Origin of the sequence: Pseudovibrio sp. Alg231-02 (assembly GCF_900143565.1) — a bacterium.
Taxonomy (GTDB): Bacteria; Pseudomonadota; Alphaproteobacteria; order Rhizobiales; family Stappiaceae; genus Pseudovibrio.
Genome location: NZ_FREX01000004.1, coordinates 228185 through 285855, shown reverse-complemented (window position 1 = coordinate 285855; position 57671 = coordinate 228185). Strand labels below are relative to the sequence as shown.

Here is a 57671-nt window from a genome sequence, read left to right as displayed (position 1 = left end):
TATAGGCGGCGTACATGCCTGCAAGCATCAGGCCTGGGAAGAACGCTGCCGTGAACAGATCGCCGATAGAGACACTCGCTGTCAGACCATAGATGATCAGCACGATGGATGGCGGGATCATTGTACCCAGTGCACCACCTGCACAGCAAACGCCAATGGCAAGTTTGCGGTCGTAGCCAAGACGCAGCATCTGCGGCAGGGCGATGACGCCGAGTAGAACAACTTCACCACCGATGATGCCGGACATGGCCGCCAGAACAACAGCCACGAGAAGCGTCTGGATGGCGATACCACCGCGCAGACGCCCGCCAACGAGGCGCATGGCATCAAACAGATCCTTGGCTATGCCCGATCGATCCAGGATCGCAGCCATGAGCACGAACATGGGAACGGAGACGAAAACGAAGGAGTTCACGAAGCTGAAGATGCGGCTGACGATCAGCGGCACGGCGCCCGGGCCGAACCAGCCGAGTGCGAAAATGAGAGCAACAAGCAGTGTGACGAAAGCAAGAGGCATGCCCGTCAGCAGCAGCAGAAGCAATGAGCCGAACATCAGAACCGTAGCCAGCTCGATGCCCAGAGCTTTGAAATCCGGGATCAGGACGAGTAAATCGGTCATTTTTTCTTAGCGTAGTTGACGGCCAGAATTGCAAATTGCAGGCACATGAGAATAAGGATACCAAGCAGGAACAGCTTTAGCAGACCTGGTGTTGGCGGGTTCCATGCAGAGCCGGAGGTCTCCAGACGGAAATCACCGGCGGGTGTCCAGATTGCGCGTTTTACAACGAGCCAGCCTGCCCAGGAAAACAAGGCGCTGGCGAGCGCACAGGCAATGGAGATAGCAACGTTAAAGACACGCCGAAGCTCGGGAGAGAGTGCATCGTAAATCAGAACCACACGGATGTGTTTGTTCGTCGATGCGCAGTAAAGACCACCAAAAAGGAATGTTGTCGCCGTCAGGAAGATGACGGTTTCGTGGGCCCAAATGGTTGGTGAATTAAACAGATACCGCATTGCGACTTCAAAAATCAGAATTGCCGCAGACGATACGATTGCAAGTGAAAAGAGTGCGCTGAGTTTTGCTATTATGCGCCCGAACAGCCCCGCTTCAGGTATGGCTCTTTGGCCAGCGTCTTTTTCTTCGTGATCTGACATTCACCCTGCCTCCCCGCTAGGTACCGAACCGTCGGGGAACTTGACGGTCCGGTATGTTTCACGCGATTTAAATCAGCTTACTGAGCAAGCAGACCTTGCTCTTTCAGGTAAGCGGACAGTACCGCGTAAACGCGTTTTGCGTTATCAGACTTCTCAGCAACTTTCTCCCACTGAGAACGTGCAATTGCACGGAACTTAGCGCGTTCTTCTGCAGACCAGTTGTGAACGGTGATGTTTGGATCTGCAATAGCTTCTGCTACTGCAACAGCATCACGCATGGACAGCTGAGCAGTCATGTCACGTGCGAAGTCACGAACAGACATTTCCATGATAGCCTGAATGTCGGCTGGCATGCTGTCCCATGTTTCTTTGTTCATGGAAACTTCAACCAATGGCATGGAGTGGAAGCCCGGGTACACCGGATGACCTGCTACAGCATGCATACCCTGCTGGTGGTTGGTTGAGAACACTGTGTAGTCTGCTGCGTCGATCACGCCTTTATCCAGCGCGGTGAACACTTCAGAACCTGGCAGGTTCACAGGTGCTGCGCCTGCAGCAGCGAATACGTTCTGTACCAGCCCTTCTGGTGCGCGCATTTTCAGACCCTTCAGGTCATCAACGCCGTCCAGAGGAACCTTGGAGATGAATGCTTCAAGACCAGGAGTGGTCGCACCGATGAACTGAAGACCATATGGGTTCAGCAGTTCGTTCATCAGCTGCTTGCCGCCGCCGTACTCCATGAAGTTGAGCATTTCGGATGGAGAACCGTATGCACCAACCGGGTTTGCGATCAGACCGAAAGCTGCATCTTTACCGGTGAAGTAAGAGGTGTCGGTGATGTGACCGTCAATGATGCCTGCTGCAACAGCGTCCTGAGTTTCTGTGTGCTGAACGATTGTGCCAACTGGCAGCATTTCAACATTAACGCGGTCGTTGGTAAGAACGCCAACACGTGCTGCCCAAGCCTGCTGAAGCTCAAAGTTTGGGTTACCAGCTGGGTCAGAAGACTGGAAACGCAGAGAATAATCTGCTGCAAGTGCCGTTGTGGCAGTGGATGCTGCAATGACTGCTGCAGCTGCAAATTTCAAAAACTTCATACTCACAGTACCTCCCTGAAGAGTATTCGATATTGGCGGCCTTAGGCCACAGTTTCCGGCATGATCTGACGCAAAATTTGATTGATGATGTCAGTTTTAGCGCCACTCACGTCGACGTTGATGTGCAGCTCGTCCAAAGACGGAGGCTGCAAAATTTCTAACTGGCTGTCCAGCAGCTCAAGTGGCATGAAATGATCCTGCCGATTGAGCATTCTTTCGCGAATGATATCTTTTGATCCTGAAAGGAAGATAAAACAGGCATGAGGCAAATAAGTGCGGATGATGTCACGGTAAGACCGCTTAAGGGCGGAACACGCAACAACAACTGCAGGTGTTGCTTCTTGTTTGTTTAAGTCAACGATCGCTTGCGAAAGATCATTCAGCCAAGGTCGGCGCATGTCATCCGTTAACGGATGTCCCCGACCCATTGCTTCAATATTGCCTTCAGGATGAAAATCATCGGCCTCGACATAGGTCGCCGGTAAACACGTAGCCAAAGCGCGTGCCACTGAAGTTTTGCCGACGCCACAAACACCCATGACGACAAATACTGATTTTTTATAGTCTTCCACGGCCCTAATTTTCCTCCTAAGAGAATTTGATCATAAATGATTGCGCAATCATTTTGCAAGAGGTATCTGAAATATCTACAAAGGCGCTCAGGAATAGGGAGAATTTTTTGATGCCAAAACCAACGCTTGTAGATGTTGGACGAGAAGCTGGCGTTAGCGCAATCACAGTTTCCCGCGCACTTCGCTCACCGGAAAAGGTGTCTGAGGCATTGCGTGCGAAAGTTGAAATTGCTGTGAAAAAACTTGGCTATGTGCCAAACCAGTCTGCTTCTACTCTTGCGTCAAATAAGTCCAGCTCCATCGTGGTTATGGTCCCTTCCATCTCCAACAACGTGTTCACTGATGTGCTTGGCGGAATCAGCGATGCGTTGCACGGATCGCGCTTCAATATGCAGATCGGTTACACCAATTACGACTCGCAGGAAGAAGAACGCATCCTGCGGTCATTCCTGAACCCTACTCCCTCCGGCGTGATCATTTCTGGTCTTGAGCAAACTGACGAAACCAGGCAAATGCTTGAGAATGCAGGCGTTCCTGTTGTGCAGATTATGGACATCAGCCCGAAGCCCATCGATATGATTGTTGGTTTCTCACATGATCAGGCCGCAGAAACGGCGACGCAACATCTGATCGATTCGGGTTACAAAAACATCGGCTTCATTGGTGCGCAAATGGACCCGCGTTCTCTGAAACGTCTGGCTGGCTTCAAAAAAGCAATCAAAGACAATGGCGAGTTACGTGAGCAGTGCATTGCGGTGACGAACGAGCCTTCCAACGTGCGGTTGGGTGCAACCCTGCTAGATAAGCTCACCTCGCAGTTTCCCGAGTGCGATGCAGTTTTTTGCAACAACGATGACTTGTCTGTGGGTGTGCTGTTTGAATGTCAGCGACGTGGCATCAAGGTTCCTGAAGAGCTTGGCATTTGCGGTTTTAATGATCTGGGCATCTCATCAGAGACCGTCCCAAGCATCACCTCAGTTACCACTCCGCTGCGAGAGATCGGTCGTCTTGCTGGCGTGATGGTGATTGGCGAGGAAGGTGCGCCTTCGACTCCGATTGTTGATTTGAGCTACACAATCTCCGCACGCGAGAGCACGAAAAGAACGTAAGCCAGAGTGGTTACTCTGGCTTTTAAATCAGTGGTAGTGTTTGCAGCGGGATGTTTTACCAAGACCCGGATTGAAGCTGTTTGTCGGGTCTATGGACTTATAGAACTCGACCAGATCCGGTTTCGCTTTATAGATGTGTCCGACATTGTGTTCCGCCGGATATTCCGCGCCGCGTGTATCTAAAATCTCAAGCATCTCTTGCTTGAGGGCAGCTACATCCACGCCCTTTTTGACAATGTAATCCTGATGCAGCACATGGCACATGAAGTGGCCGTAATAGAGCCGGTGGATCAGCTTGTCTTCGATATGTGCGGGCAATTGCTCAAACCAGCTTCGATCATCCCGGCGCAATGCGATGTCCAGCGCGAGGATGTCTTCCGCAGCATCTTCGTGCACTGCTTTGTAACGGATTGCAGCACCTGCCGCAGCAAAGCGGTGAAGTGCAGCCATCTTGCCCTCCTTCGCATCACAGGCGAAAAAGTCACCTGAGCGTGAAGCAAAGAAGTCCTTCAGGAAAGTTCCCGCTTCATCGATGCCTTCATCGCTCATCTTTAGGATGAGATGATGCTCATAATCTCTGCGATACTGAGACATGCGTTTTGGCAGAACATCCGGCCAGACCTTCGCAAGCACTTGCATAAAGCGATCTGTCAGGTTTTTTGGCAGGAAGCTGATTTTGTTTAGATAAGCATCAACGGCACCCTTTAGGGCAAAGAATGTCGGTAGGCGATCTGTGCCAAGGTGGTTGATCATCACCACGGTGTCTTTACCGTACTTCTCTGAGATGTCATAGGCCTCGCGGTGCATGTATTCTGCTGAAACCGGAAGGCTCTCAAAGTGTGACAGGATATGGCGGCGCAGTTCAGTCAGTTCTGCCGGATCATTGGTGCCGATGTAGAAAGTCTTTTCAGCACCTGCTTTGGGGAACGTATCCAGACGAACAGCAAACACGCCAAGTTTACCTGCGCAGCCGCTGGCCTCATAAAGACGGCGTTTATCCGCATTAAAACGCGCTGGTGTGGCAGCATCCACATCGCGAACACGGCTGTGGTATTCGCTGTCTGATGCTTTCTGGTTGGTGCCCTTCACATCCGCTGGAACGTAATTGCCACTTTCCAGATTGCTTAGGATTTCCTCAGCTGAGTTGCCAAGTTCAATACCGAGATGGTTGACGAGAACCAGTTCGCCATCCGCGTTGAGTTGAGCGAATAAAGAAAGCTCGGTGTAGGACGGCCCGCGCTCAATGAGCGATCCGCCAGAGTTGTTGCAGACACCGCCAATGATAGAAGCGCCAATGCAGGACGAGCCGATGACCGAGTGTGGCTGGCGACCCAGTGGAGCCAGCATTTTCTCCAGGTCAAACAAAGTAGAGCCTGGAAAGCTGATGATTTGCTTGCCGTCATCCAGGGCCTGGATCTGTGTCATTCGGTTGGTGTTGATGAGCACCACATCGCGCTCATACGTCCCCTTGGGCGTAGAGCCTTCCGTCAGTCCTGTGTTCGCGGCTTGCATGATGACGATCTTGTCTGCGGCAACACAGGCTTCCAGTATCTTCCATTGCTCCAACAGTGTGCCGGGACGTACGACTGCAATCGCCTCTCCTTCTCCAGAGCGGAACCCTTTACGGAACCGCTCTGTCTTTTTTGGGTCGCTGAGAACGTAGCGAGTGCCCACGATACTCTCAAACTGCTTGATCAGGTCTGCGTTGTTCATCTCGGCATCCTAATAGGCGACGGATGGCAGCCATGTGGCCAATGGAGGCAGGAAGTACACCAGCATTAGGCCCAGCAACTGCAGCAGCACGAACGGAATGATACCGCGGTAGATGTCTGTCAACTTGATCTCTGGCGGACACACACCTTTCAGATAGAACAAGGCGAAACCAACGGGCGGTGTCAGGAACGAGGTTTGCAGGGTCACTGCCACAAGGATCACGAACCAGATCAGCGCAGGCTCATCAATCACACCGTAGCCACCAATGTCGAGACCAAGGCCATTGATGATCGGACGCATCAGAGGCAAAACAATCAGGGTAATCTCAATCCAGTCCAGTACGAAGCCAAGCAGGAACACGATGAATAGGATGAACAGGACTGTTCCGTTTGCACCAAAGCCGGTGGAAGCCACCATTTCTTCGATCAGCGCATCACCGCCCATCTCACGCAGGACGTAGGAGAAGATGGTTGCGCCGAGGAAGATGGCAAAGATGTAAGCGGTGGTGTTGAAGGTGGACTTCAGCACGTTGACCAGCTTGCGGAATGTAAGCTTGCGATAGCCGAGTGCCAGTAGAGTTGCGCCGAGTGCACCGATGCCGGAAGCTTCCGTTGGCGTGGTCAGACCTGCGAAGATAGAGCCTAGTACGGCGAGGATCAGTAACAGGGTTGGCAGTGCCGCGATCAAAACATCCTTGATCGCGTGCCAGTCTGGTGCCTTCGCGCCTTCCGGCACTGGTGCTGCATCGCGTTTAACCAGAGCAACGACGAAGATATATACCAGATACAACATCCCAATGATGATGCCCGGGAAGACGGCTGCCATGAACAGGTCACCAACAGACAGAGCCATCTGGTCTGCCATGATCACCAGCATGATGGAAGGTGGAATGAGGATGCCCAATGTACCAGAGGCAGACACCACGCCAGCCGCAAGGGACTTGGAGTATTTCTGCTGCATCATGGATGGCAGAGACAGCACACCGAGCAGCACAACAGAGGCACCAATGATGCCGGTGGAAGCTGCAAGGATGATACCGATGAGCGTTACTGTGATGGCAAGACCACCGCGCACTGTGCCGAACAGCTTCTGCATTGAGGTCATCAACCGCTCAGCCACACCACTTTCGTCCAGCATCAAGCCCATGAAGATGAACATAGGCAGAGCGACAAGAACAGCGTTGGACATGGTCGCGTAAACACGGTTCACGGTAGCGCCCAGTGTCAGATAGTCGAGACCGGTGAAAGTGCTCTCAAGGCCAGTCCAGGCCATATGGTCGTTGTCGAACAGATAAGCCAAACCGCAATAGGCGATGCCGACACCTGCCAGAACCCAGGCAACTGGGTAACCGGAGAAGAGCAGCGCAATAAAGCTCAGGAACATCGCGATGACGAGTTTCTCTTCGGTGGTCTCAACGAGGAAAGACAAGCCATACGCAACAATAGCAAAGCCAAGGAATGCGAGGAGGATCAGGCGGATGCCCTTCCCTTTCCGCTCGCTCTCACTGTCGACCCAGATTGCGTGAACGTCGTGGATGAGGCGGGCGAGTGCTGCAACTCCCAGCAGAACAAAGCTTAGCGGGATCACCGCTTTGAGTGCCCAACGTGCAGGCAGGCCAGTTGGGCTGGAGGAGCGTTCGCTCACGCGGAAACTGTCGTAGAAATAGTCGTAGCCCTGATCCACCATGAGGTAGATGAAAGGAACCAAAAGCGCAGAAATGCCGATGATTTCGATGAAACGTTGTGTCCGAGGGCTCAGCTGCATGTGCAGCAGATCCACCCTTACGTGGCTATCTGTGACCAGCGCGTAGGAAATGCCCACCATGGTCACCAGACCGTAGATGTGCCACTGAAGTTCATCAAGCTTAGGGAAGTTGTAGTTAAACAGATAACGCATTGTTACCTGAGTGACGATTGCAAGGATCAGCAGCAGGTTGGCCCACATTACAATGTGGCCAACGCCTTTTACAAAGTGATCCAGTGCAACGGCTATGGGTTGTTTGTCAGTGTCTTCGTGCTCGAGAATTTCTTCAAAGAGCTCAATTGGATCTGAAGTGTCCTGAGGATTTTTTATCATAGCATTCACTCTTGCAGGTCAACGCCGCAACTATCTGGTCTGGAAGGCTGAGGCCAATAGTAGAAATGGGAGCGGCAAGGAAAAGCCGCTCCCAAGTTTTTATTACTTACGCGGCAGGAACGCGTTTTCTTTCCAGATTTTGTAGTTATCGCGGAACTGGTTGAGGTCAGTCAGAACCTTTGCGAAGAATGCATCGTTTGCGGCTTCTTCCTGAGCAACGTCGTTCCATGTTGAACGGAACACGTCGAGCATTTCAGGAGACCACTGCTTGATCTGAACGCCGTTGTTGTTGACGTTGTCGAGCAGAGCTTCGTGCTGGATTGCTTCACCTTCAGCAAAACTGTCGGTGACAGATGCCTTACATGCGTTCTCGATGATCGCTTTGTGAGTGTCGCTTGCTTTGTTCCAAACGTCTTTGTTGATCAGCAGTTCGAAGACGGTCGCCTGCTGATGCCAACCTGGGAAGTAATTATACTTTACCAGTTTGTGGAAGCCGAGGCGTGCATCAATGGCAGGCATGGAGAATTCGGTCGCATCAATCGCACCCTTCTCAAGCGCCGGGAAGATTTCACCGCCTGGCAGCAGAGAAGTTGCAACGCCGAGCTTCTGCATGACTTTACCGCCAAGGCCGAAGAAACGCATTTTCAGGCCCTTCAGGTCTTCAGGAGAATTGATCTCCTTAGCGAACCAGCCGGATGTCTCTGGAGCGATGATCGCACATGGCATAACTTTTACGTTGTAGCCAGCCTGATCGTACATTTCCTGGTACAGGGACAGGCCGTTGCCGTAGTAAAGCCAAGCCGCATATTCACCAGCTTCCGGGCCAAAAGGAACAGCAGAGAACAGTGGAGCTGCAGGAATTTTACCAGCCCAATAGCCAGCTGTTGTGTAGCCGGAATTGATTTTGCCTGAAGAAACAGCGTCGAGAATTTCAAATGGTGGAACCAGCTTGCCCGGCTCATACACCTTCATTTTGATGGTGCCGCCAGACATCAGCTTCAGCTGGTCAGCGACACGAGGAATTGGGCTTCCCAAACCTGGCAGAGAGGTAGAGAAGGCAATTGGTGTCTTCAGCAGCAGCTTGTCGGCTGCGTTTGCGATAGGAGCTGCAAGCACAGATGCAGCTACAGAGGCGGCGAGAGCAAGGCTTAAGACAGATTTTTTCATGTTTCCTCCAAATGGCATTCGGCTGCTAAACGCGCTTTTGCGCTGTCCTCCCAAGCAGCTGACTAATGGTAAATAATATTGACCTCTGAAATAAATCAAGAAATATATTTTGCAGTTTTAGCCGTTTTTCGGGCTTGACACGCGGGCAAATACTAATGGTGTGGATGCGTAGGATTGTTGGGTTTGTATACCTAAGGGATAGAAAATTCGCTGTAAAACAACGTATTAGTGCGTAATACATGCTTTGATATATCAATATTGTGGCTCTCGGCGCTCTTCCCCTTGAATTGGAAAATAAAATCGACCAATATTGGAATTGTGACCGGCAGGAAGTGTAAAATGGTGTCTGTAGATTATCTTTTTGAGCCTATCGACCACGATACAGTGGTGGATTCTGTAACTGAGCAGATTGAGGGACTCATTTTGGCCGGCGTGCTGAAAGAGGGGACTAAGCTGCCCTCTGAAAGAGATATTTCTGAGCGTATGGGTGTCTCTCGTCCGAAGGTTCGTGAAGCACTGAAGCGGCTGGAGGATTCCAACCTCATTGCTATCCGTCACGGTGAAGGATCGTTCATAGCACCTCTTATCAGTGCAGCTATGAGCCCTGCCTTGATCAATCTGATCAGCCGCAATCAGACGGCTTTTTATGACTACCTTGAATATCGACGCGTTCAGGAGGGGTTTGCAGCTCGTCTGGCCGCTGAGCGTGCAACCAAACTGGATCTTGAGCGACTTGAGGCTATTCTCGTAAACCTGCGGGAAGCACAGGCCAATGGTGACGATATTGCTTCAAAGAAGAATGATATCGCGTTCCATTTGGCGATTGTGGATGCAGGTCACAATGCCATGCTTATTCATATGATGTCTTCCATCTATGAGCTGACGCAGAAGGGTGTCTTCTATAATCGCGAGTTCTTGCGCTCGATTGATGGGACTGGGGAACAGTTGTTAGAGCAGCACGAGGAGATCGGCAGGGCTATCTTTACGCGAAATGGCGCAAAGGCTGAAGAGGCCGCGCACCGGCACATTGATTTCGTGGAGACGTCTTTCCGCCTCGGACAAGATCAACAGCGCCGTGAGCTTATCTCCTCAAAACTCTTTGCGCTGCAAAGAGGTGAAGAATAATTACCACTCTTACGTATTGGGAATAGAGAGGATCATTCGCAAACACCGTAGCGAATGATCCATGTTATTAGTTCCTAGCGATTTTCAACCCAAGCGGTGAGATCAGCAATGTTTGGCTCAACGAACTCTGCCATTCCGCCGGAGAATTCTTTAAAAGCATCGATGTTGATGTGGTTGGTACCAACAAGGACAGATGCTCCGCTTTCCAGGGCTTTCACAATCAAATCACGAAAACCGCTGCCATTGGCTTCCTGCTCACCAAACTTGTTCAGGATGAACACGTCAAACGGCTCGTCGATCCGCTGAGTAACTTCGCCTGCAGCTTGCGCTAGGGCCGATGTGTCTAACCGGCAACCTGAAGACTCCTTGCCAAGGGATTGCGTGATGGAGATCTGCGGTCCGTCTGGCAGGACCAGAACGTCCATGTCGCAGCGATGGCGATCTTCGTTGACTGTATCTGCCTGCACGATACCGCAAGTCCGTATGCCGTTTTCCCGAAGCTTCTCGGAAAGCTCTGTCAGCACCAGTTTCCCTTTTGGTAGGGTGTAAGCAATTCTCATCTGGGGTCTTCCTTGCGCTTCTGTTTTTTCAGCTATGTGAAAACTCTCATATCAAACTGTAATAATACTGGTTTGATCTACGCAAGGTTAGCCCTGCGGCGAATGCGCACAATTATTATGGGGAATGTGTTTTTGCGCATTTACCGCAAGAGAGGTTAACTTGATTTCGTGCAGTTTGGGTATCTTTGAGCCTACCCTACATGAGCAAGCTCATCCCCTTGATAGCTTTGTGCTTTTGAGATCGTCTCTTCGTCTAGAGGCGAAATTGTTTGTTTGTTTGTCAGCAAAGCCATAATGCCTGGTGACGATGTTGGGTCATATCGTGCTGTGGCATCTAACCCTCCAGTGAGCGTGATGGATTGAACCCGAATTGGCTCTACCTGTTGGTTCTGGTGGAGAAGCTGGAGTTCTTTCCCTTCAAGTAATTCATATGGCCGCTCCGAAGTCAGGTGAATTCTATCCTCCTCTATGCGGCGGAGGATGATAGGTGTCTTATTGCCAGTGCTAGATTGGATGACACCTGTTGCGTTCGTATCAATGAGAGCTGCCGCGTTTGAAAGGCTATGACGAGCGAAAATTTCGTCGTAATCATGGGAAGGATAGTGACGGCGTAGTAGCTCAAGATCTTCTCGTATGAGCGAGTTGGCGCCTTGAATTGGTCCGTGCAAAAAGTGGTCAAGGTGTTCTGGGCGCCAACGATTGCCGTTGTAAGCGGAGGTGACTTTGCTAAGGCTTTGGAAGCTGCTGAACTCGTACTCCATGTAATATTTGAACACGTTTTGCTCGTCCGGAGCGTCTTTGTACATCGCTGCATAGTCTTGGTGCATTTCTGTGAAATTTAGATAGGCCCCCGTCGCGGTTGTGCCGTTTACATAATCAAACGCATCGATCACCTCCTCACTCAATCTGCGAAAGAGCAGGAGGGCCTCATAGAAAACCATGTGTTTTGGAGTGGAGGCCATCACAAGATCGTGGATGCCCAGATCTTCACGGGCAACTTGAAACATGTACTTCAATAGAGCGTGGATGAGTGCGCCATCCTGTGAGCGATAATCAGGATGAATAGTTAGTGAGGACGCTTCGGCGATCCGACGGTTCCAGCGTTGAATGTGTTTGAGTGAAAAAATCTGCTCCACGGGCAGCTCTTCAAGAGACTTTATGATGATGGTGGTGGTGCCAATGACGGTATCACCCTGCTTTGCAATGAGTGTGTAACAGGATGGAAGGACATAAAACGGGGTGAACCGATAGCCGCTTCCGTCTTCCTTCATATAGCCGACTTGAGTGTAGGATTCGTAGAGTAATCTGCAAACCTGAGAGAGTTCATCAGGTGTGTCCGCGAGCTTGAAAATAACATTCTCGGGCGGTGTGTTTTGCAGCTTTACCCTTCTTCTGTGAATGGAAAAACGACGTGCTTTTTGGGCTTCGTGGGTTGTTTCTGATTTAATTGTATTGCTCATGCTCAATAACCTTTACTTGAACAATGTTGTGCAAGTGAGAATAAAAATCGACATTACCTAAAGTGATAAATTTGAGATAACTTTATTGATTTGAATAGAGCAAAAATATTATTAACGTTAATATTATAAATTATATTGACATATACTTAGTTCGTAAAAGATAAGCTTGTTCAGGTTGTGTAATAAGTTTGTGTGCAATCGATAAATATTTGTGTGCGCGCGGTTTTATTACTCGCGCTGATTGGAAATTTTATTAGTGGAGGAAGATGTTGACTGTTTTAGCTGCATCTCAAGCACAAGGGTCTAAATCAGGCACATGTGCAGGCTTTTCATATGACGCTGCTTTTTCCCGCAATATTGGTTGGGTGACACCGGAAGAGCAACAAACTCTGCGTGGTAAGCGTGTTGCGATCGCTGGTATGGGCGGTGTCGGCGGCATTCATGCTGTCACATTGGCTCGATTGGGAATCGGTGCGTTCAGCGTGGCTGATTTCGATCACTTCGACATCGTCAATTTTAATCGCCAGATTGGAGCCACTGTCAGCACGCTGCAAGAGCCTAAGGTTTCAGTGATGGCTGAGCAGGTGCGTAATATTAATCCGGAGGTGGATCTGCGGGCTTTTCCGGATGGTGTAACCGATGAGAACATAGATGCCTTTTTGGAAGGCGTTGATATGTTTGTCGATGGCTTCGACTTCTTTGTGCTGGGTATGCGCAGAAAGGTTTTTGCAAAGTGCCGCGAACTCGGGATTCCAGCGGTTACGGCTGCTCCGCTTGGTATGGGCACTGCTTATCTGTGTTTTACTCCGGATGGCATGAGCTTTGAGGACTATTTCCAGTTTGAAGGGGAAGATGAGTTACATCAGTATTTCAAGTTTTTGTTGGGTTTGGCACCAAGCGCGTTGCATCGCCATTCACTGGTGGACACCTCTCAGCTGAACCTGAAGGAGGAGCGTGGCCCATCCACTGCTGCGGGCTGCCAGTTGGCTGCGGGGGTGGTTGGAGCGCAAGCCATTAAGCTGCTGCTAGGTCGCGGGCCATTGAAGCCAGCGCCGTGGTATCATCACTTTGACGCCTATGAGGGTAAGTTCGTGACCAAGCGCCTCCCCTCCGGGAATGGCAACTTCTTCCAAAAGCTGAGACTCAAAAAGACCATGCAACAGTTTACCTAGTTTCTGCATAATTGCAGGAACATAGGTGCGTGGGAGGCTTTCCCCTACCAAAGAGAGATTGTGCGATTTCGGGCAAGTCGCACAAAGCTCCCGCGCATCTTGGAGCCTTTAGATAAGGCTTCACACCCTAAATTGCTTTAATATGAGTTTAATCTTCAGGTTATTGACTTTTGTCAAATAAGCGAAGGAGTGATCGTGATCTACAGTAATTGCAATTCATTCGCATTTGCGAGCTGTTCGCTTTCTATCCCGTTTCGATGGAAACTCAAAAATGATCACACGTCGTTCTTTTCTTTCGCACACTGCAGGGTTTACTGCTGCAGCATCTCTGGGTAGTACGCTGCCATTTGTGGCTCAAGCGGCCAATCCGGCGCTGGCTCTGCATGGCCCGCCAGTGGGGCCATCGGTGGTGTTGTCTTACATTGCTAACAAAGGTTTGCTTTCTGACTTTACAGAGAAAGTAGATTTCTCCGTTTACAAGTCACCAGATGTCCTGCGCGCTGGTTTCGTTTCCGGTGATTGGAAATTGGCGGGCACCCCGTCTTATGTTGCCGCGAACCTTGCCAACAAAGGCCTTCCCGTGAAGATGCTGAACATCATGACCTGGGGCATGCTTTATGTGCTCAGCTATGATGGTTCTGTGAAGTCCCCTGCGGATCTGGCCGGTGAGAAGATCGGCATGTTCTTCCGGAATGATATGCCGGACCTGGTGTTTGGTCGCGTCATGCAACAAAACGGGCTGACTGAGGGCAAAGACTACTCCTTGCACTATGTCAGCACCCCGTTTGAAGCATTACAGCTTCTGCTCTCAGGTCGCATCAAGCATTGCGTTCTGCCAGAGCCAGCGGCGACAGCGGGTATGGTCAAAGGCAAAAAGATGGGCAAGTTGATCCATCGTTCTATCGATTTGGCCAATGAATGGGCGTCTGTGACGGGTGGTGAAGGTCGCTTCCCGATGGCTGGCATGATGGTGCATGAAGACCTTCTCAATGCCCAGCCTGAGCTGATCGAAAGCTTCCATAAAGCTTGCGTCACCGGCACTGAGTGGGTGAAGGCAAATCCAAAGGAAGCAGCTGCCGTTGCATCTGAAAGCATCACGCTTCCTGCTCCTGTGATCGCCAAGTCCATTCCGCATACGCACCTGACAGCAGAACGCGCCAAAGACATTCAGTCTGAGTTGGAGCAGTTCTACTCCATTCTGGCGGAAAAGAACCCATCCATCATTGGCGGAAAACTACCGAACGCAGACTTCTATCTGTAGCGAAGCAGGTTTGGCAGGTCGCGTAAAGGTTGCGGTCACCTGGTCTGCTGAGCCCAACAAACAACGAGAACATACCTGATGATCCATCACATGCTATCGACGTTAATGAGTAAAATTTGGAGTGGTTGGGGCACTCTGGCGGGAGTATTTCTCATTTTCGCGCTATGGCAAGTCGGTTTTGAGACATTCGGGTCTCTGGTGTTGCCTGCGCCATTGGAAGCATTGAGCCGGTTGGTGGATCTTGTCGCTTTGCCATCCGGGCTCGAATACATTCTGATCACTGCCAAGCGGGCCTTTGCTGGCTTTCTGCTTGCTAGCGCTTTTGGTATTTTCTTTGGCCTGATAGCCGGTTGGTCCAACACACTGTCGCTACTCTGTAAGCCGTTTATTACCGTGGCTCTTGGGGTGCCGCCGATTGCATGGATCGTGCTTGCGCTGCTGTGGTTTGGCGGCGATGACGGCACGCCGATCTTTACAGTGTTTATCTCAACGATCCCGCTCATTTTCGCAGGTGCTCTGCAAGGCGTGCGGATGCGAGAGAAGGAGCTGGATGAGATGGCGCAGAGTTTTCATGTACCGCTAGTTCAGCGGTTCTGGCAGGTGCAGGCACCGCAGATCGTCTCTTACCTCTTTCCGGCATGGGCAACAGCGTTGGGGTTGAGCTGGAAAGTGGTGGTGATGGCAGAATTACTCTCCAGCACGCGTGGCATTGGCGCAGGCCTTGCCGAAGCACGCGTCAACATTGATACCGCGTCCACCATGGCGTGGATCGTTGTGGTTGTTGGTCTGCTGCTGGTCATCGAAGGTATGTTGCTCAACCCTGTCAAAGACTATGTGGAGGGTTGGAAGCATGCTGAATGATGCAGCTCCCCTGCTCTCCGTTGTGCCAAGAGGCTCAGCAGAGACAAAGCCATCCGTTTTATCTGTCTCAGTGGAAGACCACCGCTACCATCCTTTGCAGCAAACACTGGCACCGAGTGCGCTGGAGCTGAAAAAAGGGGAAGTTGTTAGCATCATCGGCCCATCCGGTTGCGGGAAGTCGACCTTTCTGCGCATCGCAGCGGGATTGATTGAGGCAAGCACCGGGAAAATCTCAAGTACCGCGGATCGCACGGCGATCCTGTTTCAGGAACACCGGTTGCTGCCATGGAAGAGCCTTCTGAACAACATCAGCTTTGGTCTTCAGGGGCAAAAACTCTCCAAGTTCCAGCGTATGAAAAAAGCGCGGACCGTTGCTTATGCCATGGGTTTCACTGAAGATGATCTGATCAAGTATCCCTCAGAGCTCTCCGGTGGCATGCGCCAGCGCGGCGCGTTGGCCCGTGCACTGGCGGTAGAGCCTGACCTGTTGTTTTTAGACGAACCTTTCAGCGCTCTTGATATTGGCCGTCGCCGCGATCTTTACCGGCTTGTGTTGCATGAAGTTGACGAAAAACAGTGCTCTGTCCTGATGGTCACTCATGATGTGACCGAAGCATTGGCATTGAGTGACCGTGTTTTGATTATGGCGCCAGATCCGGGGCATTTTGCCAAGGAGTACGAGGTGCCATTGACCCGCTCCGAGCGTACGCGTCGAAACCTTTTGGAACTTGAGGCAAGCTTACTGGCGGATGATCGGATTGCGCAGCTGTTTAACATGAGCAACTGGGAGCAGCTGGTATGACGGATCTTGCACATACATCTCGGCAACAGGCCTCGTTCTTTGATGCTCCGGTGTTCTCTGAAGGGTTCCGGGTCTTCTTTCCGCTGTCAGCACTCTATGCGGTGTTCTCCATCGTTGTGTGGGGGCTTGTGCTTGCCGATGTGCTGCCGGTGCCGCTGGATGCAGACCCTCTTCTCTTTCATCAATATGAGATGTTCTTTGGCTTCTTCACGGGCGCAATGGCGGGCTTTTTGACGACTGCTGTGCCCTCCTGGTCAAACACACCAAAGATTGCGGGTGCGCAATTGGCGGGTTTGGGGGCACTTTGGCTGGCAGGACGTATCGCGTTCTGGATGCTTGGTGTGCTTTCGCCGACTGTTGTGTTTGTGGTTCAGGCTTTCTTTCCCGCGGCGCTACTGATTGTTATCTTGCCCCGACTATGGCGTGCCAAGATGCGGCATCTCATGTGGCCGGTGCTTATGCTTTGCACAGCCCAGCTTGTGTGCTTTTGGGAATACTTGGAGATTGGCGTTCTCAATCAGGGACTTGCGATTGCGGAAGGTGCGTTCGTCCTGATGGTCCTCACGGCTCTTGCTCCGGTTTCCATGGTGATTGTGAATGATGCTTTGGCCACGCGAGAGGATGGCGCTGTGTTTGTTCCGCGTCCACCAATGAGGCGTGCAGCGTTGTTCTGCATCTCCGCGTTTACTCTTGCCAAGGTGTTCGGTGTTTCTGATGCTCTGCAAGGATGGCTGGCGTTGGCCTCTGCTTGCGCGGTGCTCAATATCTTGCAGGACTGGCATGTGGCGGGCTCTTTGCGAACCACCTTCGCGAAAGCGCTCTACCTGGTCTACTGGTTCTTTGGAGTTGGCTTTGCATTGGAGGCCGGCGGGTTGCTTGGGCTGCTTTCTGCAGGCTCATATGTTTCCGGTCAGCACATGATCTTCATCGGCGGCTTGTCTCTGGCAACCTTCATGGTTTTGACCATCGCGGGTCTACGGCATGCTGGCTATTCTCTGAAACTTCCAAAGTTACTAGGCGCCGCGATCCTTTCTCTCATAAGCGCTTGTCTGGCCCGTTCTCTCGGTCCACTGCTCCTCCCAGATTTGGATGTAATGCCACTGGCCTGGCTCCTGTTTGCACTCGCTTTCACCCTATATCTGATCCACTTCGTGCCCGTGGTTCTCCGCGAAAACTTCGTAGAATAAAGGCAACTGACTATGCTTTCTTTATCGAGATTGTTTGAACCGAAGAAAACCGACCTTTCTGAAGGTCTTGTTTCAAATGCCTTTGCGCCTGAATGCGGCGACGCAGTATCAGCTGGCAAGGGCTGCAGTATGAAAGACAGAGAATTCTGCCACGATGCGCGGTGCTATGCTCTCTCGCAAGCTTGTCATGCGGGCTGTGATCAACACCAGTTTATTGATACGCTCTGGGCGGAAGACAGACACTGAAGCAGTGTCTTAGCCGGCAGCCTCAAACTGCTGTATCTGGCTGAGCAAAGCTTCAGCCAGTTGTTCCTTGCTGTAAGGTTTGGCCAGTCGTGTGATCCGCTCTAGGTTTTGTGTTTGTGGTTCCAGTGCTTTGGGGAAGCGCCCTGAGGTGACAACCACTTTTTGGTCTGCGCAGGCTTTGATGCTGGCTTCGGCCAGATCCCAGCCGATTTTGCCATCTTCTAGCTGAACATCTGTGAAGAGAATGTCGAACTTGGTTCCGTTCTCAATGAGCACTTTAGCGGAGCCGTAGCTGTTGGCTTCGATACAAATAAGCCCCATCTCTTTCAGCATGGTCTTGGCGCGCAACAGGGTTTGTAGATCATCCTCAACCACCAGAATGCGGCGAGGCTGATCAAACGTAATCGCGGTGTTAGGCGCCAAATCTTCCAGTGGTGCCTGCGGAATGACGAGGGTCACTGTTGTCCCCTCCTCCTTCTCGCTGGTGATGCCCATTTCCCCGCCGGATTGCTTGATAAAACCGAACACCATGCTCAGCCCAAGTCCAGACCCTGCAGATGTGCGGCGGGTGGTGAAGAAAGGTTCGTAAACGCGTTCCAGCGTTTCCTGATCCATGCCGCATCCGTCATCAGTCACACTTATGGAAACACTCTCGGACCCATTGACCACAACCCGAACAGAAATCGTACCCGCATCTGAAATGGCGTGGGAGCTATTGATGCAAAGGTTCAGCAGTGCGCTTTCCAGCTGGCCAGGGTCGATGCGCACATAGGTTGCTTCCTCCGGCAAATCTGTCGTCAGGATGATCCGCTCATCGATGCTCAATGAAATGATCTCGGCCACACTTTCAATGAGATAGTTGATTTCAACGACTTCTGGCTCAAGGTGCTGTTTGCGGGCAAAGGCAAGCAGGCGCTGGGTCAGATTTGTGGCCATTTCTACCGCGCTATGAATGCGTTGGATGTTGCCTTTCAGATCAATGAGTTTGGAGCTTTTGCGCTCAATAATTCCGACGCTGCCAGAGATACTGGTCAAGATGTTGTTGAAGTCATGGGCCACTTCACCGGTTAGTTGGCCAAGGCTTTCGAGCTTTTGTTTTTGTTGTGCCTGTTCCTGAACAAAGCGACGGTCCGTTGCGTCAGAGAATGACCAGACTGCACCGCCTTCTGGTAAGGGACTTTTGCGCACTTCGATCAGGATGCCGTCATCATCAATCAGTTCTGCAAAGCGGAAGCGTGTGCCATGTGGACGGACGTTCTCATCCTTCCATCTGAACCCGGAGTTCTGGATCAACACGCGGATGTCTCTGGCCTTTTCAATCTCTGCTTCATTGATGCGAAGCGTTTCTGCCAACCGTGGGTTCCTGGCCGTCATATCATGGGCATCGTTGGTCAGAACCAGCCCTTCAGCGATGCAGTTAAAGGTGGTCTCGAACAGCTCTGTCTTGCGTTGCAACTGGCCATAAATACGGCGCAACCGAATGGAATTGGCGCGAAAAATGCGGAAGGAATGCAACAGTCGCGTGATCTCGTCATCCTGCCGCGCAGGTCGTGGGAGCACGGTGGTGTGATCTCCTTTGGCCAGACTGGACATGGCGTGAGAGATGCGATTGATGTTCTTGGTCACGTAACCAGCAATGTAATGCGCTGACATCAAAGCCAGGAGAATACTCGCGATGCCAGTGAGTAGCACAACGAGCTGTGCGCTGGAGATGTAGGAGGATGTTTCCTGCCGTTGCTTGGAGATTTCTTCACCTGACAGACGAACAAACTTAGCAACCAGCTGGTTGATCATCTGTGCGCTGGATTTGATTTTGAAGAGTGCGTTGCGGGCTTCCAGTTGTCCTGCCATTGCCAGATGACGAATGGCGTAAAGGCCTGCGTTGTCCTCTGCGATTGTCTTCAGCGCTGCAACGGCTTCCTGAACCTCAAGGGCAGATATGCCCTCCAGATCAGCCATTTGCAGATGATAGCGGCGACGCAGCTCGCCCAGACTGAGGAAATCAGTTACATGTGCGGCGGAAATCAATAGGTTGGCAGCCTGACCAATCCCTTGCCAGGCTTCACGTTCCTCTGCATTCTGGTAAAACGTGGAGGAGTTCTTGACTGCAAGGCGCTCCATCTTGGAGAGGTCAACAAGCAGGGTACGAACCTGATCCTCAGACTCGCTGATTTGCTGGGCTGCGTTGACCAGAACGGCTACCTGCGAGCGCATGAGCGAAAGGTTTTGCTGCACTTGCGGTAAAAAACGACCAAGACTTCCTTGTTGCCGTGCAAGCGGAAAGTTGTCTCGATATTGCTGTTCTGCCTTGCTCAGCTCAACCAGTAAACGAGAGCCCTCATTTTCGATCTGATAGACCGAAGAAAGGTTGAGGATGAAGGGAGCAGAACTCACCAGACCGGCGGATTTATTAGCCAGTTGGAGTGAGCTTGCGATTGCTTCGATAGTCTTTTGATAATGCCCAACGAGCTTCACGTTGGCTTGGTCCAGCCAGTACCACGCGATCGACCCTGCAAACAAAGTTGCAAAAGTCAGCAGTGTGATGGCTGCCAGCAAACGTGTTTTGATGGAAAGCAGAGCTTTCACGCGTTGGGGCAAAAAAGTCATGGCAGGTCTACAGCGGCTTCATCCATTGCGAAGACATAGCCTTTGCCGCGACGGGTCTGCAAAAAGACCGGCTTGGATGGATTGGCCTCAATTTTCCGGCGCAAGCGCAGGATCAACACATCAACGGTGCGGTCCATATAGCGGGAAAGATCCCCGCCCAGATACTCCAGCAGTTCCACGCGATCAATCGGACGGTTCGGGTTCTCGATGAGAAACTCCAGCAGACGCAGCTCGGAATTTGTCAGGTTGATTTCCCGAAGGTTCCTGTCTAGCAAGCGCCGCTCGTCGCAAACGAAGGAGAGTTCGCCAAGTGGAATAATCCCAGCGCTCGGTGTTTGCGGTGCAAGAGTGGTACCAGTAGGCTCTCGTTCTGCCGGAACATTGCGCTTGTAACGACGCAGAACCGCACGAATGCGGGCGATCAGTTCTCGCGGATTGAACGGCTTCATCAAAAAGTCATCAGCACCGGTTTCCAGTCCAACGATCTTGTCTACCTCATCTCCCGTGCCCGTAAGCAGAATGATTGGAAAGTCATAGGATGTGCGCAGGCGCTGTGCAAGCATCATGCCGCTTTCACCATCCAGCTTCAGATCGATGATTGCCAGATCAAGGCTTTCCAGCTCATTGAGCGCGATGAGTTCTTTGCTTCCGTGGCACGGCAGTGCCTGGAACCCATATTCATGCAGCAGTTCCTGCAGTACCTCGCGAATAGCCGGGTCGTCATCAACGACAGCTACCTTTGAGGGTGACCTATCCCAACTCTCGGTCATTTATGTAACCTTCCTCGCAACCCGTACCATGCTCCCAGATGCATACTTGGAGGTCGTTTTTGATTTTCTTCAGATTGCGGCGACAATGCACGGGAAAGTGCCTTCCCATCAATAATTCTAATATTTCATATGTAACTCAATTCTGTAATAAATGTAACATTTAAAATATATATCTGCTAAATAAGAACATACTTAACGGTAAAGCATAAGCACTCCTGTGATGTTTCATGTAATTTTCAAATCAAGTTACGGGAATATGTGGGTGTACTTGTAAGTTGTTACACCTACATGCGTTTAGACTTGGGAGAAGATAATGAAAAACGCTCTTTTAGGTGGTCTTGCTGCTGTTTGCCTCCTTGCTACACTTCCAGCAACGGCTTCTGCTGAAGAACTCAACATGGTCTGCGGTGCTGAGCAGGACTGGTGTGAGCTGATGGCACGCGGTTTTGAGGATGAAACTGGCAATGAAGTTCTGATGGTTCGCAAAAGCACTGGCGAAACACTCGCTCAGGTGCGTGCAGAAGCAAGCAACCCTAAGATTGACGTATGGTGGGGCGGTACTGGCGATCCACACCTGATCGCAGCATTTGAAGGCCTGACACAGGATCCGGGTGTTGACACCAGCGACCTGTTGGGTTGGGCATCCAACATGCACAAGATCTCAAATGGCGGCACTGTTGGCATCTACGCTGGCGCACTCGGCATTGCGTATAACGCTGAAGTTCTGGAAGAGCGCGGCCTGCCAGCACCAGCTTGCTGGAAAGATCTCACAAACCCTGCGTACACCGGTGAAATTCAGGTTGCTAACCCAAACAGCTCCGGCACTGCTTACACTGAGCTGGCAACCTTCGTTCAGCTGTTTGGTGAAGATGAAGCCTACCGTCTACTGACCGAAATCGGCAAGAACGTGAACCAGTACACAAAATCCGGTTCCGCACCAAGTAAAGCTGCTGCTCGCGGTGAAACAACCATCTCCATCGGCTTTATGCATGACATGGTGAAACTGGCTGGCTCCGGCTTCCCGCTGAAGATCGTTGCGCCTTGTGAAGGTACTGGTTATGAAGTTGGCGCTGTGAGCGTGATCAAAGGTGCAAAGCACCCTGAGCTGGCGAAGCAGTTTGTGGAATACGCTCTGCGTCCAGACGTTCAATCCCGCTCTATTGAAGTGAAGTCCTTCCAGGTTCCTTCCAACTCCAAAGCATCCGTTGCTCCTGAGTCTCCAGATCTGGCAAGCATCAAGCTGATCGACTACGACTTTGCAACATATGGTGAGCGTTCCACTCGTGAGCGCCTGCTGAAGCGCTGGAACGAAGAAGTTAAAAACGCTTCTCACTAAGTAAATCGAGCGTTGAAGGGCGGACTTATTCTCTGTCCGCCCTTCACCCTATATGCGTTGCATCGTATTCGCGCTTGCGCCAATACAAAACTCTCGGATCAACATCATGCGAAAGACAATTGCGCTCTGGCTCGCCGCCGGAATAGTGGGATTTTGCATATTTCCCTGGTACTCAGTAGAAAGCGGCTTCTGGTCTTTTAGCTGGTTGTTCAGCGAATTCCTTAGCGAAGACGCCGCACCTGCCCTCTTCCAAGCTCTGCTTTATGGCCGCTGGTGGTTTGTTCCATTAGCATTGGCATTCGTTGGCATCGGCCTGTCGTTTGCTTTGCTGAAAGACGAACGCACCCGGGCAAAGGCCCTTGTTATTCTGTCTATGACAGGCCTTGCTCTGTTGTTTGCGCAGGGCTTTGCAATTGGCAGAGTCGGACCAGAGCTGTTCATTGATACTCTCAACTTCGGCTCAGCTGCAGCAGGTCAGGTTGGCTTTGGCTCTGGGGCGATGATAACCGCCGGGGCTCTTCTCTTTATCCTCACCACCAGCATTTCAGGTCTTGGTCAGGGCCGTGGTGATGCGTTCATCGTTGGCAGCATCGGCCTCATTATTGCTCTGGTGATCACGTTCGTTTTCTATCCGGTTTCCCAGATCCTGATCCGTGCGTTTGAAGCAAGTGATGGAGGCATCGACATTGCCTTGTTCTTCACACGCTTCTTCTCCAGTGATATCTGGAGCCTTGCCTGCCTTGCTGGTGGCAAAACCTGTGGTCCGGCCTGGAACTCTGTTTTCCTCGCAGTGCTCACCGGTGCTGGTACAACCCTCCTCGGCCTTGCCTTTGCACTGGTCGCGACCAAAACCGCGTTTCCTGCGAAAAAGCTGCTGCGCATTCTCACCATTATTCCAATCATCACTCCTCCCTTTGTGATTGGTCTTGCGCTGATCCTCATGTTCGGCCGTGCTGGTGTAGTGACAGATGTGCTGCATGATGTTTTTGACATCTCGAAAAGCCGTTGGCTCTACGGTTTCTCCGGCATTTATCTCGCGCAGCTGCTTTCCTTTACTCCGATTGCCTTCCTCGTGCTCATCGGTGTGGTTGAGGGCGTCAGCCCTTCCATGGAAGAAGCCTCTCAAACCCTCAACGCTACTCAGTGGCAGACCTTCAAGAACGTCACATGGCCTCTGATGCGTCCGGGTCTGGCAAATGCCTTCTTGCTTGGCTTCATTGAAAGTATCGCCGACTTTGGCAACCCGTTGGTGCTGGGTGGCAACTTCAACGTCCTGTCGACCGAGATCTACTTTGCCATTGTCGGTGCTGTGGCTGATCCATCCAGAGCGGCTGTTCTGGCTGTCGTCTTGCTCATGCTCACCCTGTCTGCCTTTGTGGCGCAGCGCTTGTGGCTTGGCAAAAAATCCTATGCGACTGTGACAGGCAAGGCTGACTCCGGCCAGCATTCGCCGCTGAACTCCGCGCTTAAATGGACATGCTACGGCTTTGCATTGCCATGGGCAGCGTTCACAGCTGTCGTCTATTCCATGATCGTGTTCGGGAGCTTCGTAAAGCTTTGGGGCTACGACAACACCTTCACGCTTGATCACTACATCCGTGCGTTCTCCGTCAGCTTCAACAACGGTATCCGCTGGACGGGTGTGGCGTGGGACAGTTACTTCACCACGCTGACCATCTCCACCATCGCGGCTCCACTCACCGCTGTCGTTGGTTTGCTCACTGCTTACCTGCTGGTGCGTCAGAAGTTTGCTGGCAAGAACCTGTTTGAGTTCAGCACAATGCTCAGCTTTGCAATTCCGGGCACTGTGATTGGTGTGGCTTACATCATGGCCTTCAACACACCACCAATTGAACTGACCGGCACCAGCATCATCCTGATCATCGTATTCGTGTTCCGCAACATGCCAGTGGGTGTGCGCGGTGGTATCGCGGCGATGTCCCAGCTGGATAAGAGCCTTGATGAAGCTTCCATCACCCTTGGTGCCAACAGCTTCACCACTGTTCGCAAGGTGATCCTGCCTTTGATGGGGCCAGCGATCCTTGCAGCTCTGGCGTATAGCTTCGTTCGTGCCATCACGTCTGTGAGTGCGGTGATCTTCCTGGTGAGTGCGCGTCACAACATGGCAACCTCGTTCATCGTGGGCCGTGTTGAACATGGCGAGTACGGCATCGCGATTGCGTACTCTTCCGTGCTGATCATCACCATGCTCGTGGCAATCCTGCTGCTGCAGGTCGTCATTGGACAGCGCAAGCTGCGTCGTCAGAACCGTCTGCAAACCTCAAACAAAAACAAAGAGCTGGCTTCAGCTTAATCCTAGAGTTTCTGGAGTAAATCATGTCTATTATGCAAAAAGCAGGCTCTGTACAGTTCCGGGATGTCGTCAAAAAATACGGTTCTGTCACCGCACTGAAGCCTCTCAACCTGGAAATCCAGCAGGGTGAGCTTGTCACTCTGCTCGGCCCAAGTGGTTGCGGAAAAACCACCACTCTGCGTCTCATCGCCGGGTTGGAAGCCGCAACTGAAGGCACCATCTACATCGGTGGCAAGGACGTCACGCACCTGACCGCAACGTACCGCAATGTGTCCATGGTGTTCCAATCCTACGCACTCTTCCCGCATATGAGCGTGGTCGACAACGTGTCCTACGGCCTGCGCGTCAATAAGGTGCCTGCCAAGGAAGCCAAAGCCAAAGCAGAAGAAGGCTTGGCGATGGTTGGTCTGGTTGGTTACGGCGAGCGCCTGCCAAGTGAGCTTTCCGGTGGTCAGCAGCAGCGCGTGGCAGTTGCTCGCGCTGTTGTGCTGGAACCGGAAGTGCTGTTGCTCGATGAACCGCTTTCCAACCTTGATGCGAAACTGCGTCGTCACGTGCGTGAAGAGATCCGAGAAATTCAGCAGAAGCTTGGCCTGACCGCTGTCTATGTGACGCACGATCAGGAAGAAGCGATGGCTGTTTCTGACCGCATCATCGTGATGAACAAAGCGGAGATTGCACAGTCTGGTACTCCGCGAGAGCTCTACAACCAGCCGAATTCCGCGTTTATTGCCGACTTTATTGGTGATGCAAACGTGGTGGATTGTGAGATTGCAGGTTTCAGTGAAGGCACAGTTTCACTGAAAGTTGGTGGGGCCTCTGTTGTTCTGCCTTACTCTGGTCCGGCGTGCCAGCACGGTAAGCTGGCGATCCGTCCAGAAGGCATCACCGTTACACAAGATGGGACCAATGGCATCGCTGCGGGCATTGCTTACGCAGCTTATCTCGGCAACCAGATCCAGTACTCCCTCAACACTGGATTTGGCAAGTTGTTCGCCATTGATCACAACCTGAGTGCAACGGTTATTCCAACAGGCGCAGAAGCCTTCATCCATCTCAAAGAAGAGGGGCTGGCCTTTTTGCCAGAAGCATAAGGGCTAGGACGGCCACCTCCATCCGAACCCTCTCTTCTAAAACAGAAGCCCGGAGATCCCCCTCTCCGGGTTTCTTTTGTTTGACTCATGAGAATGTGTGGGGTGCATGAGGTGTAGATACTCGCATAAGCTGTACTTACCTGCGTTTGCTGATTAAGTTTAAGTGACACTGCAGTTTTGGGAGGTAAGCCATGGCAAAGAACATAGTGGTGTTTTCAGACGGAACCGGTCAGGAGGGCGGCGAAGGCCCGGACACGAACGTCTATAAGCTCTTCAGGATTTGCGAAAACAGAACCAAACGGCAAGTGCTGTTTTATGATCGCGGATTGGGCACGAAAGCGCACCGCTCTCGTGTTACGCGTTTACTGGGCAATGCCACCGGGCTTGGCATCAGCAAGAACCTGATGGAATGCTATCAGTTCATCTTCGAGAATTATCAGGCCAAGGATAAGATCTATCTGTTCGGCTTCAGCCGCGGCGCCACCACCGTGCGCAGCCTTGCAGGTTTCATCGAGATGTTCGGCATCCTACCCAAATCCCGACCAGAACTGATCGCCAAAGCCTACAAGATTTACCAGATCAGTGATTGCCATGCGCGAAAAGCCAAAGCACAGGAATTTCGCGAAAAGCACCACAATATGTGGGCAGATGTTGAGTTTATCGGCGTGTGGGATACGGTCGCAGCGCTTGGCCTGCCATGGAAGCCTCTTTCTGCTGCCATCAACAAACTCCCCGGCTTCAAACATGAGTTCCATGACCTGACATTGCCTGCAGCCGTGAAGAATGCTTACCACGCCCTATCCATTGATGATGAGCGTGAAGTGTTTCACCCTGTTTTGTGGAATGAGAGTACCGCGCCAAATCAGATCATGCAGCAAACCTGGTTTGCAGGTGTGCACACCGATGTTGGCGGTGGTTATGAGGATTCCCGACTTTCAGACATCACATTCAATTGGATGCTGGAGCACGCAGAACGGAACGGCTTGCGCATTCATGAAAGCAGTCGCAAAGCGCTGGTTGCCAAGTTGAATCCGGATGAGACAGGCACGATCCACAATCCGCGTGAAGGCATCTTTGAGTACATCTACAAAGTGAAGCGAAGAATGTGGCCGCGGTTAGATCTGAACGCACGAGAACGCGGGCAGCCGCACGTTCATCCGAGTGTGCTTAAGCGGGCGAGCAATCCGGAGATCAGCTACAAACCCTGGATGATAGAAAATAACCCGATTGAGGAGCCGCCGATCAAACGGACGGCTAAGGCACGGGAAACTGAAACCTCTTAGGCAAAGAAAAGCCGGAGCAGATGTTGCTGCCCCGGCTTGATTATTGCGAAGATCACTTGGCTTTTCGATAGCCTGTGATCATAGGGGTGACAAGATCTTCCCGCTTCCACAAACGGTAGAAGAAGATCGCTGCCACGTGCAGAACCACCAGAATGAGCGTTGCACGGGCTAATATGCCATGCCACGCCAATGCTGTGCGGGCGCTGTCTATCCCCGCCCACGAGGCCAATGGCCCAACATTGATGTAGTCCTCCGGATCTGCGAACAGTCCCAGTGCCGCCTGCGCTCCAATCACTCCAAGCAAAAGGAAAACGAACAGGCCGCCAAGCGGGTTATGTCCCTTCCAGTTGCTTGCCTGCCGTTTTGGCAGTTTTGCGATGTAGGAGAACAACGTTTTGGGGCTGTAAACAAAGCTTGAGAAACGAGCTGTCTCTGAGCCAATGAAACCCCAGACCAGACGGAACGCAATGAGGGCGAGCACTGCATAGCCAAACCAGAAGTGCAGCGTCATCACGTCTGGCCCAAACTTGCCCAAACCCCACGCGGCGGCAACACTGCCTGCGAAAAGCCAATGGAACAGGCGCAGTGGCAGGTCCCAAACAGAGGATCCTGTTTTCTTCTGCGCTTCCAAGGAATGATCAGTGCTCGCAACCGTCATCTTTAGAAGTCCTTTGCGCGGAATTCTTTGTGGCAGCCTTTGCAGGTGCCGCCAAGTTTGCCGAGTGCTTTGCCCAATGCAGGACGACCTTCGCTAGCGACATCATTCAATGCAACAAGTGCCTGATAGAATTCTTTTCCCTTGGCCTGATAGCCGGCCATGTCTTCCCAGATCACCGGAAGGGCGCGGGTTTTGCCTGGCAGGTCGGCGTTGGATGTGCCTGGAGTGTACAGGCCAGCTGCATTGTAGCTGGCAACAGTCATCATGTTGCCAGAAGCCGCTTTTGCTTTTTCAGCACTGTACTCAACTTCGCCTTTTGCCATGGCTGCCAGAGCGCCCATATCATGCCCAAGCAGGGTGAAGTAAGCGCGGCGGGCTTCTACGACGTCGTCTTTGGTTGTGTCTGCCGCAAAAGCTGAAGTTGCAGTCATAGCGACCAGCGCAGTGATCAATAGTTTACGCATGGATTTCTCCGTGTTTGGTGATTGCCTAGTATTTGATGGGGGTGTTTTTGTTTTGATTGTTCTATCTGAAATAAATCTTCTGGCGTCGCATTGCCTGCCATTGTCTATTTCTTGTCTTTGCTTGTTCTAGTTATGTATATACCCGTATAATAATGATTTGAGCTTGCTTGAGGTTAGAATAGTTGAGCCAACTTTCGCTTCAACGGGAATGTTGTAATAGTTTGTCGCAAGGTGTAACGGGCACCTACATGTATTCGTTTGAGAGATCATGCAGGCACAGCTTCCTCAACCAGATGCCCCTCATCCATGGTCAGAATACGATCTGCCAATTGCAGGATACGGTTGTCATGAGTGACCATCACCGTAGTGATACCGCGCTTCTCTCCCAGTTCTTTGAGCAGCTTGACCACTGTTAGCCCGGTGTCTTTGTCCAGAGCAGCCGTCGGCTCATCTGCAAAGATGATATCTGGTGAGGAAACCAGTGCGCGCGCGATAGCAACGCGTTGTTTTTGTCCGCCGGAAAGGTGGGCGGGCAGATAATCACTGCGATCTTCCAGGCCCAGAATGCTGAGCATATGCCGTGCAGCCTTCTCCTGCTGTGCCGCATCAACGGTTGCCTTCACGCCGTTTTGGTGAACCTGCAACCCCATCAGCACGTTCTGGGTCGCTGTCAGGCTTTCGTGCAAGTTATGTGCCTGAAAGATAAAGCCAAGGCGTCGCCGCAACATGATCTTCATTGTCTCGTCTGCACTGTGCAGTTCATGCCCCAGCAAGGCGAGTTGGCCTTTCTGTACATCACGTAGGCAACCCATGAGCGTCAATAGCGTGGTTTTACCGGACCCGGACGGCCCCATCAGCACGGTCAAACTTCCTTTTTCGATCTCGAAGTTAACGTCGAATATAGCTTGTTTGCGGGCTTCTCCTTCGCCAAACCAATGGTTGAGACCGGAGACGCTGATTGGAGCATGTGGTGTGTATGACATCATCTGTGCCTCCTAGAACAGGTCAGCTGGATCAGCATGAGCCAATCGACGCGTTGCAATGGTTCCAGAAAGCGCACAGGCGGCCAACGTGCCGAGAAAGACAATAAGCGCCCGTGCCAGAGTGAGCCCCACCGGCAGACCGGATTTTAACGCCAGCATTTTGTAAATGCCCATGGCAGCAAACACCCCGGGGAAGAACCCAAGCACCGCAAGGACCATGGCTTCCTCAAAGATGATGCTGAGGAAGAACCCTTCACTAAACCCCATCGCCTTGAAGGTTGCATACTCCTTCAGGTGATCGGCCACATCCGTGCTGAGAACCTGATATACGATGACGATGCCCACCAGCACGCCGATGATGGTGCCAAACCCGAAGATGATGCCCACTGGCTTTTCTGAGGTTTGGTAGGCTTGTTCGTCGGATGCTGCTTTGGCGAAACTGCGGATTTTCAAGGTATCTGTAGGCAATACCTGCTTCAGCAGTTCAACTGTCCGCTCAACAGAAGCACCTTCCTGCACCTTCAATAAGATGTGGTCTGGTGCTCCGGAACTACGGGAGGGTGAGAGCCGCAAGACGCTCTGGTCAGACATCACCAAATTGCCATCTGCACTGAACCCAGCGCCAATCTGCAAGGTGCCGATCAGCTTAACCTGACGGTTGTTCATTTCAAACACAGCGGGTGTTTCAGGTGAAAGTGAGTTGAAAAACTCCTCTGTTCCACCACGTGTTTTGCGGTCTACCAGTGCTGTATCGGGCAAAGCCAACTGCAAAAACTGTGGGCGTAGGACCGGAGCCATGAAATCAATGGCTTCTATGGGAAGCCCAACCAATTGCAAACCAGCGATCTGGTCTTTCTGTACGCGCCAGTCCACCTTGGCAATGTAAACAGGAGCTGCTGCTGCGACCTCCGGCAGGGTCAGCGCTTGCAGCATGTGCACACGAGCAACATTGCCGCCTTCGGTCAGAGACTTGGCATCAGATGCGGAAATCAGAATGTCCGCCTCAAACAGCTCATAGGGCTGCAAAGTGGAGCCAGTCAGAGCCCCCATCATGCCGAGCTGCACGAACACCAGCACGTTGGCAAAAGCCACCCCAGCCAGCGCGGCGGCAAAGCGGCCTTTGTTGTGCGTCAGCTGCAACCAACCAATGGGCAATCGGCCCAGCACCCATGTGAGAAAACGGGTCACTTGGCTACCTCATCCTTTGCTGGCTGAAAGTATCCGAGGATTTCCAGGTTGGTGAGGTTCGCCGCCAGTTCAGATGATGTCTCGTCCAACGTCACAACAACTGTCACCACACGGGCATCCGTGTTTGCGGCGGGGTCTACGCTAATGATGTTTTGTCGTCCGACGATCAGCCCGATCTCTGTCAATGTTCCGCGCAGCTCCTGCGTCAAAGCTTCTGCCCGCAAGATGACCGCATCGCCGATGTTCAGACGGCCAATCTGGTTCTGGTAAATCTCCATTTCCGCAGTCATTTCGCGGGTGTTGCCAAACTCAATGAGACCTGCAGAAGATGGACGCTCGCCGGGTTGCACCAGCAGATCCAGCACGGTGCCATCAAACGGCGCACGGACAACAGATTTTTCGAGGTTTACTTCAGCGGTGCGCAAAGCGATTGCAGCAGATTGTAACTTGCGTTTGGCGAGTTCTACATCCGCCTGAGAGAGATCGGCTGAACCACTGTAACGCTGCAGGGTTGCCACCTTGCGAGCTACATCCAGTAAAGCGCTTTCGGCTTCAGCTTCTGCGCGGTCCAGTTGAGCTTGTGTAACCACCTTGCGGGCAAACAGAGACTTGGTGCGCTCCAGTTCCGCCTGTGACAGATCCGCGTTGGTTTTGGAACGGTTAAGATCGGCTTCGTTCTCCACCTGACTGGCTGTGATAGAGAGCTGGACCTGCCGGAGGGAAGCTTCAGAAACCGCGATTTCCGCCTTGGCTGCCTCAACACTGGCTTCCAGTGAAGGGCGATTGTCCAACAAGGCGAGCACAGTGCCTGTCTCAACCCAATCACCGACTGAGATTGGCAACTCCGCAATGCGGGCATCCCCTGCTCCGAATGGCAAGGCTATGGTTGAAACGCCGTCCCGCGGGATCAGCTTACCAAGTGCCACCACAGCGCCTGCTTCCAGCGCTTTGATGTCTTCCTTGGTCACTGTCGTGTTGATTGGAACGGCAATTTTCTGATTGCTTCCGCCGCCCGGTTCCAGCCCTGTCATCTCATAAAACAGGCGTAGGCCAGCAGGTTGGAAGTACATGCCCATGACACCACCAGTGAACATGATAGCAATGAAGACAGGAACAAGCAGAATAATCCGCTTGAATGGCAAGCCCTTGCGAGCATTACCCGAAATAGACGAAATGCCCGTATCTTCCAAAGGCAAATCTTCGTTTGGCGCATTGTGATGGGTCACAGGACCACCTCTGCTGTGACTTGTTAATTATTACTTTCTAATATTCTAATATGAAAATCAAGCAACCCAAAAATTGTACGGATTTGTAACACAGGTGGAATTTGAGTTTTGGGTGCGATTGGTGATGCTCGAGTAACACCGTAGCTATCTGATCATTCCAACGAAAGCGAGTTTATCGAACGGTGCTAATTTCGTCGCATCCCGTCTTCAAGTTCAATTCTTCCAGTTCCGCGCAAAGTTCAACGACTGCTTCTCTTAGTTCGTCAGGGCTATCAGCGAGCTCATCATCAATTTGTGCAGATAAGTTACAGCCCGTTTTCTCTTGGAACATTGTGACCGCTCGCATCAGTTGATCAAAAACATGTACAGCTGATGGGGTCAGTGGAGGCGTGATGCTAAAGGTTACTTCAATAAAGTTTTGCTCACCTGATGCGACCAACTCCGGTAGGACATATCCTATCTTACCGTCATTCGGTTCGATCCAGATTAGATAGTCAGTTTGTCCTGTCGGGTCCTCCCACTGGAAGCAATCCATATCCCCCCATTTGAACCCCATTGTGTGCAATAGGTTCCATACCTCTTTGCCATCAAAAGTCTGGTTTGCATCAAGGTAGGCGGTAATGCTTACACAATCTGGTGCCAGATTGTTGATCGTCTCAACTCGTTCGAATTTTTCAAGGATATAATCTTCGCTGAGACTTGAGGACGAAAAGCCAAAGGGCAACGATGTAAGAAATGAGCTCAGCGACTCTTGCGCTTTTAGAACGATCTCAGGGCTTGTCTCGGAGAACTGATGCGGGGACCAGTTGGCAATCAACTCTCGCCCCTCAGTTGGTGCATCTGCAGAACTTAAGTATGTTGTTATGCCCTTCGGTGTCACGACATAAAACTCGGGTGTCAGCTCTAAGCTGGGAGGGTTTTCTTCGAGAGCACTTCGTAGAGCTTTACAGAGAAAAACTTCGCGGGCCTCGAAGCGAGAGATAATGTCGATATTCCAGTTTGGTTCGATATTTTGGTCTTCGAGAGGTTGACCGGTTAACTCCTGAGGCAGAGTAATTGGTGGTGGGATCAGATCTATTATACGTGGAAGATTGGCGGTTCCAGGTATAGCTTTTTCGACTCTCTCACCAGATAAACTGGCGGGAACCACTTCTAAATCACCTATGTTCAAATCTGAGGATGTTTGCTGGATGTTCTTGTTCTTTGATGAAAATAGTTTCCTCAGCAACTTCATCATTTTGGTTCAGCTTCCTTCAAATACTGCCCAACACAAGATCAAGAAAATCTCGTTGAATGGTAGTTGGGGAGAGGTTTCACAAAGTAACTCTATTTAGTTCAAGCTACTCTAGGCAGTATTTGCGGCATCTAATTGCGCAGTCAATATAAGATTATAGCCAGTCAGATATCTCGGTAGCACTCAATAATCGAAACTTCGTGTTGATTTTTCTGTCTTCGCTTTCTCTGAGAAGAGTGCGATTTCACCTGAACTGCCCGTTACCGCAGCTCAGGTTTTATTCGCTTTGCTTAAGCTCTCACTGCCAGCTGGGTGTCCTCTTCTGCGATGCGGGTGAGGAAGGTGTCTACTTCGGCGGAGAGGTCGTTGGTGACTTGTTCCAGCAGGGCTGAGGACTGGTTGGCTGCTCCCGCTTCTGTGGTTGTCTCGTTGATTGCACCGCTGACGGAGACAACGTTGCTGGCGGCTAGTGCTGTTCCGTCGGAAGCAGCCTGAACAGCCTCTGCAATTTCTGCGGTAGCCATTTGTTGTTGTTCAACGGCGTCAGAGATGGAGGATGTCAGCTCGCTGATCTCTTTTACCGCCGTTGTGATGGAGCCAATGGCTTCTACGGTGCTGCGGGTTGAACTCTGAATGTCGTTGATCTGCGCTGAGATCTCCTCGGTGGCGTGTGCTGTCTGGCTGGCCAGAGTTTTCACCTCTGTTGCTACCACTGCAAAGCCTTTGCCTGCATCCCCTGCCCGCGCAGCTTCAATGGTTGCGTTGAGGGCCAGCAAGTTGGTTTGCTCGGCAATGTCGCGAATGAGATTGAGGACAGTTCCAATCTGCTCAGCGGACTTTGCAAGTGCAATGACTTCGTTGTCCGTGGTCTGTGCGATTTGAGAAGTGGATGTTACCAGCGTATTGGCGCGTGTGGATTGGCTGGAAATCTTCTGAATGGAAACAGAAAGCTCCTCTGCTGCCGCTGCAACGGTCTCTACGTTTTGTGATGCGCTGGCAGAGGCTTCTCCCGCGCTGTTGGCCTGTTGAGTTGCCTGATTAGCAACATCGAACAGGCGCTCAGAAGAGCTGCGCATTTCCATGGACTGGTTGGAGAGCATGGATACATTGCGTTCCAGTACCACGCGGAACTGTTCGACAACCTCTTCTTTTTGCTGTTGGCGAGATTGCTCGCGGGAGCGTTCGGTTTTTGCGTGTTCTTCCAACTCGCGGCGGGCGATGGCGTTTTCGCGGAACACCATGACCGCATCCTGCATCTTGCCGATTTCGTCTTTGCGGGTAGCCAGATTGAGGTCCACATCAACCGCGCCGGAGGCAAGTTCATCCATCTTGGAAGTGAGCGAAACGATTGGTTTGCTGAGGCTATTAGCGAGCCAGAGAGCAAAACCAAGTCCGCCAAGGCCAGCGATCAATGCAAAGCTGAGAGAGATGATGTTCAGCCGTCGTGCCTCTGCATTGGCCTGCGCCAAAGCTGACTGGCTGGCTGTGACGGTTGACGATACAATTGCGTTGATGGACTCCCGAAGAGCCTGATTGTGGCGCTCGATCTTCTCTTTGGTCGGGATCATGCGCGACGGAGTAACACCCAGCAAAATGGCAGCGTCTTTGCTCCAGTTTTTAAAGCTGGTCTGCGCTGAAACAACGGCCTGCCGCATTTCGTTATTGAGCGCGACCTCTAGCGTCTCCTCAATGTCCATACCCAAAGACGCGTTGATGTCTTTGAACTCGCGGCGAAACTCTTCGGGCTCAATGAAGGTGGTCATGGCCAGAGCCGTATCGACAACTTCTTTAGCGTGTTCGAAGTCGTTGACGATGGTGAAGGAAAGGCGCTGTGCTTCCAGCGCTTTCAGCGTTACACGGCCAAGGTTTTCACGGCCTTCGGCTGCCTGCCAGACGAGGAATGCCATCAGCGCCATAGCGACGATGATGAGGCTCAGGATCGGAATGAAGATTTTACTGCGAATAGTCATGGATCCGGTCCTTAGTTTGGCAGCGTTGGCATTGGTGTTTCAGTCCGCTCGGCGGTGAGCGAAACAAGGAATGCCTTGAGGTCCTGAACTTCCCGTTCAGACAGGTCAAGCGGGTGCACATGCTCGGATCGGGATGGACGCTCAATGCCACCAGCATTGTAATGCGCGATCATGGTTTCCAGATCAGGAATGCTGCCATTGTGAGTGAATGGCGCACGGTAGGTCAGGTTGCGCAGGCCCGGAGTTTTGAAAGCAAACTGAGCTTTGGGATTATCTTCCTCATAAAGCCCGCGGCCAATGTCTTCTGTCGGTGTGCCAATGTCGTGAAACTTGTTGTCGGTGAAGTTCCATCCTGTATGGCAAGGCGCGCAATTGCCTTTGCCGTTAAACAGCTCAAACCCGCGTTTCGCAGAGGTTGAGATCGCGCCCTCGTCACCCTCAACCCAGCGGTCAAACGGGGACCAGCCAGAAACAACCGTGCGCTCATACGTGCTGATTGCGGTCAGCACAGTATCGCGTGTGATGCCATCATGCGGGAAGACGAGGCCAAACCATTTGTTGTAACCGGGAATCTCATCCAGGATTTCGACGATGGCTTCAAACTTGCCGTCCATCTCTTCCGGGTTGGTGATAGGCCCGGCGGCCTGCTCTTCCAACGTCTCGGCACGGCCATCCCAAAACATTGGAGCAACCCACGCGGCGTTGAGGATTGTTGGAGCTTGACGCCCAAGCAAGGTGTTGGCAGACCCAACGGCGGTCGGAACAGGCACCTCGTAGCCAAAAGATGGGTTATGGCAGCTGACGCAGTTGATGTTTTTATTGCCAGACAAGCGCGGATCGAAGAACAGCATCTTGCCGAGGGTCGCCATCTGCGGAGAATACGGCGCGCTCTCTGGAAACGGGATCTCCAGCGGTCTGCGATATTGCTCTTTGAGTGAGTTGATGTCTGCAGCACTCAGAGGAAATGAGGTCAGCCCCAATACAATGGCAGCAGACACATGGCCTACAACTCTTCTTAGAAATGACATGATGCTCTCCCCCAAGCAAATATAAGGGAGATCCCCTAGCTGAAGAGGAGTTAACGAATGCCTTATCGATTGTTTTGATTAGGCACCTTCACTGATATGTGATGTGAGATCAGATGACTTTCCACTGTTACGATGAAAACTGCGCTTCTACAGAGAGTTACGAAGCATTGATTGTCTGCAAAATTTGTATTGAACTGATTTTGCGGCTGCATCGAGTTGCTTTTGATGTGTGTGGTACATAATTAATTTGCAAGTTTTACAAGTCAAAATAGTGAGAGCTTTGGTTCTGCCATGTTATTTAAACTCAATTAAACCAGGTATCTCAATATTAAAGATTGTAATTTCTTGGGGTCTGAGCAACTTATATTTATCTTTTATTTGATCTTAGAATCATTTTTTAGATTTACTTAGAATGGTCTCGTAGCGGTAGAGTTTCTTAAATGCATATCTATCTGACATACGTGCGCTTCGTTTGATGAAGTTGGAACTGTATTCGGCGTATCTCGAGAGATTTTGTTGTTTTAGTTTCTAAAGTTTGAGGTTTTAAATGAGCGGCGTTGTCACATCTTTCAGACCTGCACGGATGTTGAACACCGGCGGTCTCTATCAATCTCTTCTTCTATCTACGGCCATCATTGTGTTGCCGAGCGTGGCAATCATGCCAGCTCGCGCACAATCTGTGTCGCCTCAACCCCAGTGCTCTATCAATGGATCGACGGTGACCTGTTCAGGTGACTTGTCGGTTGGGGTTGATATCGATGGGGGAGCAGGCGGAACTTACACTAATCTGATCATCGAAAACGTAACGACAAACATCACACCCTCCTTTTTTCTTCCAGGTATTCTGTTTGAATCCAACGGCGATATCACGATCAACAGTGATACAGGTGATTTTATCATCTCGACAGATGGCCGGAACGCGATTGAGGTAGAGCCTGTTGCTGGTGATGTCTCCATCACGCACAATGGTGGTATTCAGACAATAAGCCAATACGCCTCTGGTGTTGAGGTGAGGAACGCTGATGTAGTAACAATCACACATACCGGTGATATTACAACGGATGGCTATTACAGCCGAGGCATTGAAGTCGTTTTGTCTGAAGAGATCACGATCACCCATACCGGTGATATCAACAATACTGGCAATTACTATGCTCAAGGGATCTATGCGACCACGCAAGGTGGCAGTACAGGTGCCATAACCATCACGCAGACCGGTAATGTCGACACAACGGACGGATCAAGTACAGCCTTGTTTGCACGATCTGATGGGACGGGAGATGTTGGCATCACGCATGTTGGAACGTTGACCACATCCGGTATCGGCTCGCATGGTATTTTTGCTCGTGCTCGTGGCGTTGGAGCGGTTACGATCGACCAAAATGGTACCATCACCACAGGTGGTAACGCTGCGCATGGTATCATGGTGTACTCCGAGAACACCGCGACTGTAACACACAGCGGAACGATCAACGCTAATGGTACAAACTCGGATGGGATATTGGTTGCCGACGGAAATAATCCGGCGAATAGTTTTCAGGTTAACCTGACAGACAGCACCATCAATGCACAATCGTTTGGCATTAACATTCAGACAGTCGGTGACACGACGTTTACCCTGACTGGTACCAACGCAATTTCAGGCGTTGTTGACGACATTAAAGGCGGGACTGGGGATGACACGATCAACAACTCTGGCACGCTCACGTCAACCAATGGCATCGACTTAGATGCGGGCACCAACGCGTTCAACAACCTGAGTGGAGCAAGGTTTAACTCAGGGGATGAGGTCATTCTGGGTGCAGGTAATTTACTCACCAACACCGGTATTCTCTCTCCAGGGGGAGATGATGTTGTTCAGGAAACAGATATCACAGGTGACTTCCAAAATGATGCCAATGGGACCTATATCGTCACGTTCAATGCGGGAATGACTGCAAGCGATACATTGGATGTTTCCGGTGATGGCACGTTGAATGGCGGTGTAGTGCGAACCAGCGGAGCAACGTTTGCACCTGTTGGTACCTTTACCATTGTTGATGCGGCTGGCGGTATCACTGGAACGTTTGACAGTGTGGAAGATACCTTGTTCATTGACTGGACGTTGAACTACGGCGCAACCACGGTCACACTCAGCGCGGCAGAACTTGCCAGCAACTTCTGCGGTTTGGCTGATACGGAAAACCAACGCTCGGCAGCGTGTGTTGGCTTGGACAGCTTGCCACTTTCTGCACCCCTCCCACAGGCAATACTTGGGCTTTCCAATGGAGCTGAGGCGCGGGCGGCCTATGATGATCTTTCCGGTGAAATCTATGCCTCCATTCAGGGAGCCTTGGTTGAGAACAATTACCGCCGGATGGCCTTGATCAACAACCGTATCCGCAATGCAGACGCCTCACTTGGTTCCGTGACAGCGGCGCTTGCTCCGGAAGATCCCACAGAGCCGGAAGAAGATCGCCGAAACGACTTCTGGGGCATTGGTTACGGGGCATGGTCCAACACGTTTGGAACCAGTGATACCGCGTCATTGGACAACAGTCTGGGCGGTTTACTCTTTGGGTATGACCGGGAATTTGCCGAGGAAACGCTTGCAGGTGTTCTGGGTGGTTATGGCCGCACCAACGTGAAGCAAGATGCGCGCTCCTCCAGCGGCTCCGCGACAACATGGTCCATCGGCATCTATGGAGAGACGGTGGCCAAAGATATCGGTTTTGTTCTGGCGGGTATTTACAACTGGCACTTCCTTGAAGGGTCGCGAACGGTGGACTTCTCGACCATCAACGAGCGTGAGTACAGCAGCTATAAAGGCCGTGGTTGGCAGTTTTATGCTGAAGCCAACTATGAGTTTCCTGTTATGGAGGCGTTCGCATTTGAGCCTTTCCTTGGTGTTTCCTATATCGACGTACACACAGACGGCTTTGCGGAGAATGGCGGAACAGCGGCCTTGACGAAACAAGGCGGCAGTTTTGATAGCACCTTCACCAATCTGGGTGTGCGGGGTGCTTATAACGTCTATGACTTGTTCAACGTCAATGCAGCCCTCAGCTGGCGCCACGCCTATGGAGATGTTGATCCTTCTGCCTTGCTGGCCTTTGCGGGCAGCACTGCCTTTGGAGTGGATGGGGCACCAATCTCGCAGGATGCATTTGAGCTGGAAGTTGGCCTTGATGCCCGCGCTGCTGACAACCTTTTTGTAAATGCAGAATACAATGGCCAGTTTGGTGACAACGCGACCATTCATGTCATCGAGTTAGATTTTACGATCAAATTCTAAGCCTCATAGATATCGAACCCTCATAACTCGCTGAGGCCCCTCCTGCGAGATGGGCCTATAGTCCCAGATTGTTACAAGCGTAATCTAAAAGGGGATGAGATGGCTGGTTCAACACACAACCCTGCGCAAAATGCAGAGCCAGTGGCGCGGTTGGAGCCTAACGATATCTCGTGTTCTCGTGGCATGGCGATCTGGCTCAGCACCAATCAGGTCTCGCTTGCCATTTCCTCCTATCAAACAGGGCAGTTATTTCTGGTTGGCGTCAAACCCAGTGGCGGTATTCATTTTCATGCCATCGGCACGGGCCGTGCCATGGGCCTTTGGGCAGAACCGCAACGATTGATCCTCGGCACAGCCAATCAAGTGATCCGGTTTGAGAACATTCTGGAACAAGACCAGCGTGTGGGAGATGCGGATAAGTATTATGTGCCTCGCGTTGCGCATACGACGGGGGATCTGGACATTCATGACATCGTGGCCCTGGACGATGGCAGTATCGTCTTTGCAAACACCATGTACTCCTGTCTCTCAACCTTGCATCCCATCCACTCGTTTGCCCCTTGGTGGACCCCTGATTTCATCTCCAAATACGCTGCTGAGGATCGATGTCATCTGAATGGCATTGCGCTTAGGAATGGTAAGCCAGCCTATGTAACCATGGTCAGCCGGGCTGATGTGATCAACGGGTGGCGGGATCGCCGGGAGGAAGGCGGCTGCCTGATCGATATTGCCAGCAATGAGGTCATTACCGAAAAACTCTCCATGCCGCACTCACCGCGTTGGCATAAGGGTGAGCTGTGGGTGGTTAACTCAGGCACGGGCTATCTTGGTACTATTGATCTTGCCAGTGGCACCTTTCAGCCGCGTTGTTTCCTGCCGGGGTTCGCACGCGGACTGGCGTTTCACAACAATCACGCCATCGTTGGCCTCTCCTTGCCGCGTGACGGTTCATTCAAAGGCCTGCCGTTGGATGAGGAATTGAAGAAACGCGATGCGGACCCATGGTGCGGAGTGCAGGTCATCAACCTTGCCACAGGAGATGTGGTGGAGTGGATCCGGTTCAGAGGTGTGGTGAAAGAGATGTTAGATGTGTGCACTTTGCCGGGAGTTCGCCTGCCGTCTGGTGCGTCTCCAACCTCCTCAGAAATGAGTAATCTGCGCACAATCGCCAGCGCTTCAAAACAAGCTGAAATTGCGTGACTCAGCGCTGAGGAGTGAGCAGAGAAACCCTGCCCACTCGCGTGTATAAATGTGCTCAGACCTTCTGTAAAAAGTCGAAATCGCATCCCTTGGTCGCTGGCAAAACCGTGTTGTGGTAAAGCTGCTTATAGCCGCGGGCTGGTTCCGGGTTTGGTGAGGTGAAGACCGCGCGGCGACGTTCCAATTCTTCCTCTGAAACCAACAGGTCGATGCTTTTGGCCTTGGCAGAGAGGCGAACGCGATCGCCGTTTTGTACCAATGCTAGCGGCCCGCCCAAATCTGCCTCCGGCGTTACATGCAGCACGATGGTACCGAAGGCTGTGCCGCTCATGCGGGCATCGGAAATACGGACCATATCCTTCACTCCATCACGAGCCAGCTTCTTCGGGATTGGCAGATAGCCTGCTTCCGGCATGCCAGATGGACTGCGCGGGCCTGCGTTTTGCAACACCATGACGTCATCTGCGTTGATGTCCAGATCAGGGTCGTCAATGCGATTGGCTAGGTCTTCCAGAGACGTAAACACAACCGCCCTGCCTTCATGCTCCAGCAATTCAGGCGTTGCGGCAGCACGTTTCAGGATTGCGCCATCTGGTGCCAGTGAGCCGCTCAGCGCGATCAGGCCGCCTTGCGGGTCTACCGGATTGTCTGCTTTGCGGATCACGTTGTGGTCAAACGGATCAGCCTTTGGTGCATCCAGACGATCCCCTAGGCTCACGCCTTCAATGTTGATTGGGCTGCGGTGCACTTTGTCTTTGATCGCGTCCAGAACACCATCCAGACCGCCAGCGGAATGGAAATCTTCCATATACCCCTGACCAACCGGCTTCAGGTCCACCACCACAGGTGTCTCATCGGAAAGCTGGTTCATTCGGTTCAGTGAAATGTCGATGCCAAGACGTCCGGCAACTGCCGTCAGGTGGATGATTGCGTTGGTAGAGCCGGAAACGGCGAGTAATACGCGCAGAGCGTTCTCGACCGCTTCACGGGTCATGATTTTGTCTGGTGTCAGAGCGTTTTCTGAAAGTGCCATTTTGGCCGCGACAACACCAGTTTCCTCTGAATTACGCAGACGGTCGGCATGCACTGCCGGGATGCCAGCTGAGCCAGGAAGGATCATGCCAAGGATTTCGGCAATAACGGCCATGGAGCTGGCGGTGCCCATCACCGCGCAGGTGCCTGCAGTGGTCGCCAATCGGCTTTCAATCTGGTTGATCTCGGGCTCATCCACGGTGCCTGCGCGGTATTGCGCCCAAAAACGGCGGCAGTCGGTGCAAGCGCCGAGGCGCTCGCCTTTGTGACGACCTGTCATCATCGGGCCAGCCACAACCATGGTTGCCGGTTTGCCAGCGGAAGCTGCGCCCATCAGCAGGGCCGGAACGGTCTTGTCACAGCCACCCATCAACACAACGGAGTCCATCGGCTGTGCGGTGATCATTTCCTCCACGGCCATGGCCATCAGGTTGCGATAGACCATGGAGGTTGGGCTCAGGAACACCTCACCCAGAGACATGATCGGGAACGGCACCGGCAGAGCGCCGGAGGCCAGCACGCCGCGTTTGATGGCTTCCAGCATCTCGGGGAAATGTCTATGGCAGTTGTTGAACCCGCTCTCGGTGTAACAGATGCCGACGATTGGCTTGTCCAGACTTGCATCCGTGTAGCCCATGGACTTGGCGAAGGAACGGCGCAAATAGCGGGCAAAGCCCTTGTCGCCATAGTTTGTCAGGCCGTTTTCCAGCCCCTGTACTTTTTTGCTCATCAGATCTCTCGGGAGATTAGCAGGTGGCGGGTGTATTTCGGAACGAGGTAATCCATGATGCCGAGCGAACCACCCTCACGGCCAAAGCCACTTTCCTTGTTGCCGCCAAACGGTGCTTCTGCAGTTGCAAGGAGCGTCTCGTTGATGCCAACCATGCCAGCTTCCAGTCGATCAGCGGTTTTGAGTGCCAAAGCGCTGTCGTAAGAAAACACGTAGGCTGCCAGACCAAACGGGGTGTTGTTGGCCCGTTCAATTACGTCTTCCACATCATCAAAGGTGGAGATCGGGGCGACCGGAGCGAAAGGCTCCTCAATCATGATCGCGGCATCGTCCGGCACGTTCATCAGAACCGTCGGCTCAAGAAAGCTGCCATCGGGCAGGTTTTCCGGCTGCTTACCTCCTGCCAGCAGGTCAGCCCCTTTTGCTATAGCATTCTCTGTCAGCCGCAATGCATGGTCTACCGCGCGCTGGCGGATAAGTGGTCCGGTGTTGACACCGTCTTCCAATCCATCACCAACCACGAGAGATTTGGCATAGCGGGCGAACTCTTCGGCGAACTCCTTCGCGATGGAAGAGTGCACGTAAAAGCGGCTTGGGGATATGCAAACCTGTCCGCAGTTGCGGAATTTGGTGGCTGCCAGTTTCTGGGCTGCTGCAATCGGGTCAAAGTCCTTATGGATGACCACAGGGGCATGACCGCCCAGCTCCATGGTGACTTTCTTCATGCCATCCGCGCACTGCCGCATCACGTCTTTGCCCACGGGCACAGAGCCGGTCAGCGACACCTTGCGGATTTCAGGCGCATTGATCAGCGCTGGAGCCAGCGTGCGGCTGTCGCCAGTCAAAATAGCCAGAGCCCCCGGCATCAGGCCAGCGTCCATCAGGGCCTGCCCTATGGCAAAGCATGGGCCAGCCGCTTCAGAGGCTGGACGGGCAATGACAGAACAACCAGCTGCCAATGCTGCCGCAATTTTGCGGGCGGGCAGCAAGGCTGGGAAGTTCCAGGCGGAAAGCGCCAGAGATGGACCGACTGGCTGGTAGTTTACAGTCAGGCGTTCATCAGCATTGCGACCCGGAATGGTTTGACCATAGATGCGCTTGGCTTCTTCTGCCTGCCATTCAAACTGGTCTGCTGCTGCTCCGGTCTCACCAATGGCCTCTGCCAGTGGTTTGCCGGTTTCAAGGGACATTACATGGGCAATGTCCTGCGTCCGTTCGCGGATCAGGTCAGCAGCCTTGCGCAGCACCTTGGCGCGCTCCCATGCCGGAACCGCGGCCCATTTCGGGAAGGTGTCTTTTGCCAGTTTCAAAGCGCTGGCAATGTCGTCTGCACTTGCAGCGGCAATGGTGCCGATCACTTTGCCAGTGACTGGGCTATGTACATCGCGGGTTTCGCCGTTGCTGGCTGGCGCCCACTCTCCGCCGATAAGAAGCTTCGCATCTGTCATGATTAAATGCTCATTTCCAAATATTTGTCCTGAACGTCATCGCACCAGTTGCCAACGTTCCAATTGCCATAAGCGCCCATGCCACCCGCCGGATCTTCTCCGTAATAAACCGGCACGTGCACCACGCTGAGACCTTCGTGGGCTCTGGCTTTTTCCAGTGCTTCATTCAGGTCTTCCGCGCTGTTTCCGCCAGAAAGCGCAAGCACACCTTCCACAGCGTTTGCCATGGCGATGTAATCGACAGCCACACCGTCATTGGTGCGGTAATCCTTGCCGTACTGAGCAAGCTGAAGGTGGCTGATGGCAGCCATGCGGCGGTTGTCGAAGATTAAAACGGTGCCATGCACGCCGTGCTCTACACCGTCGATCAGCACTTGTGGGTTCATCATGAAGGAGCCGTCACCGGTAAATGCGACAGAGTATTTGCCATTGTCCGCCACGCCGCCTGCGATAAGTGCAGAAACGGCAAAGCCCATATAAGAGGCTCCGGTTTCGGTGATGGTTTCGCCGACGCGGTCATCTTCCACCACCTGAAAGCCATTGGCCTGCACGTCGCCCGCGTCGAAAAGCTTGATGGCACTGTGTTTTTTGCAAAAGTCAGAAGCGGCTTTGATGGCTTGCGGCTGGGTGAGGACCCCTTGCCCCCACATGGGGTCACTCACCCGCCCTGCTGCATAGCGATCTGCCTTAAAGGCAGTCCATTCGCTTTTCTTTGCAGCACAGTCTTTCAGCCAGTCCGCTTTGTTGGCGACACCACCTTTTGCGAGCTCAGCAAGCAGAAGCTTCACCACCTCGCCAATGTCTCCGTTCAATGCCGTGGTCTGGGCATAGTGCTGCACATCCATCGGATCGGCGTTGATGTTGATGACGTGTTTTGCCTTTGGCCAGCCCATACCGGAGCAGTCACTCTGGCACACAGCGCGCGAGCCGATGGCGACCAGAAGCTCCGCTTCCTGCATGGCGTGATTGCCGCTGATGGACCCTTTGGAGCCACCCACATGCATGTTCTGCGGATGCGAATCCGGCAGGATGCCCAGAGAGCCCGGAGATTCCACCACCACTGCACCAGAGGCTTCGGCAAGGGCGCGAAGTCCCTCAGCGAACGGACGGGAGCCGCCGCCCGCTTTGATGGCGATCTTGCTGGTGGACTTTAGAAGCTCCACCGCTTCCAGCAAGTTGTGGTCTACGGCTGGAATGGTTGGCTCGTAGGTTGGAACAGTCGGCAGACTGTCCAGCCGGATATCCAGTTTTTGTGGTTGGGTGTTGAGTGGCAGGTTTAGGTAGAACGGGGCTGCCTTGAACGGATGATAGACGCAGCTGGCACCCATGCGCAGAGCATTGCGCAGCGCTTCTGGCGTGTGCAGTGTGTAGGCCTGAGACATGGCTGACGTGATCTGCTGGAACAGACCCTGCTGTGGCTTTGGCACCTGCTGCATGTTGTAGCCTTCGCCAAAAGTCGTCTCATCACCATAGATGTGATAGAGGCCAATGCCGTTGGAGGCGGCAGCTAAAGAGCCTGCCATGGCTTGCAACGCACCGGGACCAATGGAGGTCACGACCGCACAAACCTCGCCATACACCCAGCGCAGGGCCGTGCCTGCATGGGCCATTTCCACCTCATTGCGAAACTGCCATGTACGCACAAGGCCGGCATCTTCATAAACGCGCAGCACTTCGCCCAGCTCGGTAGAACCGTGGCCGAAGATTGCCAGATACTTGGTGACGCCCTGACGCATCAGGCCCAGAACCAGAGCCTCAGACAGCGTCATGGTTACTTGCTCAGCGAAATGGCCTGCAGCGATGGCAGCTTCAAGTCCGCCCTGGGCTTGAAGCCAATTGGCGCGCTCTTGCATGCTGCCTGGAACAGATAAAGACATCTCTGTACCTCGCCGCTTAGAAGCTGATCGTCTGGCCAGTACGTGCAGAGTCTTCTGCCGCCAGCGCAAACTTGAGAACATCACGGCCCTGCCGTGCTGTCAGGATCGGGTCACCACCTTCTGTGATTGCATCAAGGTAGTGGCGTGTGGAGTTGACGAAGCTTTGCTCCCAGCCCGCATAGATATCGCGGTACTCGGTGACGTTGCCTTCGCGGTAATGAATCAGTGGTGCAGGGTTGCCAATGGAGCCGTGGCCGCAGTTGATCCAGAGGACGCCTTGCGTTCCTGTGATCTCAACCCGGTCATCCTGCGCGTAATGCTTGGTCGCGATTTCCAGCTCCGGAGAGTAAACCACCTCCAGATTGCCGATCTTGTTACCGGGGAACCGGAAGGACACCATGGACGGAGCATCCAGATAGATGCCTTTGAACACTTCGGTCTGACCGATAAAGGCGTGCACGTCAGACGGCATGCCCATAAAATGCCAAGCGAGCGCGAACTTGTGGTGCCCGTCGTCAAACACCAGCGGGCCGCCACCTGCCATGTCCTTCATCTGCCGCCATGCGTTGGCAGCAGCAGGCACTTTCCAGGCGGTTTTACTCTTGCCCGGGTTGGATTTGATGCGGATGGAAATCGGGTCTCCAATCGCGCCTGCATCCACCAGCTCTTTGGCTTTCAGCACTGGGGGATGGAAGATGAAGTTTTCGAAGATCTTAAAAGGGCGGTCATAGCTTTCTGCGGCTTCAACAAGGATGTCAGCCTGCTCCATGTTCATACACATGGGCTTTTGAAGCGAAACCATCTTGCCAGCTGCGATGGCATCCAGTGCGGCTTGCAGGTGCAAGTGGTGTGGCAGCAGAATCTCTACCAGATCGACATCCGGACGGGCCAGAATCTCTCTGTAATCATCGCTGATGAACGGGTCATCAACGCCCCATGCCTCTGCCTGAGACTGGGCCTGTTTTACGTTTTGATCACACAAGGCAACAATCTTGCCCTTCGGGTTCTGCTTATACTCAATGGCATGCAAATCCGAAATACGACCTGTGCCCAGAATGGCAACGCGAACCGGCTGGTTCCCCATCCTTTACTCCCTCATAAAACACATTTTCTGAACAAGCGCACCAAGCTCCTCAAAGCGCTTGTCATCAATTCGAACTGTCGGTCCTGAAACGCCGATCGCGGCGATCATCACCCCATGCTCATCAAAAACCGGTCCCGCTACGCAGCGGATGCCGGAGGTAAATTCTTCGTCGTCAATCGCGTAGCCGCGATCTCTGCTTTTGGAGATTTCTGCTGCAAGGGCGGTGTGGTCCGTCAGGGTCACAGGGGTGAATTGCTTCAGCTCCTGCTCTGCCTGTGCATCACCAAACGCCAGAAAAGCCTTGCCAAGAGCGGTGCAGTGCAACGGCCCTAACGACCCGATGGGATGGTCGACCTTGAGCGGAAGCTCAGAATCGATTTTATCCACATACCAGACCTGAGAACTGGCCAGCACAGCCATGTGTGAGCATTCGCCCGTCTCGCGGGTGAGCTGCTTCAGGATAGGCTGCCACTGCTGGCGAACTGCTACAATTGCCTCAGCCGTTGGCCCAGACCCTTGAGAACCTGTCATTTTCTCGCTTGCCGCGTAACGCCTGTCAGTGCCTTGCGTTGCGTAACCGCATGCAACCAAAGTACGCAGAATATGCGTCGCATTGGACTTGTCGACACCAAGGTAACTCGCGATATCCGTAAGCCGCAGCGGTTTGGCCTGCTGGGCAAGATAGTCGAGCGTCTGAAGTCCACGGGATAGCGATTGTAAAAGGCGCAACGTCAATCTCCATTCACACACTGGAAAAGTTGAAATATGGACAACTAATTACATGAAGTTAAACATAGGGCAACAAATTTCCAGCATCTGGACTCAGAATTGACACAGGTTTTACAGGAGTGCAAGAGGCGGTATACGTATTTTTGTACAAAATAGGCTTGACATTTACCGAAATGCACGGCGAAATGGGGCGTATATTCAGTTTTGTTGCACATAAGGCAACTTATTGACGAAATGAATTTGTAAAACATATGCAAACTCTTGGGAGGGGATTGAAATATGAATAAGCGCAGAAGGCAACTTTTGCTTGCTGCGGTGCTTGCGCCCGTCATGGCGACAGCATCCATGGTTCCATCATTTGCAGCGGACGAAGTCACCATTTCTCACTACTTTACCGGTGAACTGGGCCAGAAAGGCCTGAAGGACATTCTGGAAGGCTTTAAAGCCAAGTCCGGTATCACTGTGAAAGACAGCCCAATCGGTCATGAAGATTTCAAGACCGGTATTTTAGTGCGTGCAGCGGGCAATGCACTGCCAGACGTGTTCTCTTACTGGGCCGGTGCACGGACACAGTTCGTCATTGATGCAGGCGACCTGCGTCCAATCGACGGCATGTGGGACAAGGCTGGTCTAGACAACGTTGTCGCCAAGTCGGTTGCGGACGGTGCAACCAAGTATGACGGCGAGCGTTATCTGGTGCCATTCGGTTACCACTACTCCGGTCTGTTCTTTAACAAAGCTGTTATGGAAAAGGCTGGCATCACGGAAGCTCCCAAGACGTGGGAAGAGTTCCTCGCAGCCTGTGAGAAGCTGAAGGCAAACGGCGTGACCCCTATCGCGCTTGGTTCCAAGAACCGCTGGCCTGCCCAGTTCTGGTTTGACTATCTGATCCTTCGCACAGCGGGCCCTGACTACCGCGCAAAACTGATGAACGGCACAGCCTCTTATGCCGATCCTGAAGTGAAAAAGGCGATGGGTCTCTGGAAGAGCATGGTCGACAAAGGCTACTTTGTTGAAAATGCAAACGCAGACAGCTGGACTGATGCTTCTGACAAGGTTGCCCGTGGTGATGCGGCCATGACCCTGATGGGCACATGGATCACCGGATACTGGAACTCCATCGGCCTGAAACCGGGTGAAGACTATGACTTCTACCCATTCCCGGAAGTGACAGCTGGTGTTCCAAACGCGGTTGTTGGTCCGGTTGATGGTCTGGTGATCTCTGCAAATGCGAAGAACCCGGAAGGGGCTGAGCAGCTGCTTGAGTATCTGGTGTCAGATCCGGAAGCACAGGCCAAGTGGGCCAACATTCAGGGCGCTCTTTCTGCCAACGTGAATGTTGCCAAGTCTAACTACAACGCCGTGATGCTCAAAGCGCTCGATACCATCGACGCTGCGCAGACCTTCGCGTTCAACTACGACCTGTCCACGCCTCCGCCAGTGGCGGAAGTTGGGCTGTCCATGTTCGCACGCTTCATGGATGATCCATCCAAAGTGGATGCCATTCTGGATGAAACACAGGCCAGCGCAGCAAGCGCGTTTGCCGAATAATCATCACACTTAAAACAGAGCCGATCGCAACATGTTTGCGGTCGGCTTGCCTCTATAGCTTCACGTATTTCCCACCAAGCCATGTAAGTTTGGGGGAGATAGATATGCACCACTGCGAGGCAGGCTTTTTCTGAGACGGGTATGAATCAAAGCAACACATTCTGGCGCGTTGCCCTTTTGGCGCTCCCCCTCAGCGTATTCGCGCTGATCATCATCTGGCCGCTCCTAAGCTCGTTTTATTACGGCTTTACCAACTGGAACGGTTTCAGTGACAATTATGACTTCGTTGGCTTTGAGAATTTCGGAAAGCTGTTTTCCGATCGGCTCTTCATGTCTGCGGCAATAAACACGATTATCTGGATGGCCATTGCGGTTGTGCTTCCAACAATTCTTGGTCTCTCGCTGGCGCTGCTGATCGACAGCCACGTGCCCGGCGGCCCGATCTTCAAAACCATCTTTTATCTGCCAATCTGTCTATCCGCCGTTGTGGTTGGTCAGGTCTGGGTGTGGATCTACCAGCCCGACTGGGGCCTGCTGAATTCCATAATTGAGTACGTCACCAACGACCGCTTCAACTACGCCTGGCTGGCAAAACCAGACAGTGCGCTCTACTCGGTCATCGTTGCATGGTCCTGGCAGGCAACCGGTCTGTCCATGGTGATCTATCTTGCAGGCCTGACGGCTATTCCCGGTGATCTGCTGGAAGTGTGCGAGCTGGAAGGCGCCACAACGTGGCAGCGCATCCGCCACGTCATTCTGCCACTGCTGACACCGGCCACCGTGGTCGTAGTAGCGCTGAGCGTGATCAACTCTCTGAAGGGCTTTGATATCCTGTACATCATGACCGGTGGTGGGCCGTTCAACAGCTCGGATACGCTGGCCATGCACATGTACAACGAGAGCTTCAAAAAGTACCTGATGGGCTATGGCAGCGCCATCTCTGTGGTGCTGTTCCTCGTCGCGCTGACCATCATTCGCCTCTATTTCAAACAGCTTAAAAAGGTGGACGAAATCTATGGCTGATACGGCTAGTCTGGGCAGTGCCAGCGGTGAATATGTTGCGCCGAAGCGGTTCAATCCGTGGCCTGTTGTCATCTTCATCTGCTTGTTTACGCTGGCAATCCTGTTTCTTGCGCCAACCTTTGGCGTGTTGCTGTCCTCCGTTAAAACCACACGGGATATTGCGCTTGGTGACCTTTGGGCCATTCCAAGCAGCATGTACTGGGGCAACTATGTTGAGGTGCTGAGCAATCCGGCGGTGCATGGCTACATGCTCAACACGTTCCTCGTGGCCGCGCCGGCAACGGCGTTTTCCATCGGGCTTGGCACGCTAGCGGGTTATGTGTTCTCCAAGTTGCCGTTCAAAGGCAGTGATCTGGTGTTTTTGCTGGTGGTGTCCGGCATGTTCTTCCCGCCGCAGGTCATCCTGATCCCGCTGTTTCGTCTGTTCAACCTGATGGGGCTGATTGATACGCTGTGGCCGATGATCATCGTGCACACCGCGCTGGGTATCCCGATTTGCACTCTGCTGATGCGCAACTTCTTCGCCACCGTGCCCAACCCACTGCGTGAGGCGGCGATTTTGGAAGGGGCCAACGAATGGCAGGTGCTGACCAGGATCGCGCTGCCCATCAGCCTGCCAGCCATTGCAGTGCTGGCGACGCTTCAATTCACCTGGATCTGGAACGATTTCCTTTGGCCGCTGATCTTCACCCAGTCTGACGAAAAACGCACCATCATGCTGGGGCTCGTGTTCATGAAGGGCCAATACTCCGTTGCCTGGGGCATTCAGGGCGCCATGTCGCTGATCGCCAGCCTGCCAACGCTGATCGTATTCCTGTTCTTCCAGCGTTTCTTTATCAAAGGCATGACCATGGGTGCCGTGAAAGGATAATCGGGGACATTATGAGTAGTTTGTCACTGAAAAACATCAAAAAGTCATTCGGAGATCTGGAGGTCATCCATGGGGTGGACCTTGAGGTTGAAAAGGGTGAGTTCATTGTCTTCGTCGGACCATCCGGGTGCGGCAAGTCCACCATGTTGCGCATGATCTCAGGTCTGGAGGATGTCACGTCCGGCCAGATCAACATTGCCGACAAAGACGTCACTCGTGCCCATCCATCCAAGCGCGAAATTGCCATGGTGTTCCAGTCCTATGCGCTGTTTCCGCATATGACAGTGTCTGAGAACATCAGCTTCGGCTTGCGTCTTGGTAAGATGGCGAAGGATGAGGTGGCTCGCCGTGTGAGCAATGTGGCGGAGACCCTGCAGATAACTCATCTGCTGGAGCGCTATCCGCGTCAGCTTTCCGGTGGTCAGCGTCAGCGTGTGGCGATTGGCCGTGCGATTATCCGCAATCCGCAGGTGTTCCTGTTTGATGAGCCGCTGTCCAATCTGGATGCTGCCCTGCGCGTACAGATGCGTCTGGAAATCGCTCGTCTGCACAAGCGTTTGGGTGCCACGATCATCTACGTGACCCACGACCAGACCGAGGCGATGACCCTTGCTGACCGGATTGTGGTGTTCAACCACGGTGTGATTGAGCAGGTGGGGCGTCCGATTGATCTATATGAGCGTCCGGCGAATAAGTTCGTGGCCGGATTCCTCGGAGCGCCGTCCATGAACTTTATCGGGGCGACTGCGCAACAGGGGGCAATTCAGCTGGATGGCTTCAACATCAATGATGCACAAAGGGCTGAAGCAAATGGAGCGATCACGCTTGGCATCCGTCCGGAGCATATGAGCATCTCCAACACAGAGGCCTGCGATTTCTCCGCGAAGGTGGAACTGGTTGAGGAACTTGGGTCAGAGTCCCTCGCCTACCTGCAAACCAGCTTCTCCTCTGATCCAATCACCATGCGGGTGGACCATTCCATCACTGTGCGAGAAGGAGATATGTTACCGGTTTCCGTGAACCGTGAATTCCTGCATGTGTTCGCAGAAGGTGGCGCGTCCCTGTAGGGGCGTCTAACCACCGCCGATAATGACACCGGCGGCAAACACCAGTGAGCCGCCGAGAACAACCTGAAACGTCGCCCGCAAGAGCGGCGTTTCCATGTATTTGCTCTGGATCCACGCAATCGCACAAAGCTCAACCGCCACAACGAAAAACGCGATAAACGTGGCCACCCAAAAATCACTGAGCAGGTACGGGATGGTGTGGCCCAGCCCTCCGAGAGCTGTCATCACGCCGGAAGCAACGCCGCGCAAAGCAGGTGAACCTCGTCCGGAAATCTGCCCGTCATCCGAGACCGCCTCCGTAAAACCCATGGAAATACCTGCGCCGATGGAGGCTGCAAGGCCAACAAGAAACGTGGTCCATGTGTTGCCTGTTGCAAAGGCTGTGGCGAAAACAGGGGCCAGAGTGGAGACGGAGCCATCCATTAACCCGGCAAGACCGGGCTGGATCAGGGTCAGGATCAGCTTGCGGTGTGCGGTTTCTTCCTCCTGCTCTCCCGTTGAGGCCAGATGGGTTTGTGACAAGTTGCGGGCTTTGTTCTGGTGGTCCGCTTCCACCGCTGCCAGGTCGCCCAGCAAGCGGCGGGTATCTGCATCCGTGCTCTTCTTCTCTGCGTTTTCATAGAATGTGCGTGAGGCCGTCTCCATGTTCTCGGAGATATGGCGGATCTGATCGAGCGTCAGCTGGGTGGAGAGCCAGAGTGGGCTTCGGGCATAAAACCCGGAAACATGTTCGCGGCGGATCAAAGGGATCGTGTCGCCGAAGCGTTTTTGGTGCAGTTCGATCAGGGCAATCCGGTGCTGGTCTTCTTCATTGGCCATATCGGCAAAGACGGCGGCGGTTCCGGGGTAATCATCCTGCAGTCGTTTTGCAAAGCCCCGATAGATGCGGGCGTCATCTTCCTCTGACGAGATGGCAAGCGCCAGCACCTGCTGCTCGCTCAGGTCAGAAAATCGCATGCGTGACGTCAGATACAACATCCATGAGCTTTCTAGTTTGCAATTTCGCGCAGATCCTAAGCAGATTTCATTGCAAACAGGCGGTTTCAGTCCCTCAAATAAACCGCAAATTTGAACGGGCTGACATGGCAAGCCGGGAGAATTAGGCACCCGCTCACTGATTGCGCTATCAGCAGATGTGATTGATGTTTTTGGGAAAACGTGATCGGTATTGTCGGTTTAAATGCTTAGACCGCTTGCATTTGAGCAGACCGGTTTAATCAGTCTTAACTTATTATACTAAAGTCGATTCCGTGCCTTAAAATAAACGGATAGGAGGAGCACAACTTTATTAGCCAATAACAAAACTTAGTTAGCAGGAGACGTGTCATGCCTGTAAATAAGTTGAATGCTGAACAGCACGATTGGGCCAAGGCAGTCTACCAGAACATGCATTGGAACTTCCCCGAGGAAGATGGGGACGAAACCAACCGTACAGCAAGAACCTCAAACGAGCAGGTCAATGGCGTTCATGGTAATCATGACCAACGCAATGGAACTGCCGACCCGGATTTGAGCGACTATGTCGTCGTCAACACCCCACCTCCAGAACGGCCCGCTGGCGCAAAGCCAATGCCGGTCCATGCTGTCTTTGAGGAAATTGGCCTGCCGGAATCTGAAACACTTCGTGAGCGGTTAGACCGCTTGCGCACCTTCCAGCAGAAGAAAGAGGATTTCTTAAAAGACCCTCTCGCAACAGCTTATGCTGACCCTTCAGCCGCCAAATGGGAACATCATGTGAAAGATGTTCTGGGCATGCCTCAGGAAAAAGCTGATGAGATGGTCAAGCAGCAGTTCACCCGTGATCTGAAGAAGGAACTGAGGGAAGAGTCCCGGAGTGTCACCAAGGAAATTTTTGACAGCCAGGCAGATGATCCCCGTTTCAATGAATTCCTGCAGAATGCTGCCAACTCCAACCCTAAGCAGCTGACCCCGGCCCACCGCGAAATGCTGGTGTTTATGAGCCAGAATATGGTCAAGCTTGGGAATGCACTCGTCAAAGATGTCAATGAGCTGTACCGCCAGCATGCCTTCGGTAAAGCTATGAGCGACACCATCGACAATGCGAAGGAAAACGCGGTTTCTGACAGTGAGCGACAAAAGTTGGAAGAAATTGAACAGGAAGTTGTTGAATACCGCATGGCTGTTGCCCGGCAGCTGGGTATGGCGCTGAATACCACAAACGACGTTCAGTCTGCCATCAGCTTTGGCCAGACCGTGGATTCTGCCGTTGATGAGTTGGCAGAGCAGAATGACCGCGCCCTGAATGCAGCCTCCGGCCTGGCGAAGATGGCCAAGAACATGGTCAACGACCATCTTGCCCAAACCAACAGCCCCCGCAAGACCATGAACTGGGTTGCCACCCAGCCATGGGCAAAGCTCGTTGATATCGACATCACCACCAAGGGTGAGTTCTTCAACATTGAAGCGCAGCTGCGTGACAGCTCTGCGGGAAACGAAGACACTGATGGTCTGGATATCGACAGCAACACCGATCTGGCACAGCGAAATCTGTCGAAAGAAAAACTCATGGCCAATCCTGAGCTGATCTTCAACGGCTTGCGCTCACCAAAAATGATGGAGGCCCTGACCACCAAGGTTACGGGTGAAGCCAGCAATGATGATGTGCCATTTGTCGAAAAGCCAAGTGATCTGGCAATGAACTGGGGTGAAACCCTCGCCCGCGCACAGGCAAGTGGCCGGGACATCAGTGATCAGCTGCCTGATTACATGACTTTGAAGCAGATCCGCTATCACGACATCAAGAAGGGCTTCTTCTCCAACACGGACACCGTGAAAACGGCCTGGGTTGTGGAACAGAAGCCAACCTCTGACACTGTTGCCGAGGTCAACCTGATCAACAATCTGCCACGGGCTATTGCGGGTGATCTGGGCGATCTGGCTCTCAACATGTCTGATCTGAGAGAAGATCAGTCACAAAAGAGCAGCGACATTCAGGACAAGAGAGGCCATCTGGACGAGTTCCTCAGCTCCAAGGGTGACGGCCTGTTGCAAAGCTATGGGAATGCACATGATGCGATCAGCAGCTTGCAGGACCATGCCATGAAGGAAGTCATGGCCAAGATGAGCAACGGCACGAGCATTCGCAAGATTTTGAAATGGGCGAAGGAACAACCGTGGTCAGCTATGTTCCAGGTTGAAATTACACCGATGGAAGGTGGCAAGAAGGATCAGTACAATGTCGTTATCAAGGAAGTGGAACACGGCAAGACGGAAGCAAGCAGTGCTGTACTGAATGAGCCAACTGATCAAGACAAGGAAAATGCCGGTAACATCGCTGACGAAGATGATCAGGCCTTCGGTGAAGATCTGCATGGTTTAAGCGGCGCCTTGAAGGCCCTGTTGAACCCATCCGTTTACAAACAGCTGATCTCCAAGCCAACCGGTGAAAAGAGCGACGGAATGCAAATTGTCGAAGAACCAACCAAACTGGCACGTGACTGGGCAGACCTTATTCAGAAGTCTGCTGGCCCCGGTGCAAACCTGCCGGATTATCTGGAACTTCGTCAGGTCAAATACCGCGTCCGCTCCTTCCTGCCTTGGAAGAGAAACAAACTGGAAGCCTGTTGGGTTCTGGAATTCAAGCCTACGGCTTTTAAACAAGCCGCATAAATGAGCTCATGTGCTCATAGATGACGAATGACCTTCCTTATCTAATGGCTTGGGCTCTGCGGTTTGCCGCAGGGCCCGTTTTCTTATCCGGTTTGCAAGGCAATCCAAAGCGGTAGGCTGATGCATGAGAGCAAGGTGGATTGAGCGATCAGCGTGGCTGGTTGGCGACAGTCCGCACCAAAGGCAGCAGCCAGAACGTGAGCAGCTGAAGCGGTGGGCAAAGCAGCAAACAGCACCAGCACGGAGGCCTGCTCTTTGGGAATGGCAAAGCTGTGCACCATAAACCAGGCGATGCAGGGCAAGGCCAACAGTTTTATGGAGTTCAACCCACCCGTATAGATATCCAGCTTCATCAGTCCCTGCCAATCAAGTGTTGCTCCAATCGCCAACAATGCTAAGGGGATGGCGGCCAGTGCCAGTTGATTGAGACCTTCCGAAAGAACTGAGGGAAGCGGATATCCGCTCAAACCCACCGCAACACCGCTAAGGGCTGCCAGAAAGAATGGATTGAGCACCACCTTCCCCGCAGCCTTGCGCAGACCAAGACCTTTGCCCATAGAAAGAGCTGTCACCGCCATCAGGTTTGCCATTGGCACCGCAAAGCCAATGGCAATGGCCATAAGCGAGGCACTGTCCGCATCCAGCGCACTGATCGCCACAAACCCGATGGCCGTGTTAAACCGCCAGGCGGTTTGCCAGCCAGCGGCAAAATCCAGAAACCGTGCCGGCCCAAACGGGCGCAGCATCCACCCCAACAACAGCCCAATCCCTAAAATACCCCAGGTGCCCAATCCGATGATGGCTGCATCATCCAGATTGATGGGGCGAGCTGCTGCAGCGGAGAACATCAGAGCTGGAAACAGCAACTGAAAGTTCAGCGTATCAATGCCGCGCCATGTGGCCTGATCCAGACGTTTGCCAAACACGCCGCCCAAAGCCAGCAAGCCCAGACTTGGCAGCAATGCCATCGCGATCCCCATGTGCGCTCTCCCTGACGGTTTGGCTGGTCTTTCCTGATGCTATGTCTTAGGCTAATGAGGGACTATAAGATAATAAGCTGAGCTTATAATATGTGGTGACACCTGATGACCAAGCCTGATGGCCTCAACTCTTTTGCAATGCGCTTGCCAGAGCTTGCGGTGCGCGCTCTGCCTTTGATGCAGGCGGTTGGCTCCGTCACCAAAACAGCGCATCAACTGGGGGTGAGCCAGTCTGCCGTCAGCCAGTCTATTGCAGAGCTTGAAAAGCGGCTTGGCGTAAAGGTGCTTCGCCGCGGTGCGCAACCGGTGCAGCTGACGGATGAGGGCAAGCTGATCGCTCAATATGCCTTGAGCGTGCAGGCGGCAGAAGAAAACGCACTGGCCAGCATCAACGACCTGCGCCAGAACAAAGGCGGGCGTGTGCGCATCGGGTCTTCAGGCCCTTCTGCCTCCACGCGGCTTCTGCCTCATGTCATGAAGCGCTTCTCACGCCACTACCCCGGCATCGCGCTGGAACTGCGTGAGGCGCAGGATCAGGAGATCATCGCAGCTTTGCGACGCGGTGAGGTGGACGTGGCCGTAGTTCCGGGACTGGATGGTGATGAGGAGTTCGACAATCTGCTCATTGCCTGTGACCGACTTGTCGCGATCACTGCAGATGATATGGACTTGCCGCAGCACATGAACGCTGAAGCTTTTCAAAAGCAGCCCTTCATTATGACAAAAGGGGGCAGCGAGCCGTTGGTGCGGAAATGGTTCAGCCGGTCAGATGTAGACCCACGCGTGGATCACTCCATTCAGCAGATCACATCCATTCTGGCGGTCGTTCGCTCGGGCCTTGCCTGTTCTATTATTGCAGAACTGGCACTGCCTGAGGATCTGGATGGCGTGAAAATCTTGCCACTTGATCCCCCTGCCCCGCGTAGCCTGTTTCTTACCCGCCTGCCAACAACACCCAGCAACAGCGCGGTGACAAGATTTTGGGAATTTGCCGAGCAGGAGATCTACCGGGAGGAGTAATTTTCCCCTGCCCCTGGGGCAGTGCCGCAACTCTCTTATCTTAGTTAATCAGAATATGCTCATAAGTTACGATTCCGGGGATGAATTTTCCAAAACTGTACCGAGTGGTCGGTTGAAAACGATAATTTTCGCCCGTCAGACGCGAAATTTTCACCAAAAATTTTCGTGATGACCGTAGGTAAACTACGTGATTTGAAATTAACTAATTGAAAAACAACAGAAAAGTTTGAAATAGTTCTATTGTAGATGTATTCCCTATGCATGCCGAGGATGTAAACTAAATCATAATAAAAATCATGGTGGGAGGCTAACCATGGAAACAATGACGAATATCCTAGGCGAAATCAATTCTATCGTTTGGGGCCCTGTGATGCTTATAGCCATTCTCGGGGTAGGACTTTTTCTCCAGATCGGACTCAAACTAATGCCCATCTTTA

The 57671-nt window shown here is 52.6% G+C and carries 46 protein-coding genes (2 of these 46 running past the window's edge); 20 read left to right on the top strand and 26 right to left on the bottom strand.

The annotated features are described in order from the left end of the window. The 4 genes from DHN43_RS13675 to DHN43_RS13660 form a co-directional block, all read right to left on the bottom strand. A protein-coding gene (locus tag DHN43_RS13675) for a TRAP transporter large permease (protein WP_057462465.1) crosses the window boundary here: on the bottom strand, nucleotides 1–619 show its 5' portion. It extends 710 nt beyond the left edge of the window; the window shows 619 of its 1329 coding nt (coding positions 1–619); the start codon lies at nucleotides 617–619; its stop codon lies beyond the left edge, outside the window. Beyond that, entirely contained in the window at nucleotides 616–1155 is a 540-nt protein-coding gene (locus DHN43_RS13670; protein ID WP_063287755.1) for a TRAP transporter small permease subunit, read from the bottom strand. Before DHN43_RS13670 ends, DHN43_RS13675 begins: the two co-directional genes overlap by 4 nt. 77 nt (nucleotides 1156–1232) lie before the next feature. Then, nucleotides 1233–2252 (bottom strand): TRAP transporter substrate-binding protein, encoded by a 1020-nt coding sequence (locus tag DHN43_RS13665; protein WP_063287756.1) that lies wholly within the window; start codon nucleotides 2250–2252, stop codon nucleotides 1233–1235. Nucleotides 2253–2293: 41 nt separating this feature from the next. After that, the gene (locus tag DHN43_RS13660; protein ID WP_057462462.1) at nucleotides 2294–2824 is read right to left on the bottom strand and encodes a gluconokinase; all 531 of its coding nucleotides are present in this window, start codon (nucleotides 2822–2824) and stop codon (nucleotides 2294–2296) included. Between the two features lie 110 nt (nucleotides 2825–2934). On the opposite strand from DHN43_RS13660, the gene DHN43_RS13655 reads away from it, so the two are divergent. Next, nucleotides 2935–3933: a LacI family DNA-binding transcriptional regulator gene (locus tag DHN43_RS13655; RefSeq protein ID WP_108818949.1), complete on the top strand. Its 999-nt coding sequence runs from the start codon at nucleotides 2935–2937 to the stop codon at nucleotides 3931–3933. 27 nt (nucleotides 3934–3960) lie between these two features. Here DHN43_RS13655 and dld read toward each other — a convergent pair whose 3' ends face one another. From dld to DHN43_RS13640, 3 genes are all read right to left on the bottom strand, one after another. Beyond that, on the bottom strand, nucleotides 3961–5646 hold the full coding sequence (gene dld / locus DHN43_RS13650) for a D-lactate dehydrogenase (RefSeq protein ID WP_108818948.1): 1686 nt from the start codon (nucleotides 5644–5646) through the stop codon (nucleotides 3961–3963). A gap of 9 nt (nucleotides 5647–5655) precedes the next feature. Further along, entirely contained in the window at nucleotides 5656–7722 is a 2067-nt protein-coding gene (locus DHN43_RS13645) for a TRAP transporter large permease subunit (RefSeq protein WP_063306685.1), read from the bottom strand. 102 nt (nucleotides 7723–7824) lie between these two features. Further along, nucleotides 7825–8889 carry a TRAP transporter substrate-binding protein gene (locus DHN43_RS13640; protein WP_057462476.1) on the bottom strand — a complete coding sequence of 355 codons (1065 nt, stop codon included), beginning with the start codon at nucleotides 8887–8889 and terminating at the stop codon, nucleotides 7825–7827. A 339-nt stretch (nucleotides 8890–9228) separates the two neighbouring features. Between DHN43_RS13640 and DHN43_RS13635 the strand changes: the two genes are divergently transcribed. After that, nucleotides 9229–10014: a FadR/GntR family transcriptional regulator gene (locus DHN43_RS13635; protein ID WP_057462458.1), complete on the top strand. Its 786-nt coding sequence runs from the start codon at nucleotides 9229–9231 to the stop codon at nucleotides 10012–10014. Nucleotides 10015–10088: 74 nt separating this feature from the next. Here the strand turns inward: DHN43_RS13635 and DHN43_RS13630 are convergent, their stop codons facing one another. After that, the gene (locus DHN43_RS13630) at nucleotides 10089–10574 is read right to left on the bottom strand and encodes a DUF2478 domain-containing protein (protein WP_108818947.1); all 486 of its coding nucleotides are present in this window, start codon (nucleotides 10572–10574) and stop codon (nucleotides 10089–10091) included. Nucleotides 10575–10765: 191 nt separating this feature from the next. Next, nucleotides 10766–12034, bottom strand: a complete 1269-nt coding sequence (locus tag DHN43_RS13625) for an N-acyl amino acid synthase FeeM domain-containing protein (RefSeq protein ID WP_208995407.1) — start codon at nucleotides 12032–12034, stop codon at nucleotides 10766–10768. A gap of 266 nt (nucleotides 12035–12300) precedes the next feature. On the opposite strand from DHN43_RS13625, the gene DHN43_RS13620 reads away from it, so the two are divergent. From DHN43_RS13620 to DHN43_RS13600, 5 genes are all read left to right on the top strand, one after another. Then, on the top strand, nucleotides 12301–13206 hold the full coding sequence (locus DHN43_RS13620) for a ThiF family adenylyltransferase (RefSeq protein WP_063293074.1): 906 nt from the start codon (nucleotides 12301–12303) through the stop codon (nucleotides 13204–13206). 271 nt (nucleotides 13207–13477) lie between these two features. Beyond that, complete coding sequence (locus tag DHN43_RS13615) at nucleotides 13478–14467, top strand: ABC transporter substrate-binding protein (RefSeq protein WP_108818946.1); 990 nt, start codon at nucleotides 13478–13480, stop codon at nucleotides 14465–14467. A 105-nt stretch (nucleotides 14468–14572) separates the two neighbouring features. Beyond that, nucleotides 14573–15328, top strand: a complete 756-nt coding sequence (locus tag DHN43_RS13610) for an ABC transporter permease (RefSeq protein WP_208995406.1) — start codon at nucleotides 14573–14575, stop codon at nucleotides 15326–15328. After that, nucleotides 15318–16130, top strand: a complete 813-nt coding sequence (locus DHN43_RS13605; protein ID WP_108818945.1) for an ABC transporter ATP-binding protein — start codon at nucleotides 15318–15320, stop codon at nucleotides 16128–16130. Before DHN43_RS13610 ends, DHN43_RS13605 begins: the two co-directional genes overlap by 11 nt. Next, the gene (locus tag DHN43_RS13600) at nucleotides 16127–17317 is read left to right on the top strand and encodes an NnrS family protein (RefSeq protein WP_108818944.1); all 1191 of its coding nucleotides are present in this window, start codon (nucleotides 16127–16129) and stop codon (nucleotides 17315–17317) included. Before DHN43_RS13605 ends, DHN43_RS13600 begins: the two co-directional genes overlap by 4 nt. Before the next feature lie 255 nt (nucleotides 17318–17572). On the opposite strand, the gene DHN43_RS13595 is transcribed toward DHN43_RS13600, so the two are convergent. Both DHN43_RS13595 and DHN43_RS13590 read right to left on the bottom strand, forming a co-directional pair. Further along, complete coding sequence (locus DHN43_RS13595) at nucleotides 17573–20170, bottom strand: ATP-binding protein (protein ID WP_108818943.1); 2598 nt, start codon at nucleotides 20168–20170, stop codon at nucleotides 17573–17575. After that, on the bottom strand, nucleotides 20167–20940 hold the full coding sequence (locus DHN43_RS13590) for a response regulator (RefSeq protein ID WP_108818942.1): 774 nt from the start codon (nucleotides 20938–20940) through the stop codon (nucleotides 20167–20169). The genes DHN43_RS13595 and DHN43_RS13590 overlap by 4 nt, the downstream gene beginning before the upstream one ends. 313 nt (nucleotides 20941–21253) lie before the next feature. Between DHN43_RS13590 and DHN43_RS13585 the strand changes: the two genes are divergently transcribed. The 4 genes from DHN43_RS13585 to DHN43_RS13570 all read left to right on the top strand — a co-directional run bounded on the left by DHN43_RS13585 (nucleotide 21254) and on the right by DHN43_RS13570 (nucleotide 26967). Then, on the top strand, nucleotides 21254–22276 hold the full coding sequence (locus tag DHN43_RS13585) for an ABC transporter substrate-binding protein (RefSeq protein WP_108818941.1): 1023 nt from the start codon (nucleotides 21254–21256) through the stop codon (nucleotides 22274–22276). 106 nt (nucleotides 22277–22382) lie between these two features. Beyond that, nucleotides 22383–24590: an ABC transporter permease gene (locus tag DHN43_RS13580; protein ID WP_057462474.1), complete on the top strand. Its 2208-nt coding sequence runs from the start codon at nucleotides 22383–22385 to the stop codon at nucleotides 24588–24590. A 23-nt stretch (nucleotides 24591–24613) separates the two neighbouring features. Further along, entirely contained in the window at nucleotides 24614–25684 is a 1071-nt protein-coding gene (locus DHN43_RS13575) for an ABC transporter ATP-binding protein (protein ID WP_108818940.1), read from the top strand. Nucleotides 25685–25875: 191 nt separating this feature from the next. Further along, nucleotides 25876–26967 carry a DUF2235 domain-containing protein gene (locus DHN43_RS13570; protein WP_108818939.1) on the top strand — a complete coding sequence of 364 codons (1092 nt, stop codon included), beginning with the start codon at nucleotides 25876–25878 and terminating at the stop codon, nucleotides 26965–26967. A gap of 52 nt (nucleotides 26968–27019) precedes the next feature. On the opposite strand, the gene DHN43_RS13565 is transcribed toward DHN43_RS13570, so the two are convergent. From DHN43_RS13565 to DHN43_RS13530, 8 genes are all read right to left on the bottom strand, one after another. After that, complete coding sequence (locus tag DHN43_RS13565; protein ID WP_108818938.1) at nucleotides 27020–27625, bottom strand: cytochrome b/b6 domain-containing protein; 606 nt, start codon at nucleotides 27623–27625, stop codon at nucleotides 27020–27022. A 2-nt stretch (nucleotides 27626–27627) separates the two neighbouring features. After that, on the bottom strand, nucleotides 27628–28089 hold the full coding sequence (locus DHN43_RS13560; RefSeq protein WP_108818937.1) for a c-type cytochrome: 462 nt from the start codon (nucleotides 28087–28089) through the stop codon (nucleotides 27628–27630). A 266-nt stretch (nucleotides 28090–28355) separates the two neighbouring features. After that, nucleotides 28356–29075 carry an ATP-binding cassette domain-containing protein gene (locus DHN43_RS13555; RefSeq protein WP_244306739.1) on the bottom strand — a complete coding sequence of 240 codons (720 nt, stop codon included), beginning with the start codon at nucleotides 29073–29075 and terminating at the stop codon, nucleotides 28356–28358. Between the two features lie 9 nt (nucleotides 29076–29084). Further along, nucleotides 29085–30260 carry an FtsX-like permease family protein gene (locus DHN43_RS13550; RefSeq protein ID WP_108818935.1) on the bottom strand — a complete coding sequence of 392 codons (1176 nt, stop codon included), beginning with the start codon at nucleotides 30258–30260 and terminating at the stop codon, nucleotides 29085–29087. After that, nucleotides 30257–31486, bottom strand: coding sequence for an HlyD family efflux transporter periplasmic adaptor subunit (locus tag DHN43_RS13545; RefSeq protein WP_108818934.1), 1230 nt, complete (start codon nucleotides 31484–31486; stop codon nucleotides 30257–30259). The genes DHN43_RS13550 and DHN43_RS13545 overlap by 4 nt, the downstream gene beginning before the upstream one ends. Before the next feature lie 172 nt (nucleotides 31487–31658). Next, on the bottom strand, nucleotides 31659–32723 hold the full coding sequence (locus DHN43_RS13540; RefSeq protein WP_108818933.1) for a cell division protein ZipA C-terminal FtsZ-binding domain-containing protein: 1065 nt from the start codon (nucleotides 32721–32723) through the stop codon (nucleotides 31659–31661). Between the two features lie 287 nt (nucleotides 32724–33010). Next, nucleotides 33011–34690: a methyl-accepting chemotaxis protein gene (locus DHN43_RS13535; RefSeq protein ID WP_108818932.1), complete on the bottom strand. Its 1680-nt coding sequence runs from the start codon at nucleotides 34688–34690 to the stop codon at nucleotides 33011–33013. Nucleotides 34691–34701: 11 nt separating this feature from the next. Beyond that, nucleotides 34702–35718 (bottom strand): cytochrome-c peroxidase, encoded by a 1017-nt coding sequence (locus DHN43_RS13530; RefSeq protein WP_199914807.1) that lies wholly within the window; start codon nucleotides 35716–35718, stop codon nucleotides 34702–34704. 547 nt (nucleotides 35719–36265) lie between these two features. Here DHN43_RS13530 and DHN43_RS13525 point away from each other — a divergent pair. Beyond that, the gene (locus tag DHN43_RS13525; protein ID WP_208995405.1) at nucleotides 36266–38992 is read left to right on the top strand and encodes an autotransporter outer membrane beta-barrel domain-containing protein; all 2727 of its coding nucleotides are present in this window, start codon (nucleotides 36266–36268) and stop codon (nucleotides 38990–38992) included. A 99-nt stretch (nucleotides 38993–39091) separates the two neighbouring features. Further along, nucleotides 39092–40192: a TIGR03032 family protein gene (locus DHN43_RS13520; RefSeq protein WP_108818930.1), complete on the top strand. Its 1101-nt coding sequence runs from the start codon at nucleotides 39092–39094 to the stop codon at nucleotides 40190–40192. 55 nt (nucleotides 40193–40247) lie between these two features. Here the strand turns inward: DHN43_RS13520 and DHN43_RS13515 are convergent, their stop codons facing one another. From DHN43_RS13515 to DHN43_RS13495, 5 genes are read right to left on the bottom strand one after another with little or no spacing between them, the layout of a single operon-like run. Then, nucleotides 40248–41954 (bottom strand): dihydroxy-acid dehydratase, encoded by a 1707-nt coding sequence (locus tag DHN43_RS13515; RefSeq protein WP_108818929.1) that lies wholly within the window; start codon nucleotides 41952–41954, stop codon nucleotides 40248–40250. Next, entirely contained in the window at nucleotides 41954–43402 is a 1449-nt protein-coding gene (locus DHN43_RS13510) for an NAD-dependent succinate-semialdehyde dehydrogenase (protein WP_108818928.1), read from the bottom strand. Before DHN43_RS13510 ends, DHN43_RS13515 begins: the two co-directional genes overlap by 1 nt. 2 nt (nucleotides 43403–43404) lie before the next feature. Then, nucleotides 43405–45279, bottom strand: coding sequence for a thiamine pyrophosphate-binding protein (locus DHN43_RS13505; RefSeq protein WP_108818927.1), 1875 nt, complete (start codon nucleotides 45277–45279; stop codon nucleotides 43405–43407). Between the two features lie 16 nt (nucleotides 45280–45295). Further along, nucleotides 45296–46363, bottom strand: a complete 1068-nt coding sequence (locus tag DHN43_RS13500) for a Gfo/Idh/MocA family protein (RefSeq protein ID WP_108818926.1) — start codon at nucleotides 46361–46363, stop codon at nucleotides 45296–45298. Nucleotides 46364–46366: 3 nt separating this feature from the next. Beyond that, a complete protein-coding gene (locus DHN43_RS13495; RefSeq protein ID WP_057462437.1) occupies nucleotides 46367–47092 on the bottom strand; it encodes an IclR family transcriptional regulator in 726 nt (241 codons plus the stop codon). Between the two features lie 279 nt (nucleotides 47093–47371). Here DHN43_RS13495 and DHN43_RS13490 point away from each other — a divergent pair, with 279 nt between their 5' ends. The 4 genes from DHN43_RS13490 to DHN43_RS13475 all read left to right on the top strand — a co-directional run bounded on the left by DHN43_RS13490 (nucleotide 47372) and on the right by DHN43_RS13475 (nucleotide 51604). Further along, the gene (locus DHN43_RS13490; protein ID WP_108818925.1) at nucleotides 47372–48643 is read left to right on the top strand and encodes an ABC transporter substrate-binding protein; all 1272 of its coding nucleotides are present in this window, start codon (nucleotides 47372–47374) and stop codon (nucleotides 48641–48643) included. Nucleotides 48644–48784: 141 nt separating this feature from the next. Further along, entirely contained in the window at nucleotides 48785–49666 is an 882-nt protein-coding gene (locus DHN43_RS13485) for a carbohydrate ABC transporter permease (protein WP_057462435.1), read from the top strand. Then, nucleotides 49659–50537: a carbohydrate ABC transporter permease gene (locus DHN43_RS13480; RefSeq protein ID WP_063287787.1), complete on the top strand. Its 879-nt coding sequence runs from the start codon at nucleotides 49659–49661 to the stop codon at nucleotides 50535–50537. The genes DHN43_RS13485 and DHN43_RS13480 overlap by 8 nt, the downstream gene beginning before the upstream one ends. A gap of 11 nt (nucleotides 50538–50548) precedes the next feature. Next, nucleotides 50549–51604, top strand: coding sequence for an ABC transporter ATP-binding protein (locus DHN43_RS13475; protein WP_108818924.1), 1056 nt, complete (start codon nucleotides 50549–50551; stop codon nucleotides 51602–51604). A gap of 6 nt (nucleotides 51605–51610) precedes the next feature. Here DHN43_RS13475 and mbfA read toward each other — a convergent pair whose 3' ends face one another. Further along, nucleotides 51611–52561 carry an iron exporter MbfA gene (gene mbfA / locus DHN43_RS13470; RefSeq protein ID WP_193758278.1) on the bottom strand — a complete coding sequence of 317 codons (951 nt, stop codon included), beginning with the start codon at nucleotides 52559–52561 and terminating at the stop codon, nucleotides 51611–51613. A 369-nt stretch (nucleotides 52562–52930) separates the two neighbouring features. Here mbfA and DHN43_RS13465 point away from each other — a divergent pair, with 369 nt between their 5' ends. Then, nucleotides 52931–55234: a hypothetical protein gene (locus tag DHN43_RS13465; RefSeq protein ID WP_108818923.1), complete on the top strand. Its 2304-nt coding sequence runs from the start codon at nucleotides 52931–52933 to the stop codon at nucleotides 55232–55234. Between the two features lie 83 nt (nucleotides 55235–55317). Here the strand turns inward: DHN43_RS13465 and DHN43_RS13460 are convergent, their stop codons facing one another. After that, the gene (locus DHN43_RS13460; RefSeq protein ID WP_108818922.1) at nucleotides 55318–56214 is read right to left on the bottom strand and encodes an AEC family transporter; all 897 of its coding nucleotides are present in this window, start codon (nucleotides 56212–56214) and stop codon (nucleotides 55318–55320) included. 105 nt (nucleotides 56215–56319) lie between these two features. On the opposite strand from DHN43_RS13460, the gene DHN43_RS13455 reads away from it, so the two are divergent. Next, nucleotides 56320–57234: a LysR family transcriptional regulator gene (locus DHN43_RS13455; RefSeq protein ID WP_108818921.1), complete on the top strand. Its 915-nt coding sequence runs from the start codon at nucleotides 56320–56322 to the stop codon at nucleotides 57232–57234. Between the two features lie 313 nt (nucleotides 57235–57547). Then, nucleotides 57548–57671 carry the 5' end (the start) of an alanine/glycine:cation symporter family protein gene (locus DHN43_RS13450; RefSeq protein ID WP_063287792.1) on the top strand. The gene runs 1250 nt beyond the window's last position, so 124 of the gene's 1374 nt are visible here — the first part of the coding sequence; it begins with the start codon at nucleotides 57548–57550; its stop codon lies beyond the right edge, outside the window.

Coding starts and splice junctions, on each gene's coding strand:
- DHN43_RS13670 (WP_063287755.1), bottom strand. CDS start 1,155: ATGTCAGATCACGAAGAAAAAGACGCTGGCCAAAGAGCCATACCTGAA.
- DHN43_RS13665 (WP_063287756.1), bottom strand. CDS start 2,252: ATGAAGTTTTTGAAATTTGCAGCTGCAGCAGTCATTGCAGCATCCACT.
- DHN43_RS13655 (WP_108818949.1), top strand. CDS start 2,935: ATGCCAAAACCAACGCTTGTAGATGTTGGACGAGAAGCTGGCGTTAGC.
- dld (WP_108818948.1), bottom strand. CDS start 5,646: ATGAACAACGCAGACCTGATCAAGCAGTTTGAGAGTATCGTGGGCACT.
- DHN43_RS13645 (WP_063306685.1), bottom strand. CDS start 7,722: ATGATAAAAAATCCTCAGGACACTTCAGATCCAATTGAGCTCTTTGAA.
- DHN43_RS13640 (WP_057462476.1), bottom strand. CDS start 8,889: ATGAAAAAATCTGTCTTAAGCCTTGCTCTCGCCGCCTCTGTAGCTGCA.
- DHN43_RS13635 (WP_057462458.1), top strand. CDS start 9,229: ATGGTGTCTGTAGATTATCTTTTTGAGCCTATCGACCACGATACAGTG.
- DHN43_RS13630 (WP_108818947.1), bottom strand. CDS start 10,574: ATGAGAATTGCTTACACCCTACCAAAAGGGAAACTGGTGCTGACAGAG.
- DHN43_RS13625 (WP_208995407.1), bottom strand. CDS start 12,034: ATGAGCAATACAATTAAATCAGAAACAACCCACGAAGCCCAAAAAGCA.
- DHN43_RS13620 (WP_063293074.1), top strand. CDS start 12,301: ATGTTGACTGTTTTAGCTGCATCTCAAGCACAAGGGTCTAAATCAGGC.
- DHN43_RS13615 (WP_108818946.1), top strand. CDS start 13,478: ATGATCACACGTCGTTCTTTTCTTTCGCACACTGCAGGGTTTACTGCT.
- DHN43_RS13610 (WP_208995406.1), top strand. CDS start 14,573: ATGAGTAAAATTTGGAGTGGTTGGGGCACTCTGGCGGGAGTATTTCTC.
- DHN43_RS13605 (WP_108818945.1), top strand. CDS start 15,318: ATGCTGAATGATGCAGCTCCCCTGCTCTCCGTTGTGCCAAGAGGCTCA.
- DHN43_RS13600 (WP_108818944.1), top strand. CDS start 16,127: ATGACGGATCTTGCACATACATCTCGGCAACAGGCCTCGTTCTTTGAT.
- DHN43_RS13595 (WP_108818943.1), bottom strand. CDS start 20,170: ATGACTTTTTTGCCCCAACGCGTGAAAGCTCTGCTTTCCATCAAAACA.
- DHN43_RS13590 (WP_108818942.1), bottom strand. CDS start 20,940: ATGACCGAGAGTTGGGATAGGTCACCCTCAAAGGTAGCTGTCGTTGAT.
- DHN43_RS13585 (WP_108818941.1), top strand. CDS start 21,254: ATGAAAAACGCTCTTTTAGGTGGTCTTGCTGCTGTTTGCCTCCTTGCT.
- DHN43_RS13580 (WP_057462474.1), top strand. CDS start 22,383: ATGCGAAAGACAATTGCGCTCTGGCTCGCCGCCGGAATAGTGGGATTT.
- DHN43_RS13575 (WP_108818940.1), top strand. CDS start 24,614: ATGTCTATTATGCAAAAAGCAGGCTCTGTACAGTTCCGGGATGTCGTC.
- DHN43_RS13570 (WP_108818939.1), top strand. CDS start 25,876: ATGGCAAAGAACATAGTGGTGTTTTCAGACGGAACCGGTCAGGAGGGC.
- DHN43_RS13565 (WP_108818938.1), bottom strand. CDS start 27,625: ATGACGGTTGCGAGCACTGATCATTCCTTGGAAGCGCAGAAGAAAACA.
- DHN43_RS13560 (WP_108818937.1), bottom strand. CDS start 28,089: ATGCGTAAACTATTGATCACTGCGCTGGTCGCTATGACTGCAACTTCA.
- DHN43_RS13555 (WP_244306739.1), bottom strand. CDS start 29,075: ATGATGTCATACACACCACATGCTCCAATCAGCGTCTCCGGTCTCAAC.
- DHN43_RS13540 (WP_108818933.1), bottom strand. CDS start 32,723: ATGATGAAGTTGCTGAGGAAACTATTTTCATCAAAGAACAAGAACATC.
- DHN43_RS13535 (WP_108818932.1), bottom strand. CDS start 34,690: ATGACTATTCGCAGTAAAATCTTCATTCCGATCCTGAGCCTCATCATC.
- DHN43_RS13530 (WP_199914807.1), bottom strand. CDS start 35,718: ATGTCATTTCTAAGAAGAGTTGTAGGCCATGTGTCTGCTGCCATTGTA.
- DHN43_RS13525 (WP_208995405.1), top strand. CDS start 36,266: ATGAGCGGCGTTGTCACATCTTTCAGACCTGCACGGATGTTGAACACC.
- DHN43_RS13520 (WP_108818930.1), top strand. CDS start 39,092: ATGGCTGGTTCAACACACAACCCTGCGCAAAATGCAGAGCCAGTGGCG.
- DHN43_RS13515 (WP_108818929.1), bottom strand. CDS start 41,954: ATGAGCAAAAAAGTACAGGGGCTGGAAAACGGCCTGACAAACTATGGC.
- DHN43_RS13510 (WP_108818928.1), bottom strand. CDS start 43,402: ATGACAGATGCGAAGCTTCTTATCGGCGGAGAGTGGGCGCCAGCCAGC.
- DHN43_RS13505 (WP_108818927.1), bottom strand. CDS start 45,279: ATGTCTTTATCTGTTCCAGGCAGCATGCAAGAGCGCGCCAATTGGCTT.
- DHN43_RS13500 (WP_108818926.1), bottom strand. CDS start 46,363: ATGGGGAACCAGCCGGTTCGCGTTGCCATTCTGGGCACAGGTCGTATT.
- DHN43_RS13490 (WP_108818925.1), top strand. CDS start 47,372: ATGAATAAGCGCAGAAGGCAACTTTTGCTTGCTGCGGTGCTTGCGCCC.
- DHN43_RS13485 (WP_057462435.1), top strand. CDS start 48,785: ATGAATCAAAGCAACACATTCTGGCGCGTTGCCCTTTTGGCGCTCCCC.
- DHN43_RS13480 (WP_063287787.1), top strand. CDS start 49,659: ATGGCTGATACGGCTAGTCTGGGCAGTGCCAGCGGTGAATATGTTGCG.
- DHN43_RS13475 (WP_108818924.1), top strand. CDS start 50,549: ATGAGTAGTTTGTCACTGAAAAACATCAAAAAGTCATTCGGAGATCTG.
- mbfA (WP_193758278.1), bottom strand. CDS start 52,561: ATGCGATTTTCTGACCTGAGCGAGCAGCAGGTGCTGGCGCTTGCCATC.
- DHN43_RS13465 (WP_108818923.1), top strand. CDS start 52,931: ATGCCTGTAAATAAGTTGAATGCTGAACAGCACGATTGGGCCAAGGCA.
- DHN43_RS13460 (WP_108818922.1), bottom strand. CDS start 56,214: ATGGGGATCGCGATGGCATTGCTGCCAAGTCTGGGCTTGCTGGCTTTG.
- DHN43_RS13455 (WP_108818921.1), top strand. CDS start 56,320: ATGACCAAGCCTGATGGCCTCAACTCTTTTGCAATGCGCTTGCCAGAG.